The organism is Acetobacterium malicum subsp. dehalogenans DSM 11527, from assembly GCF_000472665.1.
Lineage (GTDB): Bacteria > Bacillota > Clostridia > Eubacteriales > Eubacteriaceae > Acetobacterium > Acetobacterium malicum.
In genome coordinates this window covers 1-57,671 of sequence record NZ_AXAC01000032.1, presented here as the reverse complement: position 1 = coordinate 57,671, position 57,671 = coordinate 1, and the positions used below count along the sequence as shown (strand labels likewise).

At 44.2% G+C, this 57,671-nt stretch carries 46 protein-coding genes and 1 pseudogene (1 of these 47 running past the window's edge); 23 read left to right on the top strand and 24 right to left on the bottom strand.

Features of this window, described 5'->3' with window-relative positions; genetic code table 11:
- The 3 genes from A3KS_RS0112950 to A3KS_RS22725 all read left to right on the top strand — a co-directional run.
- Positions 1–666 carry the 3' portion of an LPXTG cell wall anchor domain-containing protein gene (locus A3KS_RS0112950; RefSeq protein ID WP_026395279.1) on the top strand. It extends 618 nt beyond the left edge of the window, so 666 of the gene's 1,284 nt are visible here — the last part of the coding sequence; its start codon lies beyond the left edge, outside the window; it ends in the stop codon at positions 664–666.
- Positions 667–776: 110 nt separating this feature from the next.
- The gene (locus A3KS_RS0112945; RefSeq protein WP_026395278.1) at positions 777–1,415 is read left to right on the top strand and encodes an MBL fold metallo-hydrolase; all 639 of its coding nucleotides are present in this window, start codon (positions 777–779) and stop codon (positions 1,413–1,415) included.
- 206 nt (positions 1,416–1,621) lie between these two features.
- On the top strand, positions 1,622–2,368 hold the full coding sequence (locus A3KS_RS22725) for a thymidylate synthase (protein WP_051355869.1): 747 nt from the start codon (positions 1,622–1,624) through the stop codon (positions 2,366–2,368).
- 90 nt (positions 2,369–2,458) lie between these two features.
- Here the strand turns inward: A3KS_RS22725 and A3KS_RS0112935 are convergent, their stop codons facing one another.
- From A3KS_RS0112935 to A3KS_RS0112915, 5 genes are all read right to left on the bottom strand, one after another.
- Entirely contained in the window at positions 2,459–3,133 is a 675-nt protein-coding gene (locus A3KS_RS0112935; protein WP_026395277.1) for a response regulator, read from the bottom strand.
- On the bottom strand, positions 3,126–4,733 hold the full coding sequence (locus A3KS_RS0112930; RefSeq protein ID WP_026395276.1) for an ATP-binding protein: 1,608 nt from the start codon (positions 4,731–4,733) through the stop codon (positions 3,126–3,128). Before A3KS_RS0112930 ends, A3KS_RS0112935 begins: the two co-directional genes overlap by 8 nt.
- Positions 4,734–4,887: 154 nt before the next feature.
- The gene (locus tag A3KS_RS0112925; protein WP_026395275.1) at positions 4,888–5,892 is read right to left on the bottom strand and encodes a 2-keto-3-deoxygluconate permease; all 1,005 of its coding nucleotides are present in this window, start codon (positions 5,890–5,892) and stop codon (positions 4,888–4,890) included.
- 24 nt (positions 5,893–5,916) lie between these two features.
- A complete protein-coding gene (locus A3KS_RS0112920; protein ID WP_026395274.1) occupies positions 5,917–7,089 on the bottom strand; it encodes an NAD(P)-dependent malic enzyme in 1,173 nt (390 codons plus the stop codon).
- A 296-nt stretch (positions 7,090–7,385) separates the two neighbouring features.
- Positions 7,386–7,985: a TetR/AcrR family transcriptional regulator gene (locus A3KS_RS0112915; protein WP_026395273.1), complete on the bottom strand. Its 600-nt coding sequence runs from the start codon at positions 7,983–7,985 to the stop codon at positions 7,386–7,388.
- Positions 7,986–8,146: 161 nt separating this feature from the next.
- Here A3KS_RS0112915 and A3KS_RS0112905 point away from each other — a divergent pair, with 161 nt between their 5' ends.
- The 3 genes from A3KS_RS0112905 to A3KS_RS0112895 all read left to right on the top strand — a co-directional run bounded on the left by A3KS_RS0112905 (position 8,147) and on the right by A3KS_RS0112895 (position 10,297).
- The gene (locus A3KS_RS0112905; protein WP_026395272.1) at positions 8,147–8,878 is read left to right on the top strand and encodes an ABC transporter ATP-binding protein; all 732 of its coding nucleotides are present in this window, start codon (positions 8,147–8,149) and stop codon (positions 8,876–8,878) included.
- A complete protein-coding gene (locus tag A3KS_RS0112900; protein WP_026395271.1) occupies positions 8,872–9,882 on the top strand; it encodes an ABC transporter permease in 1,011 nt (336 codons plus the stop codon). Before A3KS_RS0112905 ends, A3KS_RS0112900 begins: the two co-directional genes overlap by 7 nt.
- Before the next feature lie 157 nt (positions 9,883–10,039).
- A complete protein-coding gene (locus A3KS_RS0112895) occupies positions 10,040–10,297 on the top strand; it encodes a hypothetical protein (RefSeq protein WP_026395270.1) in 258 nt (85 codons plus the stop codon).
- Between the two features lie 78 nt (positions 10,298–10,375).
- On the opposite strand, the gene A3KS_RS0112890 is transcribed toward A3KS_RS0112895, so the two are convergent.
- Positions 10,376–12,223: a glycerophosphodiester phosphodiesterase gene (locus A3KS_RS0112890; protein WP_026395269.1), complete on the bottom strand. Its 1,848-nt coding sequence runs from the start codon at positions 12,221–12,223 to the stop codon at positions 10,376–10,378.
- Between the two features lie 234 nt (positions 12,224–12,457).
- Here A3KS_RS0112890 and A3KS_RS0112885 point away from each other — a divergent pair, with 234 nt between their 5' ends.
- Positions 12,458–13,219 carry an NAD(P)H-dependent oxidoreductase gene (locus A3KS_RS0112885; protein ID WP_026395268.1) on the top strand — a complete coding sequence of 254 codons (762 nt, stop codon included), beginning with the start codon at positions 12,458–12,460 and terminating at the stop codon, positions 13,217–13,219.
- Here A3KS_RS0112885 and A3KS_RS23245 read toward each other — a convergent pair.
- Positions 13,123–13,500 carry an L-threonylcarbamoyladenylate synthase gene (locus A3KS_RS23245; protein ID WP_084505001.1) on the bottom strand — a complete coding sequence of 126 codons (378 nt, stop codon included), beginning with the start codon at positions 13,498–13,500 and terminating at the stop codon, positions 13,123–13,125. The genes A3KS_RS0112885 and A3KS_RS23245 overlap by 97 nt on opposite strands.
- 85 nt (positions 13,501–13,585) lie before the next feature.
- Positions 13,586–14,575, bottom strand: coding sequence for a 2-hydroxyacid dehydrogenase (locus A3KS_RS0112880; RefSeq protein ID WP_026395267.1), 990 nt, complete (start codon positions 14,573–14,575; stop codon positions 13,586–13,588).
- A gap of 302 nt (positions 14,576–14,877) precedes the next feature.
- Between A3KS_RS0112880 and A3KS_RS0112875 the strand changes: the two genes are divergently transcribed.
- Complete coding sequence (locus tag A3KS_RS0112875) at positions 14,878–15,921, top strand: hypothetical protein (protein ID WP_051355868.1); 1,044 nt, start codon at positions 14,878–14,880, stop codon at positions 15,919–15,921.
- A 41-nt stretch (positions 15,922–15,962) separates the two neighbouring features.
- Here A3KS_RS0112875 and A3KS_RS21260 read toward each other — a convergent pair whose 3' ends face one another.
- The 3 genes from A3KS_RS21260 to A3KS_RS22720 all read right to left on the bottom strand — a co-directional run bounded on the left by A3KS_RS21260 (position 15,963) and on the right by A3KS_RS22720 (position 20,616).
- The gene (locus A3KS_RS21260; protein ID WP_051355867.1) at positions 15,963–16,295 is read right to left on the bottom strand and encodes a hypothetical protein; all 333 of its coding nucleotides are present in this window, start codon (positions 16,293–16,295) and stop codon (positions 15,963–15,965) included.
- Positions 16,296–16,592: 297 nt separating this feature from the next.
- Positions 16,593–17,531, bottom strand: coding sequence for a CHAP domain-containing protein (locus tag A3KS_RS0112865; RefSeq protein WP_026395265.1), 939 nt, complete (start codon positions 17,529–17,531; stop codon positions 16,593–16,595).
- Positions 17,532–18,204: 673 nt separating this feature from the next.
- The gene (locus tag A3KS_RS22720; RefSeq protein ID WP_026395264.1) at positions 18,205–20,616 is read right to left on the bottom strand and encodes an EAL domain-containing protein; all 2,412 of its coding nucleotides are present in this window, start codon (positions 20,614–20,616) and stop codon (positions 18,205–18,207) included.
- A 334-nt stretch (positions 20,617–20,950) separates the two neighbouring features.
- Between A3KS_RS22720 and rsmA the strand changes: the two genes are divergently transcribed.
- From rsmA to A3KS_RS0112845, 3 genes are read left to right on the top strand one after another with little or no spacing between them, the layout of a single operon-like run.
- On the top strand, positions 20,951–21,835 hold the full coding sequence (rsmA, locus tag A3KS_RS0112855) for a 16S rRNA (adenine(1518)-N(6)/adenine(1519)-N(6))-dimethyltransferase RsmA (RefSeq protein ID WP_026395263.1): 885 nt from the start codon (positions 20,951–20,953) through the stop codon (positions 21,833–21,835).
- Between the two features lie 29 nt (positions 21,836–21,864).
- Entirely contained in the window at positions 21,865–22,926 is a 1,062-nt protein-coding gene (locus A3KS_RS21250) for an ABC transporter ATP-binding protein (protein ID WP_051355866.1), read from the top strand.
- Positions 22,923–23,723: a hypothetical protein gene (locus tag A3KS_RS0112845; protein ID WP_026395262.1), complete on the top strand. Its 801-nt coding sequence runs from the start codon at positions 22,923–22,925 to the stop codon at positions 23,721–23,723. The genes A3KS_RS21250 and A3KS_RS0112845 overlap by 4 nt, the downstream gene beginning before the upstream one ends.
- Positions 23,724–23,853: 130 nt before the next feature.
- Here the strand turns inward: A3KS_RS0112845 and A3KS_RS0112840 are convergent, their stop codons facing one another.
- Positions 23,854–24,747, bottom strand: coding sequence for a fumarylacetoacetate hydrolase family protein (locus A3KS_RS0112840; protein WP_026395261.1), 894 nt, complete (start codon positions 24,745–24,747; stop codon positions 23,854–23,856).
- Positions 24,748–25,065: 318 nt separating this feature from the next.
- On the opposite strand from A3KS_RS0112840, the gene pyrB reads away from it, so the two are divergent.
- The 8 genes from pyrB to A3KS_RS0112800 are packed head-to-tail and all read left to right on the top strand — an operon-like array spanning position 25,066 to position 31,188.
- Positions 25,066–25,992, top strand: coding sequence for an aspartate carbamoyltransferase (gene pyrB / locus A3KS_RS0112835; protein WP_026395260.1), 927 nt, complete (start codon positions 25,066–25,068; stop codon positions 25,990–25,992).
- Positions 25,989–26,423, top strand: coding sequence for an aspartate carbamoyltransferase regulatory subunit (locus A3KS_RS0112830; protein WP_026395259.1), 435 nt, complete (start codon positions 25,989–25,991; stop codon positions 26,421–26,423). The genes pyrB and A3KS_RS0112830 overlap by 4 nt, the downstream gene beginning before the upstream one ends.
- Before the next feature lie 13 nt (positions 26,424–26,436).
- Complete coding sequence (locus A3KS_RS0112825) at positions 26,437–27,609, top strand: dihydroorotase (protein ID WP_026395258.1); 1,173 nt, start codon at positions 26,437–26,439, stop codon at positions 27,607–27,609.
- On the top strand, positions 27,584–28,444 hold the full coding sequence (pyrF, locus tag A3KS_RS0112820) for an orotidine-5'-phosphate decarboxylase (protein WP_051355865.1): 861 nt from the start codon (positions 27,584–27,586) through the stop codon (positions 28,442–28,444). Before A3KS_RS0112825 ends, pyrF begins: the two co-directional genes overlap by 26 nt.
- Positions 28,435–29,136, top strand: a complete 702-nt coding sequence (locus tag A3KS_RS0112815; protein ID WP_026395256.1) for a dihydroorotate dehydrogenase electron transfer subunit — start codon at positions 28,435–28,437, stop codon at positions 29,134–29,136. Before pyrF ends, A3KS_RS0112815 begins: the two co-directional genes overlap by 10 nt.
- On the top strand, positions 29,129–30,046 hold the full coding sequence (locus A3KS_RS0112810; RefSeq protein ID WP_051355864.1) for a dihydroorotate dehydrogenase: 918 nt from the start codon (positions 29,129–29,131) through the stop codon (positions 30,044–30,046). The genes A3KS_RS0112815 and A3KS_RS0112810 overlap by 8 nt, the downstream gene beginning before the upstream one ends.
- Before the next feature lie 14 nt (positions 30,047–30,060).
- Entirely contained in the window at positions 30,061–30,636 is a 576-nt protein-coding gene (gene pyrE, locus A3KS_RS0112805; protein WP_026395254.1) for an orotate phosphoribosyltransferase, read from the top strand.
- 30 nt (positions 30,637–30,666) lie between these two features.
- Entirely contained in the window at positions 30,667–31,188 is a 522-nt protein-coding gene (locus A3KS_RS0112800; protein WP_026395253.1) for a type 1 glutamine amidotransferase domain-containing protein, read from the top strand.
- Positions 31,189–31,246: 58 nt separating this feature from the next.
- Here A3KS_RS0112800 and A3KS_RS0112795 read toward each other — a convergent pair whose 3' ends face one another.
- The 5 genes from A3KS_RS0112795 to ltaE all read right to left on the bottom strand — a co-directional run bounded on the left by A3KS_RS0112795 (position 31,247) and on the right by ltaE (position 38,254).
- A complete protein-coding gene (locus tag A3KS_RS0112795; protein WP_026395252.1) occupies positions 31,247–31,495 on the bottom strand; it encodes a CPF_0552 family protein in 249 nt (82 codons plus the stop codon).
- Positions 31,496–31,564: 69 nt separating this feature from the next.
- Positions 31,565–32,950, bottom strand: a complete 1,386-nt coding sequence (locus A3KS_RS21245; RefSeq protein ID WP_084504999.1) for a diguanylate cyclase domain-containing protein — start codon at positions 32,948–32,950, stop codon at positions 31,565–31,567.
- Between the two features lie 75 nt (positions 32,951–33,025).
- Entirely contained in the window at positions 33,026–35,767 is a 2,742-nt protein-coding gene (locus A3KS_RS22715) for a methyl-accepting chemotaxis protein (RefSeq protein ID WP_084505003.1), read from the bottom strand.
- 240 nt (positions 35,768–36,007) lie between these two features.
- Complete coding sequence (locus tag A3KS_RS0112780) at positions 36,008–37,126, bottom strand: hypothetical protein (protein ID WP_026395251.1); 1,119 nt, start codon at positions 37,124–37,126, stop codon at positions 36,008–36,010.
- A gap of 96 nt (positions 37,127–37,222) precedes the next feature.
- Positions 37,223–38,254 carry a low-specificity L-threonine aldolase gene (ltaE, locus tag A3KS_RS0112775; protein ID WP_026395250.1) on the bottom strand — a complete coding sequence of 344 codons (1,032 nt, stop codon included), beginning with the start codon at positions 38,252–38,254 and terminating at the stop codon, positions 37,223–37,225.
- 310 nt (positions 38,255–38,564) lie between these two features.
- Here ltaE and A3KS_RS0112770 point away from each other — a divergent pair, with 310 nt between their 5' ends.
- Positions 38,565–39,818, top strand: coding sequence for an HD-GYP domain-containing protein (locus A3KS_RS0112770; protein WP_035356247.1), 1,254 nt, complete (start codon positions 38,565–38,567; stop codon positions 39,816–39,818).
- 140 nt (positions 39,819–39,958) lie between these two features.
- On the opposite strand, the gene A3KS_RS22710 is transcribed toward A3KS_RS0112770, so the two are convergent.
- From A3KS_RS22710 to A3KS_RS22705, 3 genes are all read right to left on the bottom strand, one after another.
- Positions 39,959–42,289: a methyl-accepting chemotaxis protein gene (locus tag A3KS_RS22710; protein WP_051355862.1), complete on the bottom strand. Its 2,331-nt coding sequence runs from the start codon at positions 42,287–42,289 to the stop codon at positions 39,959–39,961.
- A 21-nt stretch (positions 42,290–42,310) separates the two neighbouring features.
- Positions 42,311–42,688, bottom strand: coding sequence for an MCP four helix bundle domain-containing protein (locus tag A3KS_RS0112760; protein WP_026395248.1), 378 nt, complete (start codon positions 42,686–42,688; stop codon positions 42,311–42,313).
- Between the two features lie 569 nt (positions 42,689–43,257).
- Positions 43,258–46,377: a methyl-accepting chemotaxis protein gene (locus A3KS_RS22705; protein ID WP_051355861.1), complete on the bottom strand. Its 3,120-nt coding sequence runs from the start codon at positions 46,375–46,377 to the stop codon at positions 43,258–43,260.
- 343 nt (positions 46,378–46,720) lie between these two features.
- Between A3KS_RS22705 and A3KS_RS0112750 the strand changes: the two genes are divergently transcribed.
- The gene (locus tag A3KS_RS0112750; protein WP_026395247.1) at positions 46,721–48,484 is read left to right on the top strand and encodes a sensor domain-containing diguanylate cyclase; all 1,764 of its coding nucleotides are present in this window, start codon (positions 46,721–46,723) and stop codon (positions 48,482–48,484) included.
- Between the two features lie 23 nt (positions 48,485–48,507).
- Here A3KS_RS0112750 and A3KS_RS21225 read toward each other — a convergent pair whose 3' ends face one another.
- Entirely contained in the window at positions 48,508–49,080 is a 573-nt protein-coding gene (locus A3KS_RS21225) for a diguanylate cyclase (protein WP_051355860.1), read from the bottom strand.
- A 319-nt stretch (positions 49,081–49,399) separates the two neighbouring features.
- On the opposite strand from A3KS_RS21225, the gene A3KS_RS0112740 reads away from it, so the two are divergent.
- Positions 49,400–50,284 carry an EFR1 family ferrodoxin gene (locus tag A3KS_RS0112740; protein ID WP_026395246.1) on the top strand — a complete coding sequence of 295 codons (885 nt, stop codon included), beginning with the start codon at positions 49,400–49,402 and terminating at the stop codon, positions 50,282–50,284.
- A 60-nt stretch (positions 50,285–50,344) separates the two neighbouring features.
- Here A3KS_RS0112740 and A3KS_RS22700 read toward each other — a convergent pair whose 3' ends face one another.
- Together A3KS_RS22700 and A3KS_RS0112730 are read right to left on the bottom strand one after the other, a co-directional pair.
- Complete coding sequence (locus A3KS_RS22700) at positions 50,345–52,483, bottom strand: diguanylate cyclase domain-containing protein (protein ID WP_051355859.1); 2,139 nt, start codon at positions 52,481–52,483, stop codon at positions 50,345–50,347.
- Positions 52,484–52,670: 187 nt separating this feature from the next.
- Positions 52,671–53,369, bottom strand: coding sequence for an MBL fold metallo-hydrolase (locus A3KS_RS0112730; RefSeq protein WP_026395244.1), 699 nt, complete (start codon positions 53,367–53,369; stop codon positions 52,671–52,673).
- A 237-nt stretch (positions 53,370–53,606) separates the two neighbouring features.
- Between A3KS_RS0112730 and A3KS_RS0112725 the strand changes: the two genes are divergently transcribed.
- The gene (locus tag A3KS_RS0112725; protein WP_026395243.1) at positions 53,607–57,356 is read left to right on the top strand and encodes a phosphoribosylformylglycinamidine synthase; all 3,750 of its coding nucleotides are present in this window, start codon (positions 53,607–53,609) and stop codon (positions 57,354–57,356) included.
- A 35-nt stretch (positions 57,357–57,391) separates the two neighbouring features.
- On the opposite strand, the pseudogene A3KS_RS23765 reads toward A3KS_RS0112725, so the two are convergent.
- Positions 57,392–57,671, bottom strand: a pseudogene (locus tag A3KS_RS23765) (IS4 family transposase); the annotation flags it as partial.

Sequence of the window (57,671 nt, the reverse complement as noted above, 5' to 3'; positions counted from 1 at the left end):
AACGTGGTTGGGAATCTAGTGATTGACAGTGGGACCTATGATATCGCAGCGGTCGGATATGAAAGCTCCAGCTCAGCGGTTGGAATACTGGCCGGTGATAATGCTGAAGTTATGACAATGGGTAATCTCACCATTAACGGTGGGAACATCGATGTGACCGCTTATAATAGCGATTATGCCGGGGCCTTTGGTTTATTTGCGTTTGGCGATCTGGTCGTTAATGGCGGAGCTATTAACGCTTTCACCGATAGTCCAACGAGTTACAGCCGCGGTATCGGAGCTTACGACAAACTGATTTTTAATGGCGGCTATACGGTTGTCGAGTCGATTGCTGATCATGGTGATGCCGGTGCGTTGTTCTCCTATAATAAGATTATCATAAATAACGGTATTCTTGATTTATGCACATCCGGAGCCGTCGCCAAGGCGCTTGTGGCCGAAGGCAGCATTGATATCAGTGCGATTTATGGGGATGTGAATCGTGATGCGGCCTGTTTATATCTTGAACCGCTTTCGACGCAAACATTCAAAAAACATCATACCAGTTCAGCCAATCCCAAAACCGGGGTGGATGCCACTGCATCGGAAGCTACCGTGGCGGGAGCAGCCCTGATCATGTTGATCGGACTTGCTTTGGTGGTAAGTAAACGCGAGGCACAGGCCTGAAATTTTACGCGAAGATGACAGAATCTACAATTAGTGATACTGTTCAGCGGCCGTTCTGGCCGCTTTTCTTTTATGAATCTGACAAAAATTTGCTTTGGGAGGGTAATAAGATGGAAATCATCGAAAATGTTTATCAGCTTGATTGTGCCAGTCACGGTCATGTGTTTTTTATCCAGTCAGATCAGGGGATCCTTATCGATACAGGGATGCCAGGGTTGGCAGAGAAGATTCTGGCAGAACTGGAAGCGCTGGGCGGAGCGGTTCAGAATATTAAAAAGATCCTGCTGACCCACCATGATATTGATCACATCGGCAATGCTAAAGCCTTGCAGGAAGCCACCCAAGCTGAGGTTTGGGCACCCCAGGAAGATGTGCCCTATATTATTGGTAAAAAAAATCGACCGGGAATCAAACGAATTCTGCAAACAATGGCTCGCCCACCTAAACCGAATATTTCAGGCAGCTATCAGGCCAATCAATGCTTTGGGGAGGTTCGGGTGATTCATGCCCCGGGCCATACACCGGGACACACAGTTTTTCAATATCGAAATGTATTGTTTATTGGGGATTTATTTCAGGAGGTCAGGGGCAAATTAGATCTGTTGCCGCGCTTTTTAATCTGGGATCAAGAGGAAGCGAAGCGATCGATTTCAATCATCAAAGAGCTCCAATACGATTGGATTTGCCCCTCCCACGGGATGCCGATAAAAAGAGGTGCTGTAACGGAAGAATTTTTAGAAAGCTATTAGAGAGATCTTAGACCCGCCGTGATATCATGGTCAGCGATGCAAAATTGAAGCGATAAAGTGGCCCAAATTTGACTTTGCAATGATGAAATTTGCCCCCAAATATGGTATGATCATCTAGGCAACAGTTTAACGGAGACGTTATTATTAAATGAAAGGATCTCGTGTCAGCAGTTTGAAATTTAGAGATCAGCTGATACGATGTGAAAATGATGGTTACTTACATTCACGAAACCGAACTGCATAAGGGCATCGAGGCGGCGATGAAGGCTTTGAATCAGGCCGACATCGTCATCGGGAAGAATCAGGATCGGGAAGACAGTTTAAAAGAAATTCATCTGCTGATGGATATCGACAGTGTGCAGGATATAAAAATTACCATGGCGATGCCAACCGGGCTGGAAACCCTGGTGGACTATGTCCTGGAAATTGTTGAAGGTACCAAGGATTTTGAAAAGGACATGTATGGTTATACCTATCATGATCTGTTTTCCAAAAACATTGATTTTGTGATCAATAGACTGAAAGAAGATCCGGGAACCAGACAGGCGACTCTCCATGTCGCCAATCAGGAGGCCGCCAGACTAAATCATCCACCCTGCCTGCAGCTCATTCATTACACTGTTAAGGACGGCAAATTAAATACCGACGTAGTATTTAGAAGCAATGATGGGGTCAAGGCAGTCGCCATGAATATTTTTGCCCTGATCGAACTGTCAAGAACGATCGCCAGAGAAGCCGGGATCAACGAGCTGGGTTCCTATACCCATCATGCCCTGAGTTTTCATGCCTACAGCCGGGATTGGAAAGCCCTGGAAGGATACTGCAAATCTTTTGAAGACCGCGATTGCACCATCGATTATGAAGATTATCTGGAAGCCTATGAAGACTATGCAGATGAATGCCGAGAAAAAGCAATGAGCCTAAAAAATGCCCAGGAGAAAAAGAATCGTTAAAGCGGCATTAAAAATAGCATAAAGTAACAGCCCTTAAATAGTCAAAGACTTATTTAAGGGCTGTTTAAGTTCCGGGGAGGAATGGTGGTCTTACAGTTTATGATAGCGATACTGGGGCCGGCCGACCTTCCCATATTCAACTTGTTTTTTGATTTTTTTCTCTTTTTCCATATGTTCCAGATAGCGCCGTACCGTAACCCGAGCGATACCGAGTTTTTCAGCTAACACATCGGCAGTGAAGTCGCCAACGTGACGCGCTTCAATTTCATTCCAGATCGACTGATAGGTGTATTTATTAAAGCCCTTGGCAAAATCGTCGGATTGGGGAACAGCACCGGGATTTGAAATAAGCCGATCGAGATCCGGTTGTTCGATTTCCTGATTCTTTTTAAATTGCTCATGGCGGCTTTTAAACTGCAGCAGGGCTTCTTTAAACCGCTCAAAATTGAAGGGCTTAATCAGATAGTCTACAGCGCCGTAGCGAAAGGCCTCCTGGATGCGGTCAATCGATTTATCGGCGGTGATTAAAATAATATCGACATCAATATTTTTTTCCCTTATCCATTTGAGAAAATCAATGCCGTTTTCATTCGGCAGATAGACATCCAGCAGAATCAAATCCGGTTTTTTAATGGTAATGTACTTCCGCGCATTGTCAAGACTGGCCACCGCGGCACAGAGCTTGAAACCGTCAATCCGTTCCAGAAATTTGGCATTAATATCCCGAACCATCGGATCATCTTCGACGATCATTACCTCAATCATTATTTTCACCTCGATTCATGGGAATATTGATATCCCAGAAAACACCGCCATCACATTTAAGGCTGATGGTTCCGCCGCCAGCGTCGATGATATTTTTGACGATATACATGCCGTTGCCGCGCTGGTCTTTTTTGGTTGAAAAACCCTGGGTGTAAATTTTGTCCTGATCAGCCAGCGGAATGCCCCCGCCGTTGTCCCGGACCTGGATGGTTAAGGTCGCATCATTTTGCAGGACTCTAATCTCAATCAGGCCGGTACCATCGTTTTTAACCGCATCGAGAGAATTTTCGACCAGGTTGCCGATGACGGAAACAATGTCTTCAGCAGTCATGTACCGGGGCAGCCGGGTCAACCGGGATTCGGCATTAATAACCAGCTTAACCCGGCATTCTTCGGCTTTGGCATATTTAGCCAGTAACAGTGCTGAGACCGCGGGATTCTGGATGTTACGGGTTAAAATATCACTGATGTTATTGCGACTTTTAGCCACATCTGAAATAAAATCCAGGGCTTCATGATATTCTTCCAGTTGGATCAGGCCGGAGATGGTATGCAGCTTATTCATAAATTCATGATTCTGGGCTCGCAGTGACCAGGCCAATTTTTTTGCACCGGTCAGTTCTTCGGCTAATTTTGTCACCTCGGTTTTGTCCCGGAAGCTGGCAATCGCACCGATGATTGCAGAGCCGTCCATGATTGGAACGCGATTGGTAACAATGATGGTATGATCAATGCGCTGTTCCTGGTCAAATTCAGACTGTCCGGTTTCCAGGATCTTGAGCATCCCGGTATTGGGAATAACCGCTTCGACATGCTGACCGAGAAGATTGGCTTTGTCGAACCCGGCTCCGAATTTTAGAATCGCGATGGCGGCATCATTGATCAGGGTAATACGGCCAGCGTTGTCAACGGCAATTAGGCCCTCATGGATGGCTTCCAGCATCCCCGTTTTTTCGGTGTAAAGTTGGCTGATTTCTTCGGGTTCCAGCCCCAGTAGAATCTTTTTGATGTTGTTGGATAGCAGAAAAGCGCCGCTAACTCCGACGGCTAAAGCGCCAAGACTGATCAGAACAATATATAAAAGGGCAGTATTCTTGGCGGACTCAATATTGTCGGTGAGGGTACCAACAGCCACAAAGCCGATTTCTTGATTATTTTTAGAATCATAGATAGGGGCAAAAGCCCGGAGCGCTTTACCCAGGGTGCCGGTGGCTTCGGAGATATAGGCTTCGCCTTCGGCAGCGGCCCGCTGTTCATCACCGCCGACAAAGGCCTGGCCGATCATCGCCGGATTCGGGTGGGAGTGGCGGATGCCCTCTTTATCCACGACAATGATGTACTCGACCTGTTCCAGACCGGGGAGCAGGTTGTCGACATAGTTGGCAATCTGGCCGTCCGGATCGCTATTTTCCAGGGCCTGGATAATCTCGTCGGAATGGGCAACCATCATCGACACATTCATCAGATTGGTACGGGCCTTATCCTCAATCATGTTAGTCATCCAGGAAACCGCAAAAGCGACAATAATGGAAATCGAAATGATAACCACAGTGGTAACCAGCAGGGCAATCTTGGTATGCAGTTTGATTTTTTTTCTCATTTCAATTCACCTGTTTCTTCAATTGACAAAAAACACAACAGTAAAACGCGGAAACTAACAGACAGTCGCTCAGGAAAGATTTTGTTGATGACATTATATCTCAAAACTTTCGAACTTGTCTTAGTTTCCGCGTTTTTATACAGGGGAATATTGATCAGGCGGCTTCGGCTTCGGAGGTTACCGTTTGGCGGGCAAATTGACCTGATCGGGCCTTTTTTTCCTGATGGTTACGCAATAGTTTAAAGGCCGTGGTGACAATAAAGGGGCAGATGATGGCCGAGACCACACAGGCAGCGGCAACCTGAGCGGTGGCCACGGTGGCAATTACCGCCAGGGTGGGGTCGGCAGCGGCTACAGCGGCCGGGGTCGCAACGGCATTGCCGGCGGTTGAACCGGTTGCCAGACCAATGATCGGTTCTTCTTTAAAAAGTTTCAGCATGACATAAGCGCCGATACCCGTGATGGCGGCAACCACGCCCAGCAGAATGCCAGGCCCTCCGGCAGTGACAATGGTCTGCAGGTCCATACTGGCACCCAGCGGGAAGGAGAAGAAGGGGATCAGCAGCATTTTACTGCTGCCCAGGAATGACCGCATATCTGAGTCCAGATTTCCCAGAATCATCCCAATGACAATGGGAACTAGCACACCCACCAGGGCCATAAAAGGAACCTGGGCCAGACCGGAGGCCCCAAGAGCCACCAGGGTAAAGAAGGGACCATCTTTAATCGAAAGCAGCGCATAGGCACCGACATCGGTTTCGTCTCCATATTGGGAAGCCAGGGAGGCATACAGACCGCCATTACAGTTGGTTAAGGCCGCCAAAATGGCCAGCGGGGATAAGCCGAGGACGCCAGCCGGGCCGAATACTAAACCAACGAAGATACCAATCCCGGCGCCGACAATGAACTTACCGGTAATCAGTAAAGCGCCTTTTTTAATCGCCTTGGGGGCCAGTTTAAAATTAATCTGGGAACCGATTAAAAACATAAAACAGGCTAAAACAGTTGATGATGCCTTGGGGCTGAATAAGGCGGTGGTGAAACCGCCAATCTCTAAAAATTGGGGGAAGAAGGTATTGACCAGCACCCCTAAAAACAGGGGCACAACCATCATCCCGCCGGGAATCCGATCCAGCGTTTTCTTAATTGGAATTTGCATTTTTCTACACCTCATTTACCTTTCTTAAATTCGGGCGACGCCAGTTTTTCTGGCTGCTTTTTTAATGGCGCTGGCAATATTACCGGCAACGGACTTGTCTAAAGCATTGGGAATGATATTATTTTCCGATAGATCTTCATCTTTAATCATGGCCGCGATGGCATGGGCGGCGGCCAGCTTCATTTCTTCATTAATCTCGGTGGCCCGGACATCCAGCGCTCCTCTGAAGATACCTGGGAAAGCTAAAACATTATTCACCTGATTGGGAAAATCCGAACGACCGGTTCCGATGACCCGGGCTCCGGCGGCTTTGGCTTCATCCGGCATAATTTCCGGGGTGGGGTTGGCCATGGCAAATAAAATCGCATCCGGATTCATGGAACGGACCATGTCCTGGCTGACAATCCCGGGTGCCGAAACGCCGATAAAGATGTCGGCACCAACCAATGCATCCGCCAGGGTTCCCTGGATATTATCTGGATTGGTTATTTCAGCCAGTTCTTTTTTGGCATCATCCAGACCGGCCATGCCGCGGTAAAGGATTCCCGGTTTATCACAGGCAATCAGGTTTGTTACGCCGGTAGAAAGCAACAGCTTAGCGATGGCTGTACCGGCCGCACCGGCGCCATTAACGACGACGTTTACATCCTCAATCTTTTTCCCAACTACTTTCAGGGCGTTAATGATGCCGGCCAGAACAATGATCGCCGTGCCGTGCTGATCATCGTGAAAAACCGGGATATCGAGTTCTTTTTTTAACCGCTCTTCGATTTCAAAGCATCGCGGAGCACCGATATCTTCTAAATTAATGCCGCCAAATCCAGGAGCGATGAGTTTTACTGTTTTAACGATTTCATCAACGTTTTTTGTATCCAGACAGATCGGGAAGGCATCCACGCCGGCAAACTCCTTAAACAGGATGGCTTTACCTTCCATCACTGGCAGACCTGCCATGGGACCAATATCCCCCAGACCAAGGACAGCGGTGCCATCAGTGACGACGGCCACAATATTGCCCTTTGAGGTGTACTTATAAACATCTTCAGCATCCGCATGAATGCGGCGACAGGGTTCTGCGACGCCGGGAGTATAAGCCTTACTTAAATCATCCCGGGTTTCGATGCGCACCTTTGAGATAACCTCAATTTTTCCGGAATGCACTTCGTGCATTTTTAAACTTTCTTCTGAATAATTCATTTCTTTTTCCCTTTCATTTTTAGAGATAAATTTCTAAATAATCGGACGATAAAATTTGATAAAATTCTGCTACCGAACCGATGGCCACATGATAACACCGGATTTTTAGCAAGGGAAGATTATGAAATTTAAAAAAGAGTTATGGTCATAAAGAATACTTTGATAAATATTTAACGTTATTTGAATGAGATTCGGTCATCGAGATGAGCGCTGCGCTGTCATGAATATTCTGTCTGGGCAATAAAAAAACCGACCCTCACATATGAGAATCGGTTTGGCTTGTTAAGTGATTAAATTCAGCGCCGGTATTTTGATAGCTCGCATTGAACGCCGTTGGTCGTCACGGCCAAAAGCAATTCCAGAAACTGATCCGTCGGCAGGTCTTTGTCGTTGGCATACCATTTTGCAATCGTACTGAGTATAGCCGCACTCTGGTATTCCATTAAATAGCTTACTTCCAGCAGTTCCTGGGGTGTCAGTTTTTTATACATCGACAGCACCGTCGGGGTGAGCTTCTTCAAGACCTTTTGCCTGAAGTGGGGATCGCCGTTTTCCCCCAATAAAACCGGGAGATAGGTCTTATTTTTTTCAAAAAATTCGAGAATTGATTTTAAAATGGCTTTTTTGCGATGATCACGAAAAAGATTGCCGTGAAAAAGGTTCTTAATAACAATGCTTTTAAAATCCTCCACCGTAATGGTCTGTTCTTCAATTTCTGCCGGAATTTCATAGGCATCTTTAAAATAAACATAAAAAGTCGAGCGATTGTAGCCGGCTATGTCACAGATTTCCTTGACGGTAATTTTTTCAATGCTTTTTTTGCAATATAATAACCAAAAAGAATCAATCAAGTTTTGACGGGTAACTTTGGCGGTGTTTGATAAAGTCGTAGTCATCTTGGTTTTACCTCATTTAGTAGGATCGTTCATTTTGATTATAAACGAAGCCGCTGGGATAAACAAGAAAATCCAACAGCTTGAAAAAGTCTGTTGGTTGAATTTAATAAGGATCAGGGCTAAAATGGGGATAACCAAAAATAAAGAAGAGGTAACGGAAAATGAAAATAGAAGTCTGTGAAGTCAATAAATCATTTAAACAACAACAGGTTCTCAACCAGATCAGTTTGACAATTGCGGGGGGCCGGATCTTTTGTTTGTTGGGGGCATCCGGTTCAGGAAAAACAACCTTGCTGCGAATTATGATGGGCGCGATACCCGCTGATGGTGGAAGCGTCACAGTCGGTGGTATCGCCGTACCAAACCGCCAACTGCTAGCCGAGATGGGCTATATGCCACAAAATGAAGCGCTGTACGAAGAGTTATCGGCCTGGGAAAATCTGAAGTTTTTTGCCGGGCTGCAGCGACAAAGTCGTAAAACATTTGCAGCGGATGCCGAAGCGCTACTCGAGATTGTCGATATGGCAGCGTGTAAAAATAAACTGATCCGTGATTGTTCCGGGGGGATGAAAAAACGAATATCGCTGGCGGTTGCATTGATTCACAAACCGAAGTTGTTGGTGCTCGATGAGCCAACGGTGGGGGTTGACCCGGTGCTGCGCCGCAAAATATGGCTTTATCTCAGACAGCTGCGAAATGAAGGAACCACCATTGTGGTGACCACTCATGTCATGGATGAGGTTACCCAATGTGATGACGCCGCCTTACTTCGCAATGGTCATATCATTGCCCGGGATACGGTTAAAAATTTAATCGCCCAGACCCCCGATGGTAATATTGAAGAATTATTTTTCATTGACAATCAGTCAGAAGCGGAGGCACCATTATGTTAAGTATTGTTAAACGGATTCTGGGTCAAATGAAAAATGATAAGCGATCATTGGGATTGCTTTTATTTGCGCCGCTATTGGTTTTAACGTTGCTATTTTTTATTCTCAGCGATTCCAGCTATGTGCCGAAGCTGGCCGTTTATGATATGAGCGAAAAATTTGTCGCAGAGCTTGAGAACCATGCCACGGTTAGTGAAGAAACAGAAAAACCCGAGGCCGCAGATTATCTGGAGGATAATGAAATCGATGCGCTGATCTGGAGCGACAGCGCGGGGACGCACATTGAATTGCTGGAGAAAAATTCCAAATCTGCCGTCGCTCTGGAAGCCATTCAGGATACCAATAAAGCTTTGCAGCCAACCCAAAAGGAGCTGATTATTGATTATGTCTATGAATCAACGGGGGATAATCAGCTCGATTCGCTGTCCTTTGTTTTTCTGGGCGTGATCTCATTTTTCTTTGTCTTTATTCTTTCGGGGATGTCATTTGTCCGCGAGCGGTTTGGACAGACCCTGGAACGGATGCTGATGACCCCGATCAGACGGATCGATGTCATCGGCGGATATACCCTGGGGTATGGTTTGCTGGCCGCAGTTCAAAGTGTGGTGATTATCTTGTACGCTGTTTATGTGTTGCAGCTTCAGGTGGAAGGATCGGTAGCCTTGTGTACCTTAGTCATGATCCTGATGGCATTTTCGGCGGTTTCGGTGGGCGCGCTGGTATCGATCTTTGCCAACAATGAATTACAATTGGTTCAGTTTATTCCGGTGATCATCATTCCGCAGATCTTTTTTTCCGGACTAATCCCGATTGACACCATTCCCTTTGGGCTGGGAAACCTGTGTTACCTCACGCCAATTTATTATGGCTGTACAGCCCTGGAAATGATTATGATTCAAGGTAAGGGGGTTGTCGAAATATGGCCCTGGTTAGCGGGATCGGTGGTCTTTATTGGGGTGCTGTTTTTAGCAAATGTGACTGCGTTAAAGAAATACCGAAGACTTTAGACTTGTGATGGCGTATCAAACCGAGGTTTGATACGCTTTTTTGATGGGAGAGTTAGATTTAGTTCACAACCATCCTGATTTTATGATATTATTCACTTGTAATGTTTTAGAATAGCATTATATAACAGTCCAAAATAAAATCAGAAAGAAGAATAATATGTTAAATCAGGAATACATTGAAGCACAAACGATTATGAATCAGGCTAAAAAAGATCTGGAGACCATTTTTGACCAAGTTAAACCGCAAACACCGGAAGATCAGGAAGCGCATAACAGCTTATTGAGACTGATTGATCAATTAAAAAGTATGGATGCTTTTTACAATCATTTAAAAACAGCTAAAATTGAAGCTATGTCTCCAAATGAAAAGCTGTTTGTCAATCTCATCAAGAAAAACAAAGAAAATTTGAAATAAAGTCGGCAACGATTGCGGTGGTATCCCCTCTAAAGCGACAGTATTTCAGGACTGTTGAAATAGTTATCGGCGCAAGTTTTATGACAACAGATCAGCAAAAAGATAATCATTGATGCGATCAATCAGTTCCCGTGGTCTGATCATTTGATCAACGATTTCCCGGGTCTGCGCCACGTCGTCGGTAATAATGTTATCAACGCCGATTTTCACCATTTTCTCGGTTGCTTCCTGAGAATCGACGGTCCAGGCTAAAACTTCTTTATTTTCCCGATGGATGGCAGTAACGATTTCCGGAGTGACGAAGGATGATTCGATGCTGTAGATATCGACCGGCAGTTTTTGAATATCGCCAATAGCCAAAGCGGTAATATAAGCCTGTTTCAGCTCAGGAGCCACCGAGCCAACCTTTTCCAAGGTGGGGTAATCCAGGGATGCCAGGACACATTGGTCAGAAAAATCATGTTGCTTTATAATAGCAACAGTTGATTCCACCAGACTGGCTTCATGGCCGGTGGGTTTGAGTTCAATATTTAAAAGGATCTTGCCCTGACAAAGCTCAACCGCTTCTGCCAGGGTGGGGATATGTTCGTTTTTAAACTGCGGATCAAACCAACTGCCGATATCCAGATCCTTGATATCCCCATAATTTGAGGACCAGATATTCAAGTCCTTGCCAGATATGCGTTTGATGTTATTATCATGAGAGACCACAATGATCCCGTCTTTGGTTTGAGCCACATCGATTTCAGCATAATCGGCGCCCTCATCGATGGCTTTTTGCAAAGCGGCCAGGGTATTTTCCGGAGCCAGGTTGGAACCGCCGCGGTGGGCAGTTATTTGCGGACCTGTTAAAAACTGGTCGTTGAAGGTCTCAGAAAAGGTATTAAAAATCGCAAAACTGTTTATTGCAATAAACAGTAAAACCGTGATCATCCCGATGATCACAATCGTTTTTTGTTTTACTTTTATTTTATATTTATCTTTTGCCAGCGGTTTGGGATTAACGATCAAGTTGGCTGAGGCTGAATACCGATAATATAACTCGGAGACCACCGCTAAATTGAGGGATGTGGTAAGCAACTGAAAGATGGTAAACAAACCAGACACCAAAAAACCGAAGGCAGCGATAAAAATGGACAAAGCCAGTGGATGGTTCAGGAGCGGCCCCAAGATCAGGAAAGCGATTATTTCGAGCGCAATCACAGCAATAACCAGCAGCATCAGAATCAGGAGATTAAAAAATAAGACAAAGAAAATAGTCCGCCAGAAATGGCCTTTAATCAGGATTCTACTTTTTTTGATCGCTTGAAAAAAATTACTGTTTTCCAGGGTGAAATAATGAAATGAAAAAATCCAGATGACTGAAAGCAGAAACAGTAACAACGACACTGCTGTAAAGCCGCTTGAGTACAACGGGCTGGCCGTGATATAGCTCATAATAAATTCAGGAATTGATATTTCGGAAATGAAATTAGAAGATAATGAAAACTCAGTTAAGGGAATAATAATAAGAATAAAAACGATGAATGGAAAATTTTTAGCTTTGACTATTTTGACCGCTCGTTTAAATCCTTCTTTACATAATGGCATCAGTTGAACTTTTCGGTGGAAATGACTCTCATTAAATATCAGGATCAAGGTGGTAAATTCCAGCAGCCCAAAAAATGCGACAAAAAAAGCGAAACAAAGTAGGGTTATCAGACAAAGCGGATTGGTCATTGCCTGAGCGAAATTAGAACCGCTCAAATACGGAAAACCCAATAGGGTCATGATTTTGTTGAATAGAAAGAATCCGCCAGGATAAATAATCATGGTACCGACAACGGTATAGATTGCTTCGAAAAAGAGCAGATGTAGAAAATTAAACTGAATAAGCGTGAGTATGTCTTTAGTACGACCCCAAATTACAGATCTTTTTTTAGCCATGATGATTGGTCCTTTCTCGTGTGAATAAGTATTCTTGAGGAAACTAGTGAACTTTTTGACTATCATAAACGCGTTTAAAACTATGTGGCTTTCGGTCAACTGAACCGTCGGTATGTGTTTTGTGATTGTATCATGATAAACATCGTAAAACAATAAAAAAGGTCAGGGCGCAGCTTGACAATTTGGTAAAAATAATCAATGAAATTCAAAATTATTAAGTAAAGTGAGGTTAGTATGAAAGTTATTGCAATTATGGGAAGCCCTCACAAAGGGAGAGGTTATGAAATCGTTCAGAAGATTGAGGCTGAACTCTCACGTTTGGATGAGGTTGAATTTTCATACATTTTTTTGAAAGACGCAGATTTAAAACTGTGTCAGGGCTGTTTTGTCTGCATTGGTAAAGGGGAGCAGTTATGCCCACTAAAGGATGACAAAAACAGCATCGAAGCAGAAATATTAAGCGCCGACGGCGTCATTCTCAGTACCCCGGGTTATGCCATGAATGTCAGTGCGATGATGAAAAATTTTATTGATCGCTTTGCCCACAGTCTGCATCGTCCGAAGTTTTTTAATCAATCATTGATGCTGGTTGCAAATGGTGGTTCCGGCTTATCTAAGGTTAATTCATCCATGGGGATGACCTTAGGCGGCAGCCGTAGGGTTTGTGAATTGAAGGTCACTAGCACTCCATGGGAAGCCACAAAAAACTATGAGCAACAGGTTCAGAAAGACATCGAAAAAGCTGCAGATCGTCTTTATCGATCCATGAAAAACAAAAAGCTTGATTCACCATCGCTGGGTAACCTGATCTGGTTCCGGATCTTTAAAAAAATGGCCAGTCTTTCTGAGCACAACCTGCCAGCAGATTACGAATATTATCAAACTAGAAGCGCTTATTTTTATCCGACCCGAGTGAATCCCATTAAAAACGGAGTGGCGGGGATCATCGCAAATATCGGGGTGGCCACCATGAAAAAGCAAGTCAAATTCAAATAGGGTTTTAGGCAGCACGTTTTAAGACGAATGTTGTGTTGCCTAGTTGGTTTTAAATTATGATATTGGAGCGGACTTACTGCTGGACTATGACGAATTTCTCTTAATCGTCGTAGCGCTGAGGCGTTGAAGGCATCACAGACCACCACATAAATAGTCAGGGTTGGCATCACAACAATCTTACCATCGCGGATTGCCTGGGCGGCTTTTTCATAGGCTTCAGGGCTGGCTTGCAGAATCTGTACGTTGGGATAAGCGTCGTTAACCGAATTTTTTGTATCCATCGGGGCAGAACCTCCATTCAATAATTTATTTCACTAATTTTGGTTGATTGAAATAGGAATCGGTAGCTGGTACAGTGTTAATGGATTATAAACCATTAACACTATTTATTGGGCGGGCACCTTTTGAAACCGCTAAAATATTCGCCCAGACTGTTTTATGCATTTTTTCGAAAGCCGGTTTCGTAGTTCCACCAATATGGGGGCTGAATAGCAGTTTATAATGACAGTTTTCCGGAAGATTGAGCAGCGGATTATCCAACATAACCGGTTCCGGGTACAGGGTGTCGAGACCAGCTCCTGCTATCTGTCCATCCGATAATGCGGCGACCAGATCTTCCTGAACAACCAGCTCGCCCCGGGCAGTATTGATCAGCAGAGCCGACGGCTTCATCAGTGATAGCAAGTCTGCGTTGATCAGGCCAGTGGTTTCCGGAGTTACCGGTAAATGGAGACTGATGATATCGCACTGTTTGCAGAGTACTTCCAGCGGCAGATAGCTAAGACCCAATTCGTTCTCAACTGTATTTTTTCGGGAACGATTGAAATAACTGAGCTGTGCACCAAAAGGCTTCAAACGTTTAGCGGTCTCAAGAGCAATGGAACCCATGCCGACCAGTCCCACATGACAGGAACCCAGTTCCGGAATACCATCCAGAATAAACGAACCTTTGGCCTTGATCTGTTGACCACTACGCACCATCTGATCCCCTTCCAGGAGCCGTCGCTGCAGGCCCAAGATCAGCAGAATCGTTTGCTCTGCCACAGCCGCAGAGTTGGCGGCGGTATTATTACAGACATAGATGTTTTTTTCTTTAGCGGTCTGTATATCAATTTTATTATAGCCTACACCTTCAGAATGGATGAGTTTGAGATTTGGCATACCATCAATCAGTGTTTTGCTGATCTCCCGGACGGCATCCGCAAAAATAAAATCAGCATCGCCGGCGGCTTGCAGTACCGCATCATCAGTATCCAGATTTTCACCGAAAATAAGTTCCCAGTCTTTCGGGATGCCTGATAAATCAGAAAATTTTTCCACGCGTTTCGTAGATGTTAGAATCAGTACCTTTGTCACACTGTTACCTCCGTTATTTTAATAGATTCTATTATATTATAGCAATGATTTAAGCACAACTAAATATGTTCCAGTTTGGTTATGGGAAAACAGGGGTTTGAATTCGTTAAGAGTAAATAGAGGAAATGGTCCACCCAATTTAATCGGGGAGGGTCAATTTTTTTAACCGTTTTACGATTCATTTTTTTTATGGTATAATTTAATTACAATAGCCGTGGGCAGAGGCAATCTGATTCCGATTCAGGGGGACGAGAAGAGACAATCGTACCAGACTGTTGTGGTCATAAAGAACAGGAGAAAAAATGATTGAATTAATAAAAGCCGCGGTTATCCATAAAACCTTCGGTACTGGAAAGATTAAAGAAGTAGAAAATGGTCACGTCGTAATTGATTTTGGAATGAGTGATTCAGGAGAACCTACTGAAAAGAAGTTTGTCTATCCAGATGCCTTTAAAAATTTTTTGAAAATCAATGATCCGGCAATTGCTGAACAGGTGGATAGCCTGATAAAAATCAATGATGAAGAGGAATTAAAACGCCAGGAATTGAATGAACAGGATAAACGGGAAAAAAGAGTAGCCCACATAAAGGCGCTGGAAGAAGCGAAGAAAAAGTTACCTGCCAAAGCTAAGACGAAAAAAACCAACACCCGGCAGAACATTGCCTTTAAACTGAACTATTGTGATGGGGGACAAGCCCCGGAACAAATCGGGTTTAACGGTATTTGCAGTGATGCAACGATTCGATATAATATCGAAAAAGAGAAACGGATCTGGTGCGGCAGCAAGGAATGCCTCTGCTCCCAATACCTCGCTGGAGATATCGATCGAACGACTTTGGATGATTCATTAGTGGATGACAATTTTGGCTGCTATGAAAGTCAGCTGTTGAAAAGCTGGAAAATTCTGGCAGGCGAAGATGGAGACGGTAAAACAAGAAAGATCAAGAGTGCCCGGCGCAACAGTCTGGCAGTACTCACCACCCGGCTGCCAAATACTAAGGAAGCGGAACGAATCATTTTTGGCGTATTTATTATTGATGCTGTGTTAGAAGGGAATGATCGTGAGTCAGGTTATGTTTCAACTCAATCAACGGATAAAATCACGCTGACACTTGAAGAAGCCAAAAATATGCCATTCTGGAATTACCATGCTAATTCGACAAGCAAAGCATCAGCAAAATGGGGCTCAGGTTTGTTTCGATATATGGATGATACCCAGGCCGTTGCGTTGTTGCAGGATTTGATGAAGATTAAACAAGACACTCCGGATGCCCAATTAGCCAAAGATCTGCTGGAGACTTATTGTCGGAATAACCTCATTGAATTAAGTGCTGTTTCGCAATAATAAGTAAAAAAACAACGATGTCGCCATCGTTGTTTTTTTATTCATATGGATTTAAATTTTATGGCCTTCATCTGGGTATCAAAGTAGAAATCACCAGCAGCCGAAACCATTTCTGACCAGTTCAGAAATTTGCTGTTTTGCTGAACCCAGTCATCCATTGCAGTAACCGGGATAAGCTCAAAATCCTGCTGGGTGGCAACTGCAAATCCGGCGGATTGCAAAAAATCTTCAAGGCAGGAGAAGACAGTGTATTTTTTCATAAACGCTGGGGTTAAGTAGTTTTTAATCAAATCAAGATCGTCTCGAATTCCGATCACCGAACCGTCATCTGTTGGCAGATTTGAATGGCCAGATTGAGTTTCAAGGGTTTTCATTAGCTACCTCCTGGAAATTTGGTATGGTTAAACGTAATTTGTATATTCATCTTATATCGTTTTAACCGATGTGACAAGAAAAATATGATCTTTATGACATCGTTAGCCATAATTTATTTGAATATCATAAGCAATTGAAAGAAATATGAGGATTCTATCAATCACTTCAACGAATCCAATGAGAACTTTGAAGTAATTTTTAGTTGTGGTTATTTCAACGATTGTTAAATATAAAAACCTTCCATGGGCATATACAGATGCAAATGGAAGGTTTTTCGTTTTAGATGGAAAAGTTACTTAGCTTTCAAGGGCAACTTCACCCAGGCTGGTAAAGGTGTCAGCTTTGGTGATGGCGGTACCAGTCATTGTATAGTGACCGGCATTGTCATACACATAAACATGGACATTGTAGTCACCAAGTTCGGTATTGTGATCGCTGTAAGGGATAAAACAGCTGGCCACATTGCCTTCAACGGTTCCTTCATGCCAGATTAAATCATCCTGTCCGCCATTTTCGGTCCAGACTGGAAAGTAAACCTGACCGATACCGCTTAAGTCGTCAGAAACCAGAGCGGTGATCTTAATTCCTTCGCCTTGATAGTCGGTTACGAGAACATCTGATAAGGCTGGGGGAGTTGTATCCGCTGCGGCATCAATATAATCCCCGATGTAGATATAACCCTGGAAACCGCCGACAGAGGTGGCATCCTCAGCACCAATGGTATAGGTGTAATTTTGGAAAAAGATACCGCTATAGGTGGATTCGGAAAGGGTGACGGTATTGCCGTTGATGGCTTCAACAATCGCCACATGCCCATCTGAACTGCCGCCCCAACAGATAACAGCGCCAAGTTTTGGCGTCGATCCGGATGGATAATAGCCAGTGCTTTGATTATAGGCCCACCAGGAATTAGCATTACCCATAGCTAAATTTGGGGTACTTCCCAAAATTTCATAAGCTCGACCAAAGGCATAGGCGGTACAATTCGGCAAACCATAGCCACCTTGTGAATAGGGATTATTGGCAAAGTAATAGGCATTATCTGAGCCAGGTCCTGTCGTTCGAGCTGAAAACAATTTAGGCAGAGGTGCTGCTTCTTCAGCTGTTTCTACCGCCTGAGCGATTTGCGTCAAATCCACCTCGGCTTCTTCTGCCATAACAGCGCCCGGCGCCATGCCCAGGCATAAAACAAAGGCAAGACTCACGCATGCGTTTTTTATTAAGTTTTTCTTCATTTGACCTCCAATGTCAAAACATGATGGTGTCACTGTATGGTGTGTGACTTAAATGCATCATTGATTGTTGCAATTTATTTACAAATTGGCAATGCGTATAATACAATAGACCCGGATAATTTGCAAGCTTGAGGTTAAACATATTTAAGAAAACTTCTCAGTAGGGTTGTGGCTAAAATTCTTAAAATGAAAAAAACGGCATTAAAAAAGGGAATGCGTAAGAAGACTGCTTAGTAGACTGTAAACTCTGACATAATAATCAGTAAAAACGATTAATTTTAGCTTAAGTTAAAATGAAATAACTTGTCAATCAGTAAAAATGAGAGTCATGAATGAGTCATGACTGCGTTTTCTTTTTTAATTAAATGCCATTGATTTTCGAATAAATCCGAGTAAAAATATTCGAATTTTCAGAAATGTTGCCCCAGCACAAGCTCTGGAGGCAGTGTAAGAGCATCTGCGGCAATAAAAAAACGATGGGGTAGACGAGTTGGGAATAAAAAATAGTTAGTCTTTTTTGAGAAAAGGTTCTTTCGCTTCAAAAAAATGACATGATGGTATTATCAATATGAAAAAACCGACAATTGAAACTCAATCGTCGGTTTTTGTGGAGGGGAGAATTACATTTGATTCGCTGGCGTTTCCTGTTCAATTTAAATGTGAAGGCTTAGCTTTATGGATATTCGCTGAGAACTGCGGTGAGATTCAGTTCTGAGACGGGTTTAGAAAAATAGTAGCCCTGTATTTTATTACAGGGGAGGTCCTTTAAGATTTCTAACTGATCTATGGTTTCGACACCTTCAACCACAATTTTAAGTCCAATGTTTTTGGCGATCTGAATTACATTTTCCACGATTTTTAAAGAAAGTTTATCCGTGGCAATATCATCTATAAATGACTTGTCCAGTTTGACGGTAGTGATTGGCAGTGCTTTTAAATAGGTCAGGGAGGAATAACCAGTACCGAAATCGTCCAGCGCAATGCTGATGTTTTTTTCTCTGAGGAAGTTGAGTTTCTCATAGGCTATTGACATGGAGTTCATCAGCATGGTTTCAGTAATCTCCAATTCCAGAAGACACGGATCTAATCCTGTTTCCTCCAGTACTTTGGTTACCTTCTCTTCAAAGTCGTCATTTAAAAGCTGAAAAGTTGAGATGTTTACAGCAATGGAATAACAGGATTGGTGCGTGAGATTATAGTTTCGGATAAATCGGCAGGATTCTTCAAGAATCCAGTCGCCCAATTCAATGATGAGGTTGGATTCCTCAGCAATGCGAATAAACTCAAGTGGGGGGATAAATCCGCGCTCATCATGATTCCATCGTACCAGGGCTTCAAAACCATCATAGCGGTTTGAAGCCAGGTCAAATTTTGGCTGATAATAGATCTCCAATTGTTTGTTCTTCAGAGCTTGTTTTAAATCCTGTTGCAATGAAGCTTTCCGCTGGATGATCTCATTCATGGACGGGTTAAAAACCATAAAATTATTTTTGCCATTCATTTTAACTTGATTCATGGCAAGTTCAGCCTTCTTAAGTAGTTGTTCCAGATTATCCTGACATTCTTTGGTACAGATTTTACATTTTTTACCGTCGCAATATTCATTGCCGGACACCCCGATACTGACACTGGCACTGATAATCTGCTCGCCAATTGTGATGGCTTTCTCAAATTCTTTGATAATCGATTTGGCTAGATATTGAATTTCATCAGGATCATAGCTGCCGCTTTTGCAGATAGCGAACTCATCTCCAGAAATCCGGTACACCTCATAGTTGGGGTAGCGACTGAAAAGCCCTTTTAAAATCTTCCCAACTTGGAGGAGCAGACTGTCCCCGACATTGTGACCGAATAAGTTGTTGATGTATTTTAAGTTATCAACATCAATATAATATACCTGTTTTAAGGTGTTGCTATTATCGGTAAGGGGAACGTTCTGGTATTTTTTATATAGCGAGACCCGATTTGGCAAACCCGTGATGGAATCAATATAAGCTGCTGTTTCCAAATTTTTTTTGCCAGTTACCAATTCATTGATCATGTCATACATAGTCGTTTGAAGCATTTCAATTTCTTCATATTTGGCCTTTGGCATATTTTCAAGTACCGTGTATTGACCGTGAGAGATCATTTTCATGGCATCAGCAACCCAACGGATGGGATTGGTAATATTGATTCTCAACCAGTGGTTAGAGATTACATAAAAAAAGAGCAGCAGGAGGAAGCCTAAAATCGCGATATAGAGAATAATCTGGTTCCGGATCGTGTAAATGGAGACCATGGATTTACCAACAAATAGGACTCCAACGACCTCATCACGGGGATTTAAAACCGGGGTATAGGCAACCAGATAGGGGTCTCCCAGGATTTCGGCCTTTCCAGTATAGGCAAGTTTCTGATCCAGAACCATATCGGCGATGGACGGATCCAGAGTTGTGCCAATCTGGTTTTCATTGTTTTTGACAATCGTGGTGGCAATCCGGGTATTACCAGCAAATACCGTTGCTTCCAGAGCGGCTGTATTTTTCATATAGTCCACTCTTTTTTGATCAGCCAGATTTATCCCCATCAACAGCGTGCCAGCAGGGCTCTGGTCTGATCCTGTCAGCGGGTAGCGGCAGAACAGATGTAGTCCCAGCTGGGTATCTCCATCAATCCAGAAATAGGGTTTTGTTGTTGATAAAACGGCGTTTTGGGAAGCCAGGTTTATAATACTCGGATCCGTTAAAATTTCTTCGTAGCTATTGCCGTCCAGGTAAGTTATCTGGACAAACTCGAGAGCATCATTATTTGCGTGTCCAATATATTGATGAAGTGCCTGGATTGAAGTCGGATCGTTTTTGACAAGCAAATGATTTTCGGGATCAGCCAACCCATCTGAGAAGGAAAGAAGCCAGTCCTCGTTTTCTTCAATGATCATTTCTTCAAACTCAGTAATTCCGGTTGCAACCATTCGGGTCATTTCATTTTCGTAAATGGAAAAAAAGATGTTTATGGCAACGAAACAACCAATGGTGACAATTAAAAGAATAATACCGAGAATAAACAGGTTTATTTTTGAATGAAGGGTGTTTTTTTTAAACATCATTTTCTCCCTGGCCAGGGCGTCGCTCCAGCAGTTTAAGGTTTTAACCAGACAATAATTAGAATGATTCTCTTATAAGTATTATATACTTCCACCTGCCGGGTTACAAGATATTATTACTTCAATCAGAAAATATCATAAGTGATAGGAATCCGGAAAAGGAGGTCTATTTTAAAATAATGTCAAATAATGTAAAAGTCTGGGTCTTTCAATAGCGAATTAGTGATAAGGTCTTCCCGTGGGATTAAATAAAGTGTATAATAGTTAAGTTGTGAAACGAAGCCTCATGAGGTCTTTCGTAAAGCGTAAATAGTTGTAAAACGAAAGGAAATGAATGGAAAAATTAACATCACCAAGGGTCATTGAATCATTGTTAAAAAAATATGATCTCCACTTCAATAAGCGATTTGGACAAAATTTTTTAATTGATGAAAATATTGTTCAAAAGATTGTAAAAGCTGGAGATGTGGGCGAAAGCGATCTGGTGCTGGAAATCGGTCCGGGAATTGGAACCATGACCCAGGCGCTCAGTGACCATGCCGGCAAAGTAATTACGGTTGAAATAGATAAAAAACTGATACCAGTGCTCCACGAGACTCTGAATGAATGTGACAATGTCGAAATTATCCAGGGCGATATCTTAAAAACTGACGTCAAGGCGATACTGGGTGACCATCTTGGCAAGATGCCCCTTAAAATTGTGGCTAACTTGCCCTATTATATTACCACTCCCATCATTATGGGGTTTCTGGAATCCGATCTGCCCATTGAGAGCATGACCTTCCTGATTCAAAAAGAGGTAGGTGAGCGTCTGTGTGGGGTTCCTGGAACGAAAGCTTATGGATCACTGAGTATCGTGGCACAGTTTTATGCCGATATATCCATTGATTTCGATGTGCCGTCCCATGTGTTTATTCCCAAACCCAAGGTTGACTCCATTGTTGTAACGTTGAAAAAACTGAAAACACCCAAAATTGAATTGGAAAATAAGGAATTGTTTTTATCGATTGTTAAAGCCAGTTTTCTGAACCGACGAAAAACTCTGATCAATGGGTTGACTATGAATACCCCCTTTGACAAAGCGGTCTTACTGGATGCTCTGGAGGTTTGTCACATCGCACCGGGGATCCGGGGGGAAACGCTCACTGGATCAGATTTTGGTCGAATTGCCAATGAATTGAACAAACGGGTTGACACATTGGTTGAACCCATCGTTTAGAAGGAATAATTTGTTTTAAGGAGAAATAAATGATTGAGTTAAAGGATGTAACCCTTAAATATTCAAGCACAAAAGGTATTTTCAACTTAAACTTTAATGTTGAAAAAGGTGAGGCTTTTGGATATGTTGGGCCTAACGATGCCGGTAAGACAACCACCATCCGGATGCTGATGGGATTGATCCGAGCTGGGCGGGGCAGCGCCACCATCGACGGATTAAACTGTTTTTCCAGGGCTTCAGCAATTCAAAAACATCTTGGTTATGTGCCTGAAGATGTGGTTCTTTTTGAAAATATGCGGGTCAAAGAATACCTCAATTTTATCACTCAGATGCGCGGAATCTTTGGTCAGAAAGATAGCAAGCTCCGAGATTCACTGATTGAACGATTTGAGGTGGAGACCCGGGGGAAAATTGAAAATATGTCAAATGGCATGAAAAAAAGACTGGCCATTGTCACGGCCCTGATGCATGATCCTCAAACCCTGGTACTGGATGAACCCACCAGTGGACTGGATCCGCTGATGCAGTCCCGGTTCTTAGACCTTATTCTGGAAGAGAAGCGGCGGGGCAAAACAGTTTTGTTGTCGACGCATAAATTTGAAGAAGTGGAACGAACCTGCGATCGGGTCGGGGTTCTTAAAGAAGGCCATCTGGTGGAAAATATGGATATTGTCAGCCTCCGGGCCGAAGAAACCAAGGCATATCTGGTTAAATTTGCCGCACCACCGAATTTGGAACAAATTAAAAAATATGGTTTCGGCTATCAGCAGTTTTCACAGAGCGACTATGAAATCTTTTCACCCGGTGATCGGATTGACGTTCTGATGAAGGTATTATCCCATGAAAAGGTACTAGTGTTTAATTCGAAAAATCAATCTTTGGAAGAAATTTTTCAAAAGCATTATCAGAAGGAAATAAAACCTCAAGAAATCAAAAGAGAAGTAAGAGATATAGAAGTAAAACCGAAAGAGGAAAAATCTAAAGAAGTAAAACCAAATGAAAAAAAACCGAAATTGTTCCAGAAAAAAGAAGTGAAGAGTAAAGTCCTACCCAATCAGGAAGAGAAAGTCAGCGAGGTGAAAAAAGCATGAGTATACCATTGTTTCTGAAAAATATAAAAAACAATACCCTGCTGTTACTGGTTTTTGCCGCTCTGATGTCCATTTATCTGGCTGTTATTATCTATATCTACGACCCCAGTGGGGTTGGGGCAATGGTGGATATGATGTCGATCTTACCGGCGGTGCTGGTTAATGCCATGGGTTTTGGCACCATCGACAGTGGCCTGACCGGATTTATTGCCAGCCTCTTTTATGGTTTTCTGATTTATCTGTTTCCTATGGTTTACTGTATTATTCTGGCCAACCGGCTGGTGGCGAAGTGGGTTTATGAAGGTTCCTTTACCAGTTTGCTGTGTACCCCAAACAGCCGGATTAAAATCATTGTGACCCAGGGTATCTATCTGCTGGCGTCGATTGCGGTGTTATTTACGGTGCTTTTTTTAGTCGGTTATGGAATGAGTGAACAGTTCTTTCCGGGAATGCTTGAAGTTAAAGTATTTTTGAAATTGAATTTAGGTGCCTGTCTGATGACCATGACCATCGGCATGTTCTGTTTTTTCTTTTCCTGTTTATTTAACAGCACCAAACCGGCATTGTTCTTTGGTGCCGTGATTCCGATTGGATTCTTTATCTTGAATACCCTCAGCAAGTTGTCAGAGCGGACCGCTTTTTTAGGGAAATTTTCCCTATATAGTGCTTTTGACGGTCTGGCCATTGTCAATGGACAGGCTAACATTACCCTGATCATTGGCGGCTTTGCGATTTTTATTGGGGTATTGTTTGTCGCTGCTGTCGGGGTGTTTAGTTTGAAACGACTGCCTGTTTAAAACACAGAAAAGTTTGAGTGGGTAGCGGTCAAACCGCGTTCATCCGCAAAAATCAAGTTCTATAAAAAAAAAGCCAGCATCATCTCGGGGCCAGACCCCCAGAGAATGCTGGCTTTTTTAAAAATTCTATTTATTCAATGGTGTTACGCAGGATCCCAATTTTTTCGATTTCCGCTTCAATCTGATCCCCATGTTTGAGGAATTGTGGTGGATCCAGGGCAAAGCCCACTCCAGCAGGCGTTCCGGTGAGAATGATATCGCCCGGCAGCAGAGTCATCCCCTGGGACAGGTCGCTGATAATGGAGGGGATGTCAAAAATCATTCGTGCTGTATTGGAATGCTGACGTACCTCGCCATTGATCCGACAGGTGATGTCCAGGTCAAAGGGAATTTTCAAATCGTTTTTGTGAAGGATTCGCGGGCCCAGGGGACAGAAGGTATCCAATGATTTGCCCTTATACCATTGAGAATGCTTTTTCTGGAGATCCCGGGCGGTGATGTCGTTGGCAATGGTGTAGCCAAAAATGTAATCTTCAGCTTCTCCTTTGGGAATATCGGCCCCCTCTTTGCCAATCACAATGGCCAGTTCCACTTCATAGTCGATTTGCTTGGTGGCCTTGGCATGGGATAGAATCACCGTATCCGGCCCGGTAACTGAGGTGGGCAGTTTGGAAAAATAAATCGGATTTTCCGGCACATCTCCCATGGAGGGAATATTCTTGATTTCTTTGGCGTGATCCGCATAGTTTTTACCCAGACAAAAAATATTTCTTGGCGGTTTGGGAATTGGCGCCAACAACTTGACCAAACCCAGATTGATGCCCAGATTCTGATGCTCAGTCATGACTTTCTTGATGTTTGCCAGCAGTTCATCGGTGGCCAGGGGAATAAAGTCGATCAGACGCTCGGGAAATTTGAGACCCATCAGCTTACCAATGGTAGTAATCGGTAAAACCTTGGTTTCATCGGCGGTTAAAATGCCGCCTTCACTAAATGCATTATATTGATAAGTTACGAAATACATAGAACCCTCCTTTTTCTTCTTATCATACCATTATCTGCTTCGAAATTCCAGTCAAATCCTTCAGGTTGCGGCCATTGACTTCAAAGTCCAAATATTATCTTAAGATAACGGTTTCTTTTAATCAAAGTTCATTGACAATTTTGACTAATTAAATTATGATTATTGTAATTAAGTATGCAGGCTTTGTAAAGCGAGGCATAAAGGTGCAAAAGGAACGATACATATAATGAGGGAAAATGCCTGTTAGAAAGTATGCCGCTATTTTTATAAAGCGGCTTGTTTTTTGCCCATAATTGTGTTTATGATAGGAGGAACATTATGTTAAAAGGAAGACATTTAATCGAGCCTGGAGACTTTCAACTAAACGAAATTGAATCGATTATGCAGCTGGCTGATAATATTATTGCAGACCCCGAGGGTTATTCTTTGGTTTGCAAGGGGAAATTATTAGCCAGCCTTTTTTATGAGCCTTCCACCCGGACCCGGTTCAGTTTTGAAGCGGCGATGCTGCGTTTAGGCGGGGAAATCATCGGCTTTGATGATCCCAATAATTCGTCGGTGTCCAAGGGCGAAAGTCTGGGCGATACCATAAGGACCATTGAGTGCTATTCAGACATTGCAGTAATCCGACATCCCCGGGAGGGAACCGCCCGGCTGGTCTCCAAATTCGCCAACGAAATGCCGATTATCAATGCCGGCGATGGCGGCCATGAACATCCCACCCAAACTTTAACCGATCTGCTGACGATTCGAAAATTCAAGGGCAGCTGTGACAACCATGTGGTGGGCGTTTGCGGCGATTTACTTTTTGGCCGAACCATCCATTCGCTGGTTAAAACCCTGAGCCGTTACCAGGGCATCCGGTTTGTTTTTATTTCTCCCACCGAACTGAAAATGCCCGCCCATATTCTCAATCAGCTGGATCCCAAAAGCTATCAGGAAACCACCAGCCTGGATGAGGTCATTAACTCACTGGATATTCTCTATATGTCCCGGGTTCAACGGGAACGGTTTGTCAGTGAGGAAGAATATCTGCGTTTGAAAAACTATTATATTCTGGATAAGAAAAAAATGAAGGGGGCCAAGCCGGACATGATTGTGATGCATCCCTTACCCCGGGTCAATGAAATTGCCACCGAGGTAGATGCGGATCCCCGGGCTGTTTATTTTGCCCAGGCCAAATATGGGATGTATGTACGGATGGCTCTGATTGCCAAACTTCTGGGTGTGGAGGATAGAAAATGATCAACGTATCGAAACTGAAAAAAGGTATCATCATCGACCATATTGAAGCGGGACACGGGTTTGAGATTTACAAGGAACTCCATCTCAACGACATTGACGATGTGGTAGTGCTACTCAAAAATATTCCCAGTAAAAAGATGAAGCAAAAGGATTTAATCAAAATCGAAACCGATATGCAGATTGACATGACGGTTCTGGGTCTAATCGATCCCAATGTCACCATTAACTTTGTCAAAAATGGCGAATTGTACAAAAAAATAAGTTTGACCTTGCCTAAGGTTGTCAATGGTATCATGACCTGCAAAAATCCCCGTTGTATTACCCAGTACGAGGATGTGAAGGAAATTAAATTCTTTCTGGTAAATGAAGATAAAAAACAATACCGCTGTGAGTACTGCGACGCCTATACCACTTTTATTGACGAAGAATAACGAAGGAGGAAAGATGAAAACCTTAATCAAGAACGTTGAAATGGTTGATGCCGACGGAAGACGGTTTGGCAAGGTATTGATTGAAGACGGAAAAATAAAAAAAGTGTATAAAGAAAAAGGAAACGTCAAGTCTGAATATGATCAGGAAATCGATGGCCGGGGTTATCTGCTGATGCCGGGGTTTATTGATATGCACTGTCATTTGCGGGATCCGGGCTTTGAATACAAAGAAACCATCGAAACTGGGATGCAGGCGGCGCTAAAAGGTGGCTTTACGACACTGGTAGCAATGGCCAATACTAAACCCTTTATGGATGAGGCCGCTCTTGTTAATGCCAATCTGGACAAAGCCGAAGCGCTGCAGCTTTGTAACCTGATCCAGGTGGCGGCACTGACAAAAGAGTTTAATGATTCAAATCTGGTCGATATCGAATCCTTGCGGCCCCTGACCAATGTCTTTTCCAACGACGGGGTTTCAATTATGAATCCGGACATCATGGTGGCGGGACTTAAGGCTTCAACTGAGCATGATTTTATTCTGTTAACCCATTGCCAGCCGGAAACTGAACTGGTGCGACGAGATGTTAAGTTACTGGAAGAAATCGGTGGTCATCTGCATGTTTGCCATATCAGCAAAAAAGATACTCTGGAGCTGATTGAAGAAGCCAAGAATAAGGGTCTCGATATCACCTGCGAAGTAACCCCCCATCACATCTTTGCTTCGGCGATGGACTACAAGGTCAATCCGCCGTTTCGGACTTATCCCGACCGCCGGGCTCTAATCGAAGGGATCAAAGCCGGCATCATCGATATGTGTGGGACGGATCATGCCCCCCATTCCGAAGAAGATAAGCTAAAAGGGGCCCCGGGAATCAACAACTTTGAAATGGCCTTTGCGATGTATTATACGGTCTTTGAGCAGAACGGCATTAGTCTGGAAAAGCTCAGTGAGATGCTCAGCAACGCTCCAGCCAAACGCCTGGGTCTTAAAGCCGGGTTAATTAAAGAACGCTACCCGGCGGATCTGGTGCTGGTGGATCTGAACTGGGAAGGAAAAATCAATCCCAAAGAATTTGTCTCAAAAAGTAAAAACAATCCCTTTGGCGGCGAGACCCTAAAAGGAAAAGTAATGATGACCATGGTGAAGGGAGAAATAAAATATGATGATAATGGACCGGCTCTATAATGAAGCCGTAAAAAAAGGACCGATTTGTGTGGGTCTGGATACAACCTTAAAATTTTTGCCAAAATACCTGCTTAGTAAGGACTGGTCCGATGGTGAGAAAATAACCGAATTCAATAAAAAAACTATCGATGTCACCGAGGATCTGGCGGCGGCCTATAAGGTTCAGATTGCCTGTTACGAGTCACTGGGACTGGACGGCATGAAGGCCTATAGCGAAACGGTTAAATATGCCCGAAGCAAAGGCATTGTCGTGATTGGCGATGTGAAGCGGGGCGATATTTCGTCCACCGGCGATCAGTATGCCAAAGGTCACTTCACGGGTGATTTCGAAGTCGATATCATGACTGTTAACGCTTATATGGGCGAAGATGCCGTATCACCTTACTATCAATATATAAAAGAAAACAACAAGGGCATTTTTGTCCTGCAACGAACATCCAACCCGTCAGCGGTGGATCTCCAGAATCTGCAGGTAGGGGCTGACACCATCTACGAAATTATGGGGGATAAAATCGAAGCCTGGGGAAGTGTTTTCCGCGGCGAAAACGGCTTTTCGGCCATCGGCTCGGTGGTCGGACTGACCCGTCCCGATGAGTTCGAAGCGATTCGGGCCCGTTGTCCCCATACCTTCTTTTTAGTACCAGGCTACGGTGCCCAGGGTGGAACCGGGGAGGACATTGCCAATATTCTGAAAAAATCCCGGTGTGCGGTGGTTAACTCATCCCGGGGACTGATCACCGGTCATCAAAAGGCTGGCTGCGAAGATGAGGGCTTTGCCGAGCATATTAGAAACGCCACTCTGGCAATGCAGGAGGATATTCTTAAATGGCTGTAATCCTAAGTAATACCCTTGTGTCAGCGGGGATATTTAAAATGACCGTGGCGTTTACCGGAGTAGTAAAACCGGGTCAATTCTTTATGTTACGCGCCTGGGACAAGGACCCGCTGCTGTCCCGTCCGATCAGTGTTCATAATTACGAACCCGGTCAGCTCACCTTTTTATACCAGGTGGTAGGAAAAGGCACCGAAATACTATCCCGGCTTCAAGCCGATGATGAGGTGACCATTCAAGGTCCCTACGGCAATGGTTTTCCGGAAATCACCGGCGACCTGTGCGTAGTTGGCGGCGGCATCGGGACAGCGCCGCTTTATTATCTGGTAAGACACTATCGGGACCAAAACCCCACCGGTAAGTGCCGGGTCTATCTGGGCTTCCGGGATATCGCCTATGGAGTTGATGCCTTTGCCGCACTGGCCGATGAGGTGGTGCTTGATGTCGGGGGCATTATCACCCACAAACTTACCGTTTTACCGGGTGAAACGGTGGTGACCTGTGGGCCGGAAATTATGATGGCAGCGGTGGCTAAAGCCGTGCCGGCTGAGAATACCGTGTACGTTTCGCTGGAAGCCCATATGGCCTGCGGGATCGGTGCCTGTTTGGGTTGTACCTGCGAAACCCGCTCTGGCAATAAAAAAGTCTGCAAGGACGGCCCTGTGTTTGGCCGGGAGGAGGTCTTTAATGTCTAACTATCTGGAAACAAAATTTAACGACATCCTCTTTAAAAATCCGGTGATTCCGGCTTCAGGAACCTTCGGGTTTGGTCGGGAGTATGAAGCCTTTTATGATCTGGCTAAACTTGGTGGCCTTTGCTCTAAGGGACTGACCTTAGAGCCCAAATCGGGAAATACCGGGATGCGGCTCTGGGAAACCCCGGCCGGGCTGATGAACAGCATCGGTCTGGAAAACCCGGGAATCGATGCCTTTATCGAAAATGAATGGCCCCATCTTAAAGAAATTGATACTGTAACGATTGTTAACGTCGGCGGCAAGGATGAAGAATCATATCTCACCGCGATTGAAAAACTCAATGCCATCGATGCCCAGCTGATTGAGCTGAACATTTCCTGTCCCAATGTCAAAGCCGGGGGCATGGCCTACGGCATTAAGGCCGAAACCGCTGGCGAGATCACCAGAAAAGTGGTGGAACTCTCCCGTCATCCGATTATGGTCAAATTGTCGCCCAATGGTGAAGCGGTGGCCGATATTGCCCGGGCCTGTGAAGCCGCCGGTGCCCAGGGTATTTCGCTGATCAATACGCTACAGGGAATGGCTATTGATTACAAGAAAAAAGCAGTTGTCTTTGACAACCTCTATGCCGGTCTTTCGGGCCCTGCGGTGAAACCCATTGCCCTGCGGATGACCCATCAGGTTTGTCAGGCGGTGAAAATTCCGGTGATGGCCATGGGTGGCATCAGCGACTGGAAAGATGCCCTGGAATTTATTATGGCCGGGGCAACCTGTATTCAAATCGGTACCATCAACTTCAACAACCCGATGGCGCCCCTTGAGATCATTGATGGACTTGAAGCCTATTGTATTCACGAAGGACTGGCCAATATCGGCGAAGTCCGGGGAATTGTTCAATTTAAAATATAGAAATGAGGAATAATATGAGTCAGGAAATATTAGAAGTATTAAAAGAAACCGATGCCTTTTTGGAAGGACATTTTTTATTATCATCTGGTAAGCACAGCGACCAGTATGTCCAATGCGCCAAGGTGCTGCGTTTTCCGGATGCTGCCGCCAAGGTCCTGGCACCGGTTGTCGAGCAGCTAAAAGCGCTGGAAATAGACAAGGTAGTTGGCCCAGCCATGGGCGGTGTCATCGTATCCTACGAAATCGGCCGACAATTGGGCAAAGAATCCATTTTTACCGAACGTAAAGATGGCCTGATGGAACTGCGACGCGGCTTTGAAATCAAACCCGGCGAACGGGTCATCATCACCGAAGATGTCGTCACTACCGGAAAATCAACCATTGAAACAAAAAAAGTGCTGGAAGAGCTGGGCGCCGTCGTTCTTGGTGTGGCCTGCATCGCCGACCGCCGGGCAGCTGGGGTTGAAATCAACATGCCCATTTACTCCGCCATCAAACTGGAAATCACCGCCTGGGACCCCGACGACTGTCCCGTCTGCAAAGCCGGTCAAGTTGCCCTGGTTAAACCCGGTTCCAGAGGAAATGCCTAAAAAATAAACCAAAAACAGGAGGAAAACAAGATGAAAAACAAAAAGATTATCGCGTTAATCAGTAATGATTTTGAAGATCTTGAATTATGGTACCCGGTGCTGCGCCTACGGGAAGAAGGGGTTACCGTTCATGTTGTAGGGGAGGAAGCTGGCAAAAAGTACATCGGTAAATACGGTGTGCCCTGCGTCTCCGACCTGGCCTATACTGACATCAATCCTGATGATTATGACGGGATTCTGGTTCCCGGCGGTTGGGCGCCCGATGCGATCCGTCGTTTCCCGGTGGTCCTGGAGATGATCCGCAACCTCGACAAACGAAAACGGGTCATTGGCGAAATCTGTCATGCCGGCTGGGTGTTGATTTCCGCTGGAATCCTCAAAGGAAAAAATGTCACCAGCACTCCTGGTATTAAAGATGATATGACTAACGCCGGGGCCATCTGGCATGATACGCCTTCGATTATCGACGGCCACATCGTGTCAAGCCGCCGGCCCCCGGATCTGCCAGAATATATGATTGATTATATTAAAGTCCTGAAAGCTCAGGATTGAGCAGATAAGTTACAAAACAAAAAGCCACTCAAATGAGTGGCTTTTTGTTTTGTTTAAATTAGAACTCCATTTTTCTGACGACAACTGAACCGAGTGCTGATAAATCTTTTTCTAGGATTTCAATTTCGGCGTCAGAACCCGGCAGAAATTCTAAAATGATCAATCCACTGGTACTACAGAGACTATCAGATGATTCATGTAAGCCAAGACGCGTCTTAATGATACAACCATTTTTTGTTAACAGTTCTTGAACCTTTAAAGCCTCGTTTTCACGATTTCCTACTTGGATTCCAATAATTTTTTTCATTACAAATCCTCCTCTTACAAATAGTTTTGATTCATTATACACTTGGATTAAATATGAATCAATCTAAATTCATAAAGAATGAGGATTATTTTGAAATATTATTGAAGACAAATCTGACCAGACAGAGATCCGGTTTCGCCCGGTTTCTTTGGCCTGGTAAAGGGCTTCGTCGGCTTGTCGTAACAGGTTGTCAAAAGAGTTCTCATCCATCGGATTGGAAGAAACAACCCCAACCGAGACGGTAACCACCTCATTGACGGGAGAGGATTCGTGCGGAATACTCAAATTCTGAACCGCCTCTCGCAAGGCTTCGGCGACGTTTTGAGCCCCTTTGGTATTAGTGTTGGGGAGCAGGCAGACGAACTCTTCGCCGCCCCAACGGGCCGCCAGATCCTTGGGGCGCTTAAGCGTCGCAGACAGGGCAGTAGCGACTTTTTTGAGACAAGTATCGCCCTCCAGATGACCATAGGTATCATTGTAAAATTTAAAATGGTCAATATCAAGTAAAAGTACGGATAAAATCGTTCCAGTTCGCTTGGCTTTTTTTATTTCCAGCGTCATGGTATCATCAAAACGTCGGCGATTAGCGATCTGAGTCAGCTGATCCACATCAGTATTGATTTTTAGGGTGTCCTGATAATATTTTACAGCCAGATGATTCTTGATCTTGGCCTTGATAATCGGAATGCTGAAAGGTTTGGTAATATAATCGATGGCTCCCAGGGTTAAGCCAAACTCAATGTCCTTGGCGGCGGTCAGGGAGGTAAGAAAAATCACTGGGATATCTTTTGTTTTTGCACCCCGGTTCAGTCGTCGGCAAATCTCATAGCCGTCGATTTCAGGCATGATAATATCCAATAGGATAAGATCCGGGGGATCATTGGAATTGCAAATGGATAGTGCTTCTTTGCCGTTATGGGAAATAAGGACCTCGTAGTCCTCGATCAAAGCGGCTTCCATTATTTTTGTGTTAAGCGGAGAGTCGTCAACCACCAGAATTTTCTGACGGATCGGACAGAGATCTTCCAGATCGTTCTGGAGAGGGTTTTGTACAAGGTGTTTTCGGATCTCTTTTAATCCAGCGGCAGAGAGCTTTGTGTGGGTGATATCGACCCCAGCCACATAGGCGTAGTTGTCATGGCAGTTAAATTCCCAGTCGACGTATCGGTAGCTGCCATCTTTAGAACGGAAACGATTAGAAAAGGTAAGCCGATGGCTGGTGTGCAGCAACTCTGAAAAAACGAAGGCGGTGGCATCCCGATCGTCAGGGTGAGCGTATTCGATGATATTTGTATCCGACAGTTCTTCGGCAGTGTAACCGAAGGTTTTTTCCCAGGAACTGTTGACTTTTTCAAACCATCCGTCAATATTCAGGATGCATAAAAGACCAGGGCTCAGGGCGAAAATGCGGTTGAGAATTTGCTGTGGGCTGTTCGTGGCAAAAAAATCTTCCATGGGCAGTCATTCCAATCAATGATTAAATTTATTTTATTAATTATAACACGCATCGCTTATAGGTGGATAGAAAAATTAATATTTATCATGATCCAAATCATCAAGAACAATCACCAGTTCCGTTGGATGCAATCCTTCAGTTAACGTTTTTGGAAGTGGAACAGGGTTGGTTTTTGTTGACGCAGCGTGCTTAAGTTTAAATGCGCCCACCATTTCTTTGAGCATTTCGGCCTGACTGGATAATTCTTGACTGGCAGCAGCGCTTTCTTCCGCGGTGGCTGAGTTTGTCTGGACTACCTGAGAAACCTGATCCAGCCCCATGGTAATCTGAGCGATTTCAGACGCCTGATCATTGGAAGCCCGGGCAATGCTCTCGACCAGACTAGCGACTTTTTCGATTTGATTGAGAATTTCTTTTAAACCAGTGGCCGTTTCATCAGCAATTTTTGTACCGGCTTCAACCTTGGTAATAGAACCTTCGATGAGAACTGTAGTTTCTTTAGCGGCTTCGGCACTTCTTGCCGCCAGAGTACGAACCTCTTCGGCGACCACGGCAAAGCCTTTGCCGTGCTGACCGGCCCGGGCAGCTTCCACCGCAGCATTTAAGGCCAGGATGTTCGTCTGGAAGGCGATATCATCGATAACCTTGATGACCTTTGAAATATTATGAGAGGATTCGTTAATATCGGCCATGGAGGCGACCATTTTTTTCATTTGCTGATTGCCGGATTGGGCATTGACGCGGACCTCAATAGCCCGGTCATTGGCTTCATTGGCATTAATGGCATTACGTTTTGTTTCGGTCGCTACTTCTTCAATGGAAGCACTGAGCTCTTGAATAGAACTGGCCTGTTCAGTGGTACCCTGGGATAATTGCTGGCCGCCATCGGAAATCTGTCGGGAACCAGATTCGACCTGAACGGCAGCATCGTTAATTTCACCCATGACCGTACTGAGGCGGGTTGTAATATCATTAATAGCATATTTAATGGCGATGAAATCGCCGCGATAGTGATTGGTGATTTCCCGACTCAGATCGCCCTGACCAATCCGTTCCAGGTTAGTAGTTATGTCGTCAACATATTGTTTGAGGAAGGCGATGGTGCGGTTCATATCGTCTTTTATTTTTCCGTGTTGCCCTTTGAAATCACCCTTCATGGTGATAGTTAAATTCCCCTGAGCCAATTGATTCAGCGTCGCTGAAGCGGCCCGGATGGGATCAATAACCACATCCAGAGTATCATTAAAGCCCTCAATGACCCGGGCGTATTCGCCAGGAAATTGAGTCGCATCGCTCCGATGGTCAAGATCGCCTTCGACGGCCATTCGGGCCATGGATTGGGTCTCATTAACGAGCATCACGATATTCTGTATCATCCCTACCAGGCTGGGAATCAATTGATCGTTATCGCTACGTTTGCCCGTGGTACTGAGATCGTCAAGATCCTGCATATCACCGTTGGCGATATTGTTGATGATTTCCATAATATGAACCAGTTTGTTGTTGACCCGGTTGATGGAATCGGATATTTCGGCAAAGATGCCACAATAATTTCCGGTGATGGACTGGGAAAAATCATTGACGCTGATCCGGGCTAGGATCTGATTCCCTTCTTCCAGAGCTCCCAGACCATCAATGCAGGCATTGATGTTGTTTTTAATGGTGTTGAAATCACCTTGATAAGGGGCGGTTATTTTTGGTGGTATTTCACCATTGCCAATTCGGTGGATATAGTCGGCGGCTACATGTAGGGGCTTGATGACAGCATCCAGCGTGTCATTAACGCCCTGGACGATTTCTTTAAAACCGCCCTGGAAATTATCAGTATTGCCCCGGGTTTCCAGACGTCCGGCCACTGCAGCGACAGAGAGGCGATTGGCTTCCACAATCAGATCACGAATATTTTCGATGGTCTGTTTAAGTGCCGGGGTAATTTCATCCCGTGAACCCTGGGGCGAAATCTCGGTTGAGAGATCTCCGGCAGCAATCTGGTTCAGTGTTCCAATCAGAACCAGCTGAAGGGTATCAGCAAAATTATCTAAGGCAACCGCCATTTCACCAATTTCATTGGTCGGTTTCATATTTAGTCGGATCCCCAAATAGCCCTGGTTCATTTCCTGAATCATCTGGTTAACCCGGTAAATAGGCTTGGTAATCGACTGTGATAGTTTATAAAGGATCAGGGCCAGAACTAAAAACACCAGCAAGCCAATCCCGGCGATCAGCATAATATTTTTGGTGACAGCTGCAAAAACATTTTCCATGGAGTAGCCAATATCAATCGCCCCAACTAGTTCACCATTAATTGTCATGGGATACAGCACATCATAAACGATTACATCTTGTGATTCATAATAGTATTCCGATGCCGAGGCAATCCCATCCTGGGCAGCAGCTTTCATGCTGTCATCATCGGAATAGTCGTTGCCGATGTCTTCTTTGATACTATCGGCGATGTCGATCACATTCTTGTCGATGATGGCGATATAGACAATGCTTTCATCATCAGCCATTTTATCAATCTGCGATTGATAACTGAATTCAGCTTCGAATTTTTCTCTTTGTTCGGCCGTTACCCCAGAAGTTGATGCGGCCAACGCTTCAACGGCATTGGCGTTGTTTTCCAGCTGGGTGACAAATCGCTGGGAAGTTGTAAAGCCATTATTTTTTAATTCTTCCAGCAGACTGTCGCGAATTAAATAAGAAGATACGGCACCAATGGCAACAATGCCCATAAAAAGGCAAAACAGGGGGACAATTAGCAGTTTAAACTGAATCGAGTCAGATTTTTTCATTTTTGTAGTTTGTTTGTTCATTTTCATCTGTTCATCCTTCATTATATAGCGTTTGGGTCTGAAAAGTTTATCCTTTACGGCCTCTGATATTATTTCAATTATACATGGAGGTTTCTTTTAAGTCAAAATGATTAACGTGTTAAAAATAGTCCAATCAATAGAAAAAAGCAATTGTCGCCGCCGCCTGATCAGGTCGACAATGCTAACAATTGCTTTTGGTGGACGGTCGTAGCAGCTTGGATGATCGACAAGAAGCAGCTTTTACTGTTCTACAAAATCAACAATGATTTCGATCAGGTCCATAGCCAGTTTATTGTAACGATCCCCAGTGAGGTCGTCAGTTCCTGAATAAATTAAAACAAAAGACTTGGCATTGAGACCGACGCCAATTTTTATTCGGGGCTTGTCGATAAAGGCCACCGGGATATTGTCGTTTCTCAGGGTAATATACATTTTTTCCTTGTCGGCAAAAAGTTTCACCAGGGTCCGTCCGTCTTCAGCTTTAATACTATAAGAACCATTGAAGGTGATAACCTTGCTGGTGGTAAGTCGATCACCCAGCGATACTAAAAACTCCTCCAGATTCAGCTTTAGTTCCGGGTGCCATTGATCCAGAACGATAGTTCGAATGGTGGGGTCATTATTGCTGGAACCCGTTTCCGCCGGTAAATGTAAAACGTTCTCTTTTGCGGTGGTATAATATCCTTTTCGGGGATCAACCAGCTTCTGTTCCTCAAGCATGGCAAAAGAAATCAAGCCGAAGGATTGTTTTTCGGCCCGCCAGCCACTGACGCCAATGGGGGGAAGGAAGTTGGCATTTTTAAAGGGTTGAATATCGGTGGGGTCGTTGGTCATGGCGACAAACAAAAAATCCGGATTGTATCCGAATTTATCAATACAGAGTTTGATCATGACGGGTTTTTTGAGTACCTTAGGCACGTCGTGATAGAGTTTGTACGCTTCGTCCACATCTTCAATAAATCCGCCGTCTTTTTGATAGTGATAGGCTTTGGCCAAACGGTACATTAGAGCCAAACGAATATTCAGTTTATCACCGACATCTTTGTATTTATTGGGAAAGAGTTTTATATTCAGTTTTTCCGACGCGTCATCATAAGCCGAAATTTTTGATTCCACAAAAATCACATGCCGCTGGAGGCTTTTTTCTTCGGCAATGATGACCAGATTAGGTTTGCCGAACTGTCCCAGGGACGGTTCAATGATAAAGCTGATTTTGACAATATCCGGCAGCCATTCAGGCTTGAAGTCATCGGTGAATTTAATTGTGTTTAAAAACTTTAATTGTTTTTCGAAATCGGTTTCCATATCAAGTATGATGCTGTTCACAACACCTTGGTTACCGTAGAAAGTGGTTGTCATAAAGAATCCTCCATTTGTAGTGAGTTTAGTATACCACGTCAAGTCCAACTATAAAAGGATTTTGATGCATTGACTCATGAAAATGAAGGGTAAAAATCAGGAATATCGGGAAACAAGAGTCTTCATGCTTTCAATGACCCAATCGATGTCGTCAGAGCTGACACCGTGATTGGTAACAAAGCGATACTCGCCATCTTCCTGTCCGCTGATTTTAACATTCTTCTCCAACAGACCGGCGACCAGAGCAGATTCAGTGATAACCGATTCCGGCAGCGTAAAAAAGACCATGTTAATATCCAAACGATTCCGCAGGACCGAACAGGAGTCAATTTCTTCCAGCCGATTGGCCAGATAGCGGGCATTCTGGTGATCTTCTTCCAGTCGTGAGACCATCTCAGTAAGACCGATGATGCCGGCAGCGGCCAGAATGCCTGCCTGACGGAGGCCACCGCCCATCAGCTTTCTGTTTTTGCGGGCTTTTTTAATAAATTTTTTGGTTCCCAGCAGCAGCGAGCCTACCGGTGCGCACAGTCCCTTGGAAAGACAGACATTGACCGAATCGCCCTGAGCCGCAATTTCTTTAGCCTCGACACCAAGGGCAAGGGCGGCATTAAAAATTCGGGCACCATCAATATGGACCGGGATGTTTTGGGATTGAGCCAACGCATACACCGCTTCCATATTGGCCAGGGGAACAGTTTTTCCTGATGATTGGGCATTTTCCATACAGATCAGGCCGGTATCCGGGAAGTGAATGTCATCGCCCCGGAGCATCAGCCCCAGTTTTTCCACATCGATGCCATCATCCAGAACCGGGAAGGTCCTGATCTGAACGCCAGAAAGAACAGCAGCTGCGCCCACCTCATGCATTAGGATATGGCAGGCATCACCGACCAGGACCTCGTTTCCTCTTTGGGTATGAGTCATAATCGCCAGTTGATTGCCAAAGGTTCCGGAGGGGACAAACAAAGCAGCCTCCTTTCCCAGCAATTCGGCGGCCAGTTTTTCCAGTTGGTTGACAGTGGGATCATCCCCATAGACATCATCGCCCACCGGTGCATTGGCCATGGCAACCCGCATGGATGGGGTTGGTTGAGTAACAGTATCACTTCTTAAATCAATGATCATTTCAATATCTCCTCATATCTGCTAAACTTAATCTCTATCGATATTATATGTTTTTATGGCTTTTTTTACCAGACTAAAATTTAAGCAAGTTTGCAGTTAATCCTAAAATAGTCAGGTAGCTGATAAATGATAATATAATGACGGATGGATTCGTCGTTAATCGCAGCCTTTTTACGTTTATCTAAATTTCTGAAAAAAAGTTAGTTGAATCAAAAAAAATGCTGGTGTTTTATGTTACAATCGTAATTAAAATATGCTATCATATCAAGATACTACTTAAAAACGGATATTTTGTCGGAAAGGAAAAACAATGGTTTCTTTATTAGAGTTAACGCTTCAATTATCAAGAGCTGCGGATATGGTAAGCCCGGAACTGAATCATCATCAACGCCTCGTCGCCTATATTACCAATAACCTGGGGGAAACGTTGAACTTTGAAGAAAAGAAACTGAATGAAGTCTGTGTTGCCGCTGTTTTGCACGATATCGGTGGTTTAAGCATGCAGGAAAGGATAAATGTGCTTAAGTTTGAGGCCATCAATCCTCATCAGCATGCCCGGATTGGATGGCTGCTGCTAAAAGATTACCGGGAGTTTTCAGAAATAGCCAGAATAATTAAGTTTCATCACGTGGATTGGAATAATGGTGAAGGTCTCAGGTTTTGTGAAGAAGCGGTTATGCCAGAAAGTCATCTTATCCATCTGGCGGACCGGATTGCTACTCTGATATCCCGGGACGACAAGATGATTGATCAGAAGGATCGAGTTTTTGAAAAAATTTTAAGTGCTTCCGGACGAAAATTTAATCCCGTCTATGTAAAAGCTTTTGAACAATTAAAAGAGAAGGAATTTTTTTGGTATGATCTGGAATCTATTTCTAATGGCCGGCGTTATTATAAAAAAATCAAGTTCAAGGATCAACGATTGAATATTGATGAGCTAATTGGTATAACCAAGCTTTTTGCCCGGGTAATTGATTTTCGGAGCAACTTTACCGCGGTTCACAGCGAAGGGGTTTCAGCAGTAGCCAAGCGTTTGGCACAACACTTGAAATGCGATGAGCTAACCTGCAAGAAAATTCAGGCGGCTGGCTATGTTCATGACATCGGTAAACTCACAGTTCCCACTGAAATTCTGGAAAAACCGGCTGGACTCACTCAGGCGGAATTTGCAGTGATGAAAGAACATACTTATCATACCTATGTCCTGCTGTTTCAGATCGCCGGATTTGAAGAAATAAATGAATATGCTTCGATGCATCATGAACGGCTGGACGGAACCGGCTATCCGTTTAAAAAGAAGGGAACAGAACTTTCGCAGGGTGCCCGGATCATGGCGGTAGCAGATATTTTCACAGCGGTTTCAGAGAATCGACCCTACCGCAAGGGAATGGAAAAGGAAAAAGTGATTGAGGTACTGAAACAAATGGTCAAAGATAACAAAATTGATGCCAACATTGTAATAATCCTCATTGCCAATTATCATGATATCAACAAAGCCCGGATCAAAGCCCAGAAAAAGGCCAGAACCCGGTACAATGATTTTGCAAAACTATTGACTTCATAAAACTTCTATGGAAGGTAACTGCTGATTTAAGAACTGGCGTTTGGGAGCAGTGAAGACAAACGTAGTGGGTAACACAAAGATAATAATAAAAAAATCCTGTCCGCGTTGTAAGGCTTGGACAGGATTTTTTGCTATCTTTTTTAGTATTTATCAAAGTCCAGATCATCTAAGATGATTTCTGCCGATGGTGGGGGAGCAGGGAGCGCTATTGTAGCTTTATCAGCGGGGACTTTGGCGGACTGCTTTTTTGTGTTTTTTAATTTAAAGGCATCTACCATTTGCTTTAACATCTCAGCCTGTCCCGACAGTTCTTCACTGGCGGCGGCACTTTGTTCGGCAGTGGCAGAATTGGTCTGTACTACCTGGGAAACCGCTTCAATGCCTTGATTGATCTGGGCGATTTCAGAGGCCTGATCATTTGAGGCTCGGGCGATACGGCCAACCAGGTCGGCGACTTTTTCAATCTGCTTAAGAATTTCGGCCAGACTAATAGCTGTTTCATCGGCTATTTTCGTACCGACCTCAACTTTGTCAATGGAGCCTTCAATCAGACCGGTGGTTTCTTTGGCAGCTTCAGCACTGCGGGCTGCCAGGGTTCGGACTTCTTCGGCCACGACGGCAAAGCCTTTGCCATGTTGTCCGGCCCGAGCAGCTTCGACAGCGGCATTGAGGGCCAGGATATTCGTCTGGAAAGCAATGTCATCAATAACTTTGATAATTTTAGAAATGTTGTTGGATGAGTTGTTGATTTCACTCATGGCGGCAACCATTTTTACCATCTGGGTATTACCAACTTCGGCATTAGTACGAACATTGATGGCGAGTTCGTTGGCTTCGTTGGCGTTTTTGGCATTTCGTTTAGTTTCCGAAGCGACCTCTTCGATGGAAGCCGTCAGTTCCTGAATGGAGCTGGCCTGTTCAGTGGTACCCTGAGACAAGGCCTGGCCACCGTCTGATATTTGCTGGGCGCCGATTTCCACCTGACTGGCCGCAACATTGATGTCGAACAGCGTGACGCTTAAGCTGGAAGCAATCAGGTTGAGGGCTTTTTTTATCGCCAGGAAATCGCCGCAATAAAGGTTAGTAATTTCCAGATCAAAATTCCCGCGACTCATTTCTTCTAGGGTTTGGGTTATTTCTTCAACATAAGCTCTTAAGAATTCAATGGTCTGATTCATGTCATGTTTGATTTTTCCATGTTGACCTTTAAAGTTACCTTCCATGGTGATGTTGAGATTACCTTCGGCCAGCTCGTTTAGGGTGGCTGAAGCAGCTTGGATCGGATCAATGATGGCATCCAGGGTTTGGTTGAAACCTTCAATAACCGTTGCATATTCGCCCTGGAATTTTGTAATATCGCCACGGTTGTTTAAATCACCGTCGATGGCAATCTGGGCCATGGTTCTGGTTTCTTCAACCAGCATCAGAATCGTTTCTGTCATACCCAGTAGGGCAGGTACTAAATGATCATTTTCGCTACGTTTACCAATACTGCGGAGGAAGTCCAGGTCACTTAAATCACCATTGCGAATAATGGTAGAAATATCGACAATTCGACCAAGCTGGGCATGGACGCCGTTGATGGATTTGGAAATCTCTCCGAAAATCCCATCGAATTCACCTTCAATCGGCTGGGTCAAGTCATTTTTATTCATTAATTTAAGGGTATGATCAGCCACAGTCAAGGCGCTTAGTCCATCAAGGCAGGCGTTTAGATTATTTTTAATTTCCCGGAAGTCGCCATAATATTCATCGGTAATTTTGGGTGGAATTTCACCTTTACCAATCCGTTCAATATATTCAGCAGCTACATTTAGAGGACCGACAACCGCATCCAGAGTGCTGTTTACCCCGGCAACGATTTCCCGGAATCCGCCGTTGAAGGCATCCGCATGTCCCCGAGTATCGAGACGGCCTTCTACAGCTGCCTGAGAAAGGGTATTTGCTTCGGTGATCAGGGATCGGATGGTTTCGATGGTTTTCTTCAGAGCAGGGGTCAATTCATCATTAGAATCCTTGACTTCGAGATGGGCAGATAAATCGCCTTCAGAAATCTGACTCATAGTAGCAATAACAACCTGCTGGAGTTCATCGGAAAAAGTATCCATGGCATCGGCCATTTCACCGATCTCATCGGTACTGTCCATATTCAGACGGTTCCCGAAATGGCCCTTGCTCATCTCATGAATCATGTGACTGGCCTTGCGTAGTGGTCCGCAGATCAGTGAAGTGAGTAATAATCCCAGTGCCACGGCCAAAACCATGCTGATCAGCATAAGGACTGTCATCGTCGTCGTTGCAGCAGCGGCCTGGTCGATATTATTTTCGGATTTGGCCAATCCATCAGCAAGTTTTAAAGTTGACAGATTATCGATAGCCGATTGCATGTTGGCGGTAGCTTTACCGGCAGCGCCTTCTGGGCTCATCAGGTTAAAGGCTTCGGTGTCCTGATTGAGGGTAGCCAGGTTCATCAGTGAGTCAAGATGTTTATTTTATTCGGTCCGGGCTGATTCAAAGGTTTCAAAAGCCTGCTGCATTTCATCCGACTGAATCGTTGTTGCGTATTCCCCGGCCAATTCGTCAATTTTGAGTTGCTCCGCAGCAATGTTCTTCTTTACTGACTGAATCAGATCGGGGTCGTTAGCGAGAATCATATCCCGAAGACTAACACGCATCATCTGGAAAGTGGTGGATATTTGACCGATCTGAGAAATGGGAACAGTCATATGTTCATAAAGTTCCTGATCAGACTTCTGAAGCGACCAGGTGTTCAAGATTCCGATGAAACCAACAACGCCGACGAGTAGCGCAATAAGAATAAAAGATGTCAGTAGTTTTGTTTTAATTTTTAAATTTTTAAACCAATTCAAATTATCTTCCTCCGGTTTTTAATCTGGGGGTACACAAATTGCGGACGGAGTCCTTACTTACAGGTATGATGACAAAAAAAACAACCAAAATGCATTAGAAAAGATTCTTCACACAAATAACTTGAGCAGACCTGGTTGGGACTATTTGGGGGATCGCTGTATTTTTCTGAACACCACCTTACAGATTGAATACATAATCATATTGTTTGAAAAGTTTAATTTATTCAAATCCATAGTTATTATAAGGGATAATATTGTAAAATGAAACAAAAAAAAACAGGATAAACTATGTTTTTTTCAAAAATGCTTAAAATATTTATGCCATATATACAAAAATGTTATCAAATGTCAATAAGTCTATAACACTCTTCGAAGTTTAAAAGAGGTATTTTAGATGTATTATAGTGGCAAAAGAAAACGGATTAATAATTTTCTGAGTACCCCTTGACGGAACGACAAAAGATATGATTGCTTTCGAAAATAAAAAACCTGAAGACAATAAACAATGATTGTCTTCAGGAAGGTTGCTAAAAGCTTGTTGTTTGATCGAGCGGTTTTATTTAGCGTGTTTAGTATTTATCGTTCTCGGTATCATCCAGCGAGATCCATGGTTCGGGCGGAGAAACCGGGGCACGGGGTGCAACTGAAGCCGCTTTTTCAATCGGTTCTGTTTTTCCCGAATAACTGCTCCTGTTTTGATTTTTGAGCTTAAAGGTGCTCATCATATGCTTAAGGACTTCAGCCTGACCGGAAAGTTCCTGGCTGGAGGCAGCACTTTCTTCGGCAGTGGCAGAGTTGGTTTGAACAACATTTGAGACCTGTTCAATCCCCTTAGTAATTTGAGCGATTTCAGAAGCCTGATCATTGGAAGCCCGGGCAATATTGCCGACCAGACCAGTTACTTTTTCTATTTCACTGAGGATTTCAAGCAGACTTTCGGCGGTTTCATCAGCAATCTTGGTGCCAACTGCGACCTTGTCAATGGAGCCTTCGATCAGACCAGTCGTTTCCTTAGCGGCTTCGGCGCTGCGTGCCGCCAGGGTTCGTACTTCTTCCGCAACAACGGCAAAACCTTTGCCGTGTTGTCCGGCCCGGGCCGCTTCGACGGCGGCATTAAGAGCCAGGATGTTGGTCTGGAAGGCGATGTCATCAATTACCTTGATAATCTTCGAAATGTTGTTGGATGAATCGTTGATTTCTACCATGGCAGTGACCATTTTTGACATTTGTGAATTCCCGACTTCGGCGTTGGTTCGAACCTCAATCGCCCGCTCATTGGCTTCGTTGGCATTTTTGGCATTTCGTTTTGTTTCTGCCGCGACCTCTTCAATTGAAGCGGTGAGTTCCTGAATGGCACTGGCTTGTTCGGTGGTACCCTGGGACAAAGCCTGGCCACCGTCAGAGATTTGGATAGCACCAGCTTCAACCTGTCCGGCGGCATCATCAATTTCTTTCATAACCTCGCTTAAATGGGTGGTTATGCCGTTAATGGCAAGCTTGATGGCGACAAAATCGCCATGATAATAGGTTTTGATTTCCTGGCTGAGATCTCCTTCGCCAATCTGTTGTAGCGTCGTTGTGATTTCAGTTACATAGTTTTTAAGGAAGTCAATGGTGCGGTTCATATCATCTTTAATTCGACCGTGTTGACCTTTAAAATCACCATTCATGGTGAAGTTTAGATTACCTTTAGAAAGTTCATTCAGAGCTGCCGAAGTTGCCTGGATCGGTTCGATAACGGCATCCAGAGTCTGGTTGAATCCAGAAATAACCTTGGCATATTCGCCCCTGAAGCGGGAGGGGTCGCCCCGATGGTCCAGATCGCCTTTAACGGCCAACTTAGTCATTTCATCGGCTTCACTGACCAGGGAATGGATATTTTCAATCATTTGAATCAGACTGGGAATAAACTCATCCTCGTCACTCCGTTTTCCGATATTCACCAGCTCGTCATAATCATTCATATTACCATTAGAAACATTATTGACAATGGCATGAATATAGTTTAGCTTCCAATGAATTTCGTTGACTGAGGTAGCCAGATCGCCAAAGACGCCCAAATAGTTTCCTTCCATTTTGGCAGAGAAGTCATTGACGTAGAGTCGGTGGAGTACTTCACCAGTCTCCGTTAAAGCGCCCAGACCGTCGATGCAGGCGTTAATGTTATTTTTTAAATCATTGAAATCACCCTTGTATTCAGTGGTGATTTTTGGTGGTATCAACCCGTTACCGATGCGTTCAATCGCTTTGTTGGCAACCTTGAGTGGTTTCACAAAGGTATTGATAACATTATTTAAAGAGATAATCATGTCTTTGTAAGCACCAGTATATTCATTAGTATTACCCCGGTAGTTGAGTTGACCTTCTGATGCGGCAGTACCGAATTTTACAATGGCATCGTGAACTCTGTTCATTTCTGCCAAAACAGCAACCATTGAATAGGAAATGACATCATCTTCAGAACGGGGTACGATTTCAACTTCAAAATCACCCTGTGACATCCGTTGAGCAGCTCCTGCCATTCCTTTGTTGTTCTGGATCATGGTTTCAAAGGAAAGCATTAAATCACCAATTTCATCATAGGTGGTCACTTCAATTTCCACATCGACTTTTCCCACTGCCACCTGATCGGCCACTTCTTTTAGCCTGATAATGGGTTTGGCAAGTTTTTGTGCCATGACATAGGCAGCGATGCCGCCAATTAAAAGAATCATCAATGAGATTAACAAAATCAAATTTCTCAGATTAGTGATCGGTGCCAAAACATCGTCTTCATATTGGGCAACGATCAGGGTCCAGTTAGTTCCCGGAATGGGTGCAGCGGAGCCGATTTTAGTCTCACCATTAACAGTATAGGTGAGCATCCCGGTTGTTTGGGTGCCAAGTTCTTTTAAGGCCAAACCAAAACTTTTCCAGATGCCATCTTTCTCAATATCGTCAAACACGTTAACCTGATCAAGAATCATCTGATCATCAGGATGAGCCATCATGGCACCGTTTTCATTGACAACAAAACCATATTGCCGCTCGCCATCGCCCATGGCATTGGTGGTATCTTTTAAGAAGGTGGGGTCACGTCGACCAACCAGTAAGCCCACGACCTGACCATTGCTTTTAATGGGAGCCACGTCAAAGACAACCGGTTCCTTAGTAACTTTACTGATGGCCACATCAGAAATAGAAAGTTCACCTTTGAATCCATCTTCATACCAGAATTCGCCCCAGGAATCAAATTCACCGCCGCCTTTGATGTACTTGGCATGACCGGCAAGATCCATGACCGCAATATCCTGATAACCCAACCGTTCCACATCTCCAGCAACAGCATCGACCTGAGTTTGCCAATCCATGGTGGTGACCCGGGCCCGGGAAGCCACTTCACTGAGGGTAGACAAGTTTCCAGTAATAATGGCACCAACATGCGCAGCACCTTCGATGGTGTACTTTTGGGCATCGGTATTGGCCTGGTTAGTTAACGCCGATGAGCCCAGATTGACAGCGATAATCCCCAGAGCCAGCACCGCCAGTGCGATCAGAGAAACGGTAAACACCAGCAGCTTTGTGGAGATTCGGGATTTGCGATGAGCTTGAGCCGGGATAAATCCAGCTGGATGCACAGCGCTTTCGGGTACTGCATCAGTTACATGGCTTGCTACCGGAGCCTGCTTCGGTTCTTGATTTTCATTCATAATAACCCCTTTCAATTGTAATTATTCAGATATCCAGCTGTCGAAATTCTGAAAATAGAAATTTGACAGCTGGATATCACTAGAAAAGTATAAGTGCTTACAGGCATCATGAATGGATGCATGCTGTATTATTATAGCTCTTTTCACAGCAAATATCTACTGTATAATAACTAAAATTTATCATTTCTGAGTCGATTATAGTAGCTGATGAGATAAAAAAATGGATATTTAGTTCAGTATTTTTATTTTGAGATGAAAACGCTGGTTAAACGAAGCTGATCTTGATACAATATAGACCAGATAGATATTGCTATGTCTAAGCCAGTGGATAGGGGATGATTCAATGATCAGCAAAATAATAACAATTAATACTATCGAAATGTTAAATCAATACCTGTTGACTGATGAATGCAAAGATCGGTTGAATTGCGCGGTTTCAGTATTTATACAAATTTTCTCATCCGAGCGAGATCCCGAATGGCTGATGGCTATCGAATCAACCATTCGGGAGATGATGCCCGCAGGCGTGATAACGGGGGCGACCACCATGGGAGAAATTGCCGAAGGACGTCTGCTTATTAATACCACGGTGATTTCCTTTGCTTTTTTTGAAAAAACCCGAATTCAAGGGTTTTTACTCGAAGGTGTCGACGGAAGCCAATTCGATTCAGGAAATCACTTCGCGAAAAAAATAGAAATGTCTTGCCAGCAAATCGCTGGGGTCATGCTCCTGACAACCCCTTTTACGATGGATGTTTCTGATTTTTTAAAAGGTTTTTCAGCGGCTCGAAGCGGTACCTATCCCGTCTTTGGAGGTGGTGCAGGTGATTATGAAGCCGAACAAAGACCACTGATTACTTTAAATAAAAACTACACGTCAAAAGGGGTACTGGCTGTTGTGTTCATGGGCAATGACATCCAGATTGATATGCATACCTATTTGGGGTGGCAACCATTAAGCAAAGAAATGATCATTACTGAAACCGATGGTCTTTGGGTGAAGAAGATCGATGATGAGCCCGCTTTTAATGTGTTCAACCGTTATCTGGATATTCAGAATGACCGGGATTTTTTTCTGAATGTACTGGAATTTCCGCTATTGCTCGAACGCAATGGGATTCAGTATGCCAAAGCTCCGATGGTGGTAAATGACCAAAATGCCATTAAATTTATCACAGATCTGAGAGAAGGTGAAAAAGTATGCATTGGCTATGGTAATCCTGCGGTAATGATTGAAAAAGCCAATGATATTCAAAATCGTATTCAGATCTTTAATCCGGAGGCTATATTTCTTTATTCTTGCATTTGTCGGCGTTTTTTGTTACAGCGTGAGGTGGATCTGGAAACCCGGCCCTTCGAAACCATTGCTCCTACATCAGGATTTTATACCTATGGCGAAATTTATTCTCAGGGTAAACATGTGATGCTGCTCAACGCCACGATGGTGGCAGTCAGTATGAAAGAGCGGGATGGACAGAAAACGGAAGAAGGAATAGCGAAACGGATTGAAAAACCAAGATCACTGGATCCTTTTACCAGTCAGCACACCCGGATTATTTCCCGGCTGGTTAATTTCATCAAAGTGGTTACTGCAGAGCTGGAGGAAGCTAACAGGGAAGCCAGACGCCTGGCAGAACGGGATTATCTGACCCAGGCTTATAATCGCATGAAGGCCCATGAATTTATAAAAAATGAAATGAAAAGATGTGATCGCTACGGGTTGGAGTTTTCGATTATTATGCTCGATATGGATTATTTTAAAAAGGTGAACGATACCTACGGACATAATCTTGGCGATGAAATTCTCATTTATCTGGTAAAATTGCTATCTCTGGAAATTCGAAAAATTGATATGCTAAGTCGCTGGGGAGGCGAGGAATTTTTGATCATCATGCCGATGACTGACAGTGATGGGGCAACGATAACAGCTGAACGGATCCGAATTGTTGTGGAACAGACCCAGTTTACAAGTGGACTCAGACAAACCTGCAGTTTTGGTGTTACCGCATATATAAAGGGTGAATCCTTTGAGGATTTTATCGATCGGGTTGATAAAGCACTCTACGAAGCAAAAATTAGTGGCCGAAACTGTGTGATAACCAAATAAAAACCAGGCTGAAAACCGGACTTTTAGTTGGTACTGACAACAATTTGGTTTCGACCCAGTTCTTTGGCAGTTGATAATGCAAGTTCTGCTTTTTTCAAAAGTGTATCATAGGAGGTCTCATCAGTGAGAATGGACGTAACTACCCCAATGGAAACGGTCACAGCTTCAGCTATTGTCGATGCCGAGTTGGGGATGGCTAAACCTAAAACTTTTGTTCTTATTTTTTCGGCCATTTCAACAGCACCAGCAGGGTCGGTGTCTGAGAGTATACAGGCGAATTTTTCATCATTCCATCGGGCGACCAAATCACCAGAGCGTTTCAAGGTGTCTTTTAGCGTAAACGCTATCAGGCGCAGGCAGTCGTCTCCGGACAGTTGACCATCGTTGTCATAACGATTTCTAAAATAATCAATCTCAATCATCAGGATTGATAAATAGCACACTGTTGTTTTAGCTTTGTTTATCGCCGCGGTGAACATCACATCAAAATTTTGGCGGTTGGCAATCTGGGTCAGTGTATCCAGGTTGTTACTATTTATTGCTGAAACGTCCTTTTTCATGTCATCTTCGCAGTATGGATCGCAAAATTTATTCATGTTCGGGGTTTCCTTTCCAGTTTATCGAAAGCGTGTAATTGTTTTTTATATTCTATACTTGATTTGGGCTGGCTGTAAAGCTTTTTAATCATAAATCGATCTGTGCAGAGGGTGTTTAAACAAAAAGAAAGAGGGTAAAAATTATCAGAATGAAGTCATATTGATAAACTGCGATCCTTGGGATACCTAAATGAATAAAAATAGCGTATAAAAGTTACAAAAACGGAAATATTTGAGATAAAGACAAGATCAAAGCATAGTAATACATGTAATGGTTCATTTAGATAAAATTGGCAACAGTATAGATTGTGAGGGAAAAATGGATTTTAAAAGCGCGAATCTTGTATATTTTACGGGTACTGGAGGAACTGCCCGGGTTGCAGATGCATTTGAACGTTCATTTATGGAAAGATCGATAACCGTTCAACGGACAGAATTAAAAGGTGGGACAATTCCGGTTGTTTTTGGCGATGTGCTGGTCTTGCTTTTTCCGGTGTATGCGTTTAATGCCCCCAAACCAATTGTGGAATGGCTGGAAAAAATCCCGCCGGTCGAGGGCCGGCCGGCTGTGGTTGTTTCAGTGTCCGGCGGCGGAGAAATATCGCCCAATACGGCCTGTCGAACGGCCACAATTCGTCACCTTGAGAAAAAAGGATACAATGTGATATATGAAAAAATGGTCGTGATGCCGTCAAATTTCTTAGTTGGTTTTGATGAAAGCCTCTGTGCCATGGTACTCCATGCCACCCCGGTGATTGTGGATAAGGTGGTAGTGGAAATCATGGCAGGGAAACGACATCGAACAGCACCTTATGGAATTGATCGGATTGCTTCAAAACTTGGCTATTTTGAAGTTTTAGGGGGAAGTTTTTTTGGTCGCCGGCTTAAGGTTAATGATAAGTGTGTCGATTGTGGTTGGTGTGAAAAACTGTGTCCCCGGGATAATATCAAAATCATTGATGGCAAGCATATCTTTGGAAATGACTGTGTGATTTGTCTGCGCTGCGTCTATGGCTGCCCCCAAGGGGCTATTGAACCGGGATTTGGAAAATTTGTGGTGCTGCCGGAAGGCTATAATCTGAGTAAGGTCGAAAACCGCATGGATCATTTGACTGTATATCCCAGAATCAGTCAGGCTACCAGTCATGCTTCGCTTCGCGGTGTGAGAGATTATCTGATTGAAAGCAATTGCTTCAAATTATAAAGAAGAACCCCTGATCCGAGAGAGTTTGGTATCAATCGACAGGGGTTCTTTACTTTTTTTTTATTTTCGGTACACAAAGACCCGGTTTCGACCGGTATCCTTAGATTGTGTCAGAGCCATCTGGGCGTGATCGAGCAGGGCTTCAAAAGAATCTTCGGCTTGATTTTCATGAGACCTGGTCCCGCTGGCGACGCCGAGTGATAAGGTGACAACTTTTTCTACTGGCGAGGACTGGTGGGGAATTCTCAGATTCAAAACTGCTTTTCTGATATTTTCAGCAACATGGGCTGCACCCTTCAAATTTGTGTCCGGGAGCAGACAGATGAATTCCTCGCCCTCCCAACGGGCAACCAGATCACCGGCACGTTTTAGTGTTTTCTTAAGGGCATCGGCAACTTCCCGGAGACAATCATCGCCCTCCAAATGTCCATAAGTGTCATTGTAACGTTTGAAATAGTCGATATCAATTCTGATCACCGACAGGGTGGTGTTATTACGCCGTGCTTTGCGAATTTCGATGGCCAGCATTTCTTCGAAGCGGCGGCGGTTCGGGATCTGCGTTAAGGCGTCGGTATCGGCAGTAGTGCTTAGAATTTCCCGATAATGCTTAAGCGCCAGATGATTTTTGATTTTTTCCTCGACCCTGGGGAGATCAAAGGGCTTGGAAATAAAATCTACGGCGCCGGATTGCAAGCCAGATGCTTCATTTTCCGGGTCACTCAGAATTGTCAGGAAAATTATCGGAATGGCCATGGTACTTTCTTCCAGCTGAATTTGTTTGCAGACCTCATAGCCACTCATGTCCGGCATGCTCAGATCCAATAGAATCAGGTCCGGGGCCGGAACCTGTTGAACGATAGCCAAGGCATCTTTTCCGCTGTTAGCGACTAGAATTTCATAATTTTCGACTAACATCTGAGCAAGTAATTGGGTGTTCTCAGGGGAATCATCAACGATTAAGATCCGCTCTCTTTTTATCGCAATGGCCTGGCGATCGGATTTAGGCTGATCATTTCGGAGTTGTTCAATTGCCCGCAGTTCTTCTGCTTTAAGGCGAATGTTCTGATTATACATGGGTAAAACTCGCCCGCCCATACTGCGGTCGTTTTTGATATTCGGGGCATTGTCTCTGAGCAATAGAACATGAAACGAAAAGTCATAGCCGCTCTCATTGTCGCGACTGGCAGACAATTTGCCATTCATCGTTTCAACTAGATTTTTCACCAGTTCCAGACCAAAATTGAGGTTGCTTTCTTGAGTGCTGCCATGGGAATCATAGCTGGAAAAAGGATCATCGGCACTGCCTTGTGAGTGTGTCAGGCCAGAAGTCTTGACACTAAAATAAATCTTAAAAACGGCTTTGTCGGTGTTTTCGGGAGTTGCCTCGACACTGATTTTACCGCGTTCCAGACATTTGATGGCATTGAGGACTAAAAATGAAATAATTTGTTTGAGTCGTTGCGGATCGCCCTGAACAGTTGGCGGGATCTTTGGATGTATCGACAAATCGATGGTAATATTATGGCGTTTGGCGCTGACGATCAAAGGAATAATAGCATCTTCGATAGTGTCGTGAAAATTAAAGGAAGTCACATCATGAACGGTCGGATTGCTTTTATCTGTGGCCAGAATTCCATTGATCAGATTCGCCAGAAATTCTGTGGACAGTCGGATGTTTTCCAGACAGATATTCTGCTCCGAGATGGATTGGGTTTTGCTAATTAACTGCAAAAATAGGGACAAACTGTCCAGTGGTTCATGAATTTCATTAGATAAAATAGAAAGTAGTTGATTTTTTGAAAATTCGGCAGATTCAGCATCCTTTTTTGCATGATAGAGTTCAGTCAGATCTTTGGCACTACTGTAAATCAATTCATCAATCCATTGAAACTGCCAGGTCACAAAATGATAGTCGCCGTTAGTAGAACGTAAACGGCTGGTAAAGGCCAGAATTTTGTTTGCGGCGGTGAGTTTTTTAAGGGCAAGAAGCAGGTTTGCCACATCATTGGGATGGACAAGGTCAATGAGATTTTTACCGAGAAGTTCTGGGGTCAGGTAGCCTAGTTTAGTTTCCCAAACCTGGTTTGTCTTTAGAATTTCTCCCCGTCCATTGGTGATGCAAAGAAATTCCATACTGACGTTAAAAATTCCTTCGAGTTGCTGACGACTTTGTTCGTTGAGAGAAAAGAGATCATTCATGAGGGTACTCCTTTCGAATTATGGTAACCGTTTTGATTGCAAAAGGCACGGATATTTGTATAAATGTTATCAAAAAGCAATAGAGTTATCTATATAATATTGAGGAGCTAGTCCCGAAGAATTGAGAAGCACCCTCCACTCTCGCGTGAGAGGGAGGGTGTTCTGATATAAGCAGATAAGTTGGTGTTCAGACTACTGGGGACCAGGTGTTTTTGATCTTAACATTCCGCTCTTTAAATTCGGGGATAATGGTTTTAGTATTTCCGACTTTGTCCTTAAACTGTTTGATGATTCCAAAATCATCTTTGAAATGCATGGGAATCAGGACCTTGGGATGAAAGGTTTCAATAAAGTATGCACCGGCCTTGTAGAAAGAGTCGCCCAGCCGGGGATCCACTGGAACAAAGGCGAATTCCATCGGCAGGTTCTTCATTTTTTCCAGCTCGGATTTAAAGTCTTTTTCTTCCTGGGCCGGATCAATGTTTGGTTTTTCGTTAGTGTCCCAGTCCCACCAGTTCAAATCACCGGCATGAAAAATTCGGTGGGAATTGGTGGCAATATAAAAAGAGATGCCCTGATCGGTGGAACCGAAGGTCTTAATATCCATTCCGCCCAGAGACATGTGCTGGTAGGGGCCGATAACGTGGGTTTTGTGGGTGGATGTCTTCGGAATATCATCACTTAAGATATAGGTAGGATGATAAATCCGATCGGTCGAAAAAATATCGGCCGTGTAGTGATCACCATGGCCATGTGACACAAAGAAAAAATGAGGAATTCCTTTGCGGAGGAGACTGGTTGGAATATGGGTAAAGCAATCAAAGATCAGAGTTTTGTCCTCAAGTTGAATTAAAAAGCCGCTATGATGCAAATGGAAAATTTTCATATTATTACCTCTCGTGGATCGTTTTTTTATACCTGATGATGGGATAAAATTATATTACCCAAATACTATTCAATTATACTTTAAAATATACTAGAAACGTGAAAAACTTAAAAATAATCGGATAAGGCTAAGAAATTATCGGTAAAATAAAAAAATAATCCGAACGTTTTAAATTCTATTGATATTATTGTTCGGAAATAGTAAAATAAGTTTATCATTAAAAAAGGTGGAAAAATTGTGATAAAACGAATTTTTGTAGAAAAAAAAGACAAGTTTGAAGTAGAAGCCAAATCGCTGACACATACCTTTCAACGAATTTTAAAGATTCAGAAGCTTGAATCCATGCGTATTCTGTACCGATATGATGTCGAAGGCGTGGCAGATGGTTTGTTTAATCAGATTATTGGCACCATTTTATCCGAACCCAATGTCGATCAGGTTTTTGAAGGAACCCTTCAGGTTAACGATGACGAGAAGATTTTTGGGATTTCCTATTTACCCGGCCAGTATGACCAGCACGGCGATTCTGCGATTCAGTGTATTCAGATCGTGTCCGGCGAACGGGCGCTGGTTAAGGTAGCAAAAATTGTTGTACTCACAGGTGAATTGACACAAACGGAATTTGACAGTATCAAGCGTTATATGATCAATCCGGTGGATTCTCAGGAAGCCAGCCTGGAACCTTTTGTTACCCTGGTCGATGAGGTGCGGGAGCCTGCCGATATCAAGCCATTAGATTGTTTTATTGCGTTGAAGGCAGATCAATTAGAAGCGTTTCGGGTAGAGAATGGATTCGCTATGACTACCGAGGACATTTTATTTGTACAAAATTATTTTAATATCGATGAAAAACGAAATCCGACCATTACGGAATTAAAGGTAATTGATACCTATTGGTCGGATCATTGTCGTCATACGACCTTTTTGACCCAGATCAAGCAGGTACAGTTCCTGGGGGATGATCCTATTTCACAGGCGATGAAGCGGGCCTATGATGATTACTGTCTGGCCAGAACAGATCTATACGGTGAAAATACCGAACGACCAATGAGCCTGATGGATCTGGCCGTGATTGGCACCAAAGCCCTCAAGAAACAGGGACGGATAGCGGATTTGGATGAATCAGAAGAAATCAACGCCTGCAGCATCAACATGGTCGTCGATCATGACGGTGTTGATGAAGAATGGCTGCTGATGTTCAAAAATGAAACCCATAACCACCCTACCGAAATTGAACCTTTCGGGGGTGCCGCCACCTGTTTAGGCGGTGCCATCCGGGATCCGCTGTCAGGACGAAGCTACGTTTATCAGGCAATGCGGGTTACTGGAGCCTGGGATCCCCGGGCAGCCATTGAAGACACGCTCCCTGGCAAACTACCGCAACGTAAAATTTCGACGGAAGCGGCTCACGGTTACAGCTCTTATGGGAATCAGATTGGTTTGGCGACCGGTCAGGTAACTGAAGTTTATGATCCTGGCTTTTTGGCCAAGCGGATGGAAGTTGGTGCTGTAATTGCAGCAGCACCAAAAGAAAATGTCATCCGTGAACGCCCCACCCCCGGCGACGTGGTACTGTTAGTCGGCGGACGAACCGGACGGGATGGTTGTGGCGGTGCCACAGGGTCGTCCAAGGCCCACACCGAAGAATCAATTATGGAAAGCGGTGCTGAGGTTCAAAAAGGGAATCCCGTGGAAGAACGTAAAATCCAACGGTTATTCCGAAGCAAAGAGTTGGCTAATTTAATCAAACGCTGTAACGATTTTGGTGCCGGCGGTGTTTCAGTGGCCATTGGCGAACTGGCAGACAGTCTGGAAATCGATTTGGATAAGGTGCCAAAGAAATATGAAGGTTTGGATGGCACCGAACTGGCCATCTCCGAATCCCAGGAACGAATGGCCGTGGTGGTTGATCCTAACGATGTGGCCGCTTTTATTGCCATGGGGCATGCTGAAAATCTTGAGATTACCCCGGTTGCCACCGTTACCGATTCTGGCCGTCTGATCATGAAATGGCGGGGCGCAGAAGTTCTGAATATCTCTCGAGCATTTCTGGAAACCAACGGCGCACCGCAATTTATTGATGTGGCAGTTGAGTCGCCAATACAAATAAATAGCGCAATAAAAACAGCGGATCAAGATCCCATAAATGATGAACAATTTGATTTTATTAATATGATGACCGAAACGCTCAAAGACCTGAATGTTGCCAGCCAGCGGGGCATGGTGGAAATGTTTGACTCAACGATTGGCGCCGGCACTGTGGCCATGCCCTACGGCGGGAAAAACGCGCTATCACCAATGGATGGTATGGTAGCCAAGATCCCGATGATTCATGGCGATACCACCACCTGCAGTATGATGACCTTTGGCTACAATCCGGTTATTGCCAAAAACAGTCCCTTTTTAGGTGGGATGATGGGGGTGCTCGAATCCCTGTCAAAATTGGTTGCCATGGGGGGTGATTATAAAAAGGCCCGCCTCAGTTTCCAGGAATATTTTGAACGATTGGGCAAAGAACCGCTTAAATGGGGCCGACCTTTCGCAGCACTCTTAGGCGCCCATCAAGTCCAGACGGCGATGGGAACTCCAGCCATCGGTGGTAAGGACAGTATGTCGGGTACCTTTGGGGAACTGACCGTACCACCAACGCTGATTTCCTTTGCGGTAGCAACATCCCATGTCGATGCGGTGATCACCAGTGAGCTCAAGTCAACCGAGTCCCTGGTGCAACTATTTACCCTGCCTTTAAACAAAAATGGTATACCGGAATTAACGGTGGTTAAAGCCGTTTATGATAGTATCATTAAGGCCAATCAGGAAGGCAAAATCTTAAGTGCAAAAACCATTGGTTACGGCGGCCTGGCAGAAGCCGTGGCAAAAATGGCCTTTGGAAATGGCATCGGAGTGACCCTCAATGACCGGATCGATCCAGCCTTTTTGTTTAAACCGCTGCATGGCAGTATTCTAGTCGAAAGTTTTGAAATTCTGGAGGGATCAACCCCGATCGGGAAAACCAATGATACCAGCGAAATTATTCATGGCCGTGATGTCATTGCGATCGATGAACTGGTGGAAGTTTGGGAAGCACCACTGCGGTCAGTCTATCCGGAAAAAGCGGAAACCACCGGTGCAGTAGAAACCCTAAGCTTTAAGGCCACACCGATTGTTTACAACAAAGAAAAACAGGCAAAACCTCAGGTATTCATCCCGGTATTCCCGGGTACCAATTGCGAATACGACTCGGCCAAAGCCTTTGAGAACGCCGGCGCTAAACCGGTCACCACCATTTTCAGAAATCAGTCAGCTCAGGATATAAGCCGGTCCATTGACGAAATGGCCGCCCATATTAGAGCATCCCAGATGATTATGATTCCCGGCGGCTTCAGTGCTGGTGATCAGCCCAACGGTTCCGGTAAATTTATTGCCTCGGTGTTTAGAAATCCCAAGATGATGGATGCAGTCATGGATTTACTCAATAATCGGGACGGTTTGGTGCTGGGAATCTGTAATGGCTTCCAGGCGCTGATCAAGTTGGGACTGGTGCCCAACGGTGAAATCTGTGATATCACCGAGGAGATGCCGACCCTGACCTTTAACACCATCGGCCGGCATGTGTCCACCATCCCGATGACCCGGATCAGTTCGACACTGTCGCCCTGGCTGGCCCATACCAGTGTCGGTGACATCCACCGCATGCCTATGTCCCATGGGGAAGGCCGCTTTGTGGCCAGCGATGCGGTACTGAAAACCCTCATTGAAAATGGCCAGATTGCCACCCAATATGTTGATTTTGAGGGAGCTGCCACCCTTGATGGTCGCTTCAACCCCAATGGTTCAATTTATGCGGTCGAAGGCATTACCAGTCGGGATGGCCGGGTCTTGGGAAAAATGGGTCACTCCGAACGGATTGGCAAGAATCTCTATAAAAATATTCCTGGCAATATGGATCAGCAGATCTTTAAAGCCGGCGTCAATTATTTTAAATAAATTGGATTTATGATTTTAAATTAATTATAAATAACTCAACTTTCCCAGCCCAATTGACCAAACAAAGCCTTGATAAAAGAGGCCTGAGATTCAATCCATTGCTGGAGTTGATTTTTTAACAGAGTAGACTTTCTAGAGCCTACCGAATTCAATTGTTCAACAAATAAGCTCATCAAACTTTGAAGAGCGGTTGAGAGTGCCATATCCTGGATGTCATCACAAAGCCTGAAGAATAACTCACACAAGGTTTTATCATCATTTTCGTTTCGGCGAAGCCATTCCAGCAGGATGTATCGGGTAAAAACAATGGTTGTG

Coding starts and splice junctions, on each gene's coding strand:
- A3KS_RS0112945 (WP_026395278.1), top strand. CDS start 777: ATGGAAATCATCGAAAATGTTTATCAGCTTGATTGTGCCAGTCACGGT.
- A3KS_RS22725 (WP_051355869.1), top strand. CDS start 1,622: ATGATGGTTACTTACATTCACGAAACCGAACTGCATAAGGGCATCGAG.
- A3KS_RS0112935 (WP_026395277.1), bottom strand. CDS start 3,133: ATGATTGAGGTAATGATCGTCGAAGATGATCCGATGGTTCGGGATATT.
- A3KS_RS0112930 (WP_026395276.1), bottom strand. CDS start 4,733: ATGAGAAAAAAAATCAAACTGCATACCAAGATTGCCCTGCTGGTTACC.
- A3KS_RS0112925 (WP_026395275.1), bottom strand. CDS start 5,892: ATGCAAATTCCAATTAAGAAAACGCTGGATCGGATTCCCGGCGGGATG.
- A3KS_RS0112920 (WP_026395274.1), bottom strand. CDS start 7,089: ATGAATTATTCAGAAGAAAGTTTAAAAATGCACGAAGTGCATTCCGGA.
- A3KS_RS0112915 (WP_026395273.1), bottom strand. CDS start 7,985: ATGACTACGACTTTATCAAACACCGCCAAAGTTACCCGTCAAAACTTG.
- A3KS_RS0112905 (WP_026395272.1), top strand. CDS start 8,147: ATGAAAATAGAAGTCTGTGAAGTCAATAAATCATTTAAACAACAACAG.
- A3KS_RS0112900 (WP_026395271.1), top strand. CDS start 8,872: ATGTTAAGTATTGTTAAACGGATTCTGGGTCAAATGAAAAATGATAAG.
- A3KS_RS0112895 (WP_026395270.1), top strand. CDS start 10,040: ATGTTAAATCAGGAATACATTGAAGCACAAACGATTATGAATCAGGCT.
- A3KS_RS0112890 (WP_026395269.1), bottom strand. CDS start 12,223: ATGGCTAAAAAAAGATCTGTAATTTGGGGTCGTACTAAAGACATACTC.
- A3KS_RS0112885 (WP_026395268.1), top strand. CDS start 12,458: ATGAAAGTTATTGCAATTATGGGAAGCCCTCACAAAGGGAGAGGTTAT.
- A3KS_RS23245 (WP_084505001.1), bottom strand. CDS start 13,500: ATGGATACAAAAAATTCGGTTAACGACGCTTATCCCAACGTACAGATT.
- A3KS_RS0112875 (WP_051355868.1), top strand. CDS start 14,878: ATGATTGAATTAATAAAAGCCGCGGTTATCCATAAAACCTTCGGTACT.
- A3KS_RS21260 (WP_051355867.1), bottom strand. CDS start 16,295: ATGAAAACCCTTGAAACTCAATCTGGCCATTCAAATCTGCCAACAGAT.
- A3KS_RS0112865 (WP_026395265.1), bottom strand. CDS start 17,531: ATGAAGAAAAACTTAATAAAAAACGCATGCGTGAGTCTTGCCTTTGTT.
- A3KS_RS22720 (WP_026395264.1), bottom strand. CDS start 20,616: ATGTTTAAAAAAAACACCCTTCATTCAAAAATAAACCTGTTTATTCTC.
- rsmA (WP_026395263.1), top strand. CDS start 20,951: ATGGAAAAATTAACATCACCAAGGGTCATTGAATCATTGTTAAAAAAA.
- A3KS_RS21250 (WP_051355866.1), top strand. CDS start 21,865: ATGATTGAGTTAAAGGATGTAACCCTTAAATATTCAAGCACAAAAGGT.
- A3KS_RS0112845 (WP_026395262.1), top strand. CDS start 22,923: ATGAGTATACCATTGTTTCTGAAAAATATAAAAAACAATACCCTGCTG.
- A3KS_RS0112840 (WP_026395261.1), bottom strand. CDS start 24,747: ATGTATTTCGTAACTTATCAATATAATGCATTTAGTGAAGGCGGCATT.
- pyrB (WP_026395260.1), top strand. CDS start 25,066: ATGTTAAAAGGAAGACATTTAATCGAGCCTGGAGACTTTCAACTAAAC.
- A3KS_RS0112830 (WP_026395259.1), top strand. CDS start 25,989: ATGATCAACGTATCGAAACTGAAAAAAGGTATCATCATCGACCATATT.
- A3KS_RS0112825 (WP_026395258.1), top strand. CDS start 26,437: ATGAAAACCTTAATCAAGAACGTTGAAATGGTTGATGCCGACGGAAGA.
- pyrF (WP_051355865.1), top strand. CDS start 27,584: ATGATGATAATGGACCGGCTCTATAATGAAGCCGTAAAAAAAGGACCG.
- A3KS_RS0112815 (WP_026395256.1), top strand. CDS start 28,435: ATGGCTGTAATCCTAAGTAATACCCTTGTGTCAGCGGGGATATTTAAA.
- A3KS_RS0112810 (WP_051355864.1), top strand. CDS start 29,129: ATGTCTAACTATCTGGAAACAAAATTTAACGACATCCTCTTTAAAAAT.
- pyrE (WP_026395254.1), top strand. CDS start 30,061: ATGAGTCAGGAAATATTAGAAGTATTAAAAGAAACCGATGCCTTTTTG.
- A3KS_RS0112800 (WP_026395253.1), top strand. CDS start 30,667: ATGAAAAACAAAAAGATTATCGCGTTAATCAGTAATGATTTTGAAGAT.
- A3KS_RS0112795 (WP_026395252.1), bottom strand. CDS start 31,495: ATGAAAAAAATTATTGGAATCCAAGTAGGAAATCGTGAAAACGAGGCT.
- A3KS_RS21245 (WP_084504999.1), bottom strand. CDS start 32,950: ATGGAAGATTTTTTTGCCACGAACAGCCCACAGCAAATTCTCAACCGC.
- A3KS_RS22715 (WP_084505003.1), bottom strand. CDS start 35,767: ATGAACAAACAAACTACAAAAATGAAAAAATCTGACTCGATTCAGTTT.
- A3KS_RS0112780 (WP_026395251.1), bottom strand. CDS start 37,126: ATGACAACCACTTTCTACGGTAACCAAGGTGTTGTGAACAGCATCATA.
- ltaE (WP_026395250.1), bottom strand. CDS start 38,254: ATGATCATTGATTTAAGAAGTGATACTGTTACTCAACCAACCCCATCC.
- A3KS_RS0112770 (WP_035356247.1), top strand. CDS start 38,565: ATGGTTTCTTTATTAGAGTTAACGCTTCAATTATCAAGAGCTGCGGAT.
- A3KS_RS22710 (WP_051355862.1), bottom strand. CDS start 42,289: ATGAACCTGGCTACCCTCAATCAGGACACCGAAGCCTTTAACCTGATG.
- A3KS_RS22705 (WP_051355861.1), bottom strand. CDS start 46,377: ATGAATGAAAATCAAGAACCGAAGCAGGCTCCGGTAGCAAGCCATGTA.
- A3KS_RS0112750 (WP_026395247.1), top strand. CDS start 46,721: ATGATCAGCAAAATAATAACAATTAATACTATCGAAATGTTAAATCAA.
- A3KS_RS21225 (WP_051355860.1), bottom strand. CDS start 49,080: ATGAATAAATTTTGCGATCCATACTGCGAAGATGACATGAAAAAGGAC.
- A3KS_RS0112740 (WP_026395246.1), top strand. CDS start 49,400: ATGGATTTTAAAAGCGCGAATCTTGTATATTTTACGGGTACTGGAGGA.
- A3KS_RS22700 (WP_051355859.1), bottom strand. CDS start 52,483: ATGAATGATCTCTTTTCTCTCAACGAACAAAGTCGTCAGCAACTCGAA.
- A3KS_RS0112730 (WP_026395244.1), bottom strand. CDS start 53,369: ATGAAAATTTTCCATTTGCATCATAGCGGCTTTTTAATTCAACTTGAG.